The organism is Streptomyces sp. NPDC006012 (assembly GCF_042871185.1).
In the GTDB taxonomy this organism is placed as follows: domain Bacteria; phylum Actinomycetota; class Actinomycetes; order Streptomycetales; family Streptomycetaceae; genus Streptomyces.
In genome coordinates this window covers 169391-226136 of record NZ_JBIAIE010000005.1, presented here as the reverse complement: position 1 = coordinate 226136, position 56746 = coordinate 169391, and the positions used below count along the sequence as shown (strand labels likewise).

51 protein-coding genes (2 of these 51 cut by a window edge) are annotated in these 56746 nt (G+C 71.5%); 12 read left to right on the top strand and 39 right to left on the bottom strand.

From position 1 onward, the window contains the following. Positions 1-230: the final stretch of a recombinase family protein gene (locus tag ACFYPJ_RS12455; RefSeq protein ID WP_389014562.1), read on the top strand. It extends 1339 nt beyond the left edge of the window; only the last 230 of its 1569 coding nucleotides appear in the window; its start codon lies off the left edge, out of view; the stop codon is at positions 228-230. 192 nt (positions 231-422) lie between these two features. Here the strand turns inward: ACFYPJ_RS12455 and ACFYPJ_RS12450 are convergent, their stop codons facing one another. The 4 genes from ACFYPJ_RS12450 to ACFYPJ_RS12435 all read right to left on the bottom strand — a co-directional run bounded on the left by ACFYPJ_RS12450 (position 423) and on the right by ACFYPJ_RS12435 (position 6439). Continuing rightward, on the bottom strand, positions 423-1667 hold the full coding sequence (locus tag ACFYPJ_RS12450; protein WP_389014559.1) for a replication initiator: 1245 nt from the start codon (positions 1665-1667) through the stop codon (positions 423-425). Between the two features lie 1486 nt (positions 1668-3153). After that, entirely contained in the window at positions 3154-3372 is a 219-nt protein-coding gene (locus tag ACFYPJ_RS12445) for a hypothetical protein (RefSeq protein ID WP_389014556.1), read from the bottom strand. Between the two features lie 318 nt (positions 3373-3690). Continuing rightward, positions 3691-4860 (bottom strand): helix-turn-helix domain-containing protein, encoded by a 1170-nt coding sequence (locus ACFYPJ_RS12440; RefSeq protein WP_389014553.1) that lies wholly within the window; start codon positions 4858-4860, stop codon positions 3691-3693. Positions 4861-5158: 298 nt separating this feature from the next. Then, positions 5159-6439: a glycoside hydrolase family 10 protein gene (locus ACFYPJ_RS12435; protein WP_389014550.1), complete on the bottom strand. Its 1281-nt coding sequence runs from the start codon at positions 6437-6439 to the stop codon at positions 5159-5161. Between the two features lie 164 nt (positions 6440-6603). On the opposite strand from ACFYPJ_RS12435, the gene ACFYPJ_RS12430 reads away from it, so the two are divergent. Both ACFYPJ_RS12430 and ACFYPJ_RS12425 read left to right on the top strand, forming a co-directional pair. Then, complete coding sequence (locus tag ACFYPJ_RS12430; RefSeq protein WP_389014548.1) at positions 6604-7473, top strand: 3-hydroxybutyryl-CoA dehydrogenase; 870 nt, start codon at positions 6604-6606, stop codon at positions 7471-7473. 202 nt (positions 7474-7675) lie between these two features. Next, entirely contained in the window at positions 7676-7933 is a 258-nt protein-coding gene (locus ACFYPJ_RS12425) for a hypothetical protein (RefSeq protein ID WP_389014545.1), read from the top strand. Between the two features lie 99 nt (positions 7934-8032). Here ACFYPJ_RS12425 and ACFYPJ_RS12420 read toward each other — a convergent pair whose 3' ends face one another. The 10 genes from ACFYPJ_RS12420 to infC all read right to left on the bottom strand — a co-directional run bounded on the left by ACFYPJ_RS12420 (position 8033) and on the right by infC (position 19235). Next, on the bottom strand, positions 8033-8569 hold the full coding sequence (locus ACFYPJ_RS12420; RefSeq protein ID WP_389014542.1) for an NUDIX hydrolase: 537 nt from the start codon (positions 8567-8569) through the stop codon (positions 8033-8035). 57 nt (positions 8570-8626) lie between these two features. After that, positions 8627-9967 (bottom strand): transcriptional regulator, encoded by a 1341-nt coding sequence (locus ACFYPJ_RS12415; protein WP_389014539.1) that lies wholly within the window; start codon positions 9965-9967, stop codon positions 8627-8629. A gap of 193 nt (positions 9968-10160) precedes the next feature. Continuing rightward, positions 10161-11279, bottom strand: a complete 1119-nt coding sequence (locus ACFYPJ_RS12410; protein ID WP_389014536.1) for a PP2C family protein-serine/threonine phosphatase — start codon at positions 11277-11279, stop codon at positions 10161-10163. Positions 11280-11581: 302 nt separating this feature from the next. Beyond that, positions 11582-14137: a phenylalanine--tRNA ligase subunit beta gene (gene pheT / locus ACFYPJ_RS12405; RefSeq protein ID WP_389014533.1), complete on the bottom strand. Its 2556-nt coding sequence runs from the start codon at positions 14135-14137 to the stop codon at positions 11582-11584. Further along, entirely contained in the window at positions 14137-15261 is a 1125-nt protein-coding gene (gene pheS, locus ACFYPJ_RS12400) for a phenylalanine--tRNA ligase subunit alpha (protein WP_389014530.1), read from the bottom strand. Before pheS ends, pheT begins: the two co-directional genes overlap by 1 nt. A 171-nt stretch (positions 15262-15432) precedes the next feature. Next, entirely contained in the window at positions 15433-16593 is a 1161-nt protein-coding gene (locus ACFYPJ_RS12395; protein WP_389014527.1) for an ATP-binding protein, read from the bottom strand. An 88-nt stretch (positions 16594-16681) separates the two neighbouring features. Beyond that, positions 16682-17542 (bottom strand): TrmH family RNA methyltransferase, encoded by an 861-nt coding sequence (locus tag ACFYPJ_RS12390; protein WP_389014524.1) that lies wholly within the window; start codon positions 17540-17542, stop codon positions 16682-16684. A 189-nt stretch (positions 17543-17731) separates the two neighbouring features. Further along, positions 17732-18115, bottom strand: coding sequence for a 50S ribosomal protein L20 (gene rplT, locus ACFYPJ_RS12385; RefSeq protein WP_055492778.1), 384 nt, complete (start codon positions 18113-18115; stop codon positions 17732-17734). Positions 18116-18216: 101 nt separating this feature from the next. Then, positions 18217-18411, bottom strand: coding sequence for a 50S ribosomal protein L35 (gene rpmI / locus ACFYPJ_RS12380; RefSeq protein ID WP_121888283.1), 195 nt, complete (start codon positions 18409-18411; stop codon positions 18217-18219). Between the two features lie 197 nt (positions 18412-18608). Beyond that, positions 18609-19235 (bottom strand): translation initiation factor IF-3, encoded by a 627-nt coding sequence (gene infC, locus ACFYPJ_RS12375; RefSeq protein ID WP_389015085.1) that lies wholly within the window; start codon positions 19233-19235, stop codon positions 18609-18611. A 383-nt stretch (positions 19236-19618) separates the two neighbouring features. Here infC and ACFYPJ_RS12370 point away from each other — a divergent pair, with 383 nt between their 5' ends. Continuing rightward, positions 19619-19987 (top strand): DUF1844 domain-containing protein, encoded by a 369-nt coding sequence (locus ACFYPJ_RS12370; protein WP_389014522.1) that lies wholly within the window; start codon positions 19619-19621, stop codon positions 19985-19987. 83 nt (positions 19988-20070) lie between these two features. On the opposite strand, the gene ACFYPJ_RS12365 is transcribed toward ACFYPJ_RS12370, so the two are convergent. Beyond that, positions 20071-20802, bottom strand: a complete 732-nt coding sequence (locus tag ACFYPJ_RS12365) for an SseB family protein (RefSeq protein ID WP_389014520.1) — start codon at positions 20800-20802, stop codon at positions 20071-20073. A gap of 363 nt (positions 20803-21165) precedes the next feature. Here ACFYPJ_RS12365 and ACFYPJ_RS12360 point away from each other — a divergent pair, with 363 nt between their 5' ends. Further along, on the top strand, positions 21166-22056 hold the full coding sequence (locus tag ACFYPJ_RS12360) for a serine hydrolase (protein ID WP_389014516.1): 891 nt from the start codon (positions 21166-21168) through the stop codon (positions 22054-22056). Positions 22057-22198: 142 nt separating this feature from the next. Here the strand turns inward: ACFYPJ_RS12360 and mycP are convergent, their stop codons facing one another. Continuing rightward, the gene (gene mycP, locus ACFYPJ_RS12355) at positions 22199-23389 is read right to left on the bottom strand and encodes a type VII secretion-associated serine protease mycosin (protein ID WP_389014513.1); all 1191 of its coding nucleotides are present in this window, start codon (positions 23387-23389) and stop codon (positions 22199-22201) included. After that, entirely contained in the window at positions 23386-24201 is an 816-nt protein-coding gene (locus ACFYPJ_RS12350; RefSeq protein WP_389014510.1) for a hypothetical protein, read from the bottom strand. Before ACFYPJ_RS12350 ends, mycP begins: the two co-directional genes overlap by 4 nt. Before the next feature lie 1358 nt (positions 24202-25559). On the opposite strand from ACFYPJ_RS12350, the gene ACFYPJ_RS12345 reads away from it, so the two are divergent. Then, a complete protein-coding gene (locus tag ACFYPJ_RS12345; RefSeq protein WP_389014508.1) occupies positions 25560-26762 on the top strand; it encodes an amino acid deaminase/aldolase in 1203 nt (400 codons plus the stop codon). A gap of 245 nt (positions 26763-27007) precedes the next feature. Here the strand turns inward: ACFYPJ_RS12345 and ACFYPJ_RS12340 are convergent, their stop codons facing one another. The 3 genes from ACFYPJ_RS12340 to ACFYPJ_RS12330 all read right to left on the bottom strand — a co-directional run bounded on the left by ACFYPJ_RS12340 (position 27008) and on the right by ACFYPJ_RS12330 (position 30593). Then, complete coding sequence (locus ACFYPJ_RS12340) at positions 27008-27808, bottom strand: 3-oxoacyl-ACP reductase (RefSeq protein WP_389014505.1); 801 nt, start codon at positions 27806-27808, stop codon at positions 27008-27010. Next, positions 27805-29154 carry an aldehyde dehydrogenase family protein gene (locus ACFYPJ_RS12335; RefSeq protein ID WP_389015082.1) on the bottom strand — a complete coding sequence of 450 codons (1350 nt, stop codon included), beginning with the start codon at positions 29152-29154 and terminating at the stop codon, positions 27805-27807. The genes ACFYPJ_RS12340 and ACFYPJ_RS12335 overlap by 4 nt, the downstream gene beginning before the upstream one ends. A gap of 80 nt (positions 29155-29234) precedes the next feature. After that, a complete protein-coding gene (locus ACFYPJ_RS12330) occupies positions 29235-30593 on the bottom strand; it encodes a glutamine synthetase family protein (protein WP_389014502.1) in 1359 nt (452 codons plus the stop codon). An 85-nt stretch (positions 30594-30678) separates the two neighbouring features. On the opposite strand from ACFYPJ_RS12330, the gene ACFYPJ_RS12325 reads away from it, so the two are divergent. Together ACFYPJ_RS12325 and ACFYPJ_RS12320 are read left to right on the top strand one after the other, a co-directional pair. Beyond that, entirely contained in the window at positions 30679-31416 is a 738-nt protein-coding gene (locus tag ACFYPJ_RS12325; protein WP_389014499.1) for a FadR/GntR family transcriptional regulator, read from the top strand. Between the two features lie 154 nt (positions 31417-31570). Then, on the top strand, positions 31571-32308 hold the full coding sequence (locus ACFYPJ_RS12320; protein WP_389014496.1) for a gamma-glutamyl-gamma-aminobutyrate hydrolase family protein: 738 nt from the start codon (positions 31571-31573) through the stop codon (positions 32306-32308). A gap of 129 nt (positions 32309-32437) precedes the next feature. Here the strand turns inward: ACFYPJ_RS12320 and ACFYPJ_RS12315 are convergent, their stop codons facing one another. Then, complete coding sequence (locus tag ACFYPJ_RS12315; RefSeq protein ID WP_389014493.1) at positions 32438-33358, bottom strand: LysR family transcriptional regulator; 921 nt, start codon at positions 33356-33358, stop codon at positions 32438-32440. Positions 33359-33428: 70 nt separating this feature from the next. On the opposite strand from ACFYPJ_RS12315, the gene ACFYPJ_RS12310 reads away from it, so the two are divergent. Further along, positions 33429-34586: a TDT family transporter gene (locus ACFYPJ_RS12310; protein WP_389014490.1), complete on the top strand. Its 1158-nt coding sequence runs from the start codon at positions 33429-33431 to the stop codon at positions 34584-34586. On the opposite strand, the gene ACFYPJ_RS12305 is transcribed toward ACFYPJ_RS12310, so the two are convergent. The 4 genes from ACFYPJ_RS12305 to ACFYPJ_RS12290 all read right to left on the bottom strand — a co-directional run bounded on the left by ACFYPJ_RS12305 (position 34498) and on the right by ACFYPJ_RS12290 (position 39373). Continuing rightward, positions 34498-35217, bottom strand: a complete 720-nt coding sequence (locus ACFYPJ_RS12305) for a helical backbone metal receptor (protein ID WP_389014488.1) — start codon at positions 35215-35217, stop codon at positions 34498-34500. The genes ACFYPJ_RS12310 and ACFYPJ_RS12305 overlap by 89 nt on opposite strands. Next, positions 35217-35786 carry a helix-turn-helix domain-containing protein gene (locus ACFYPJ_RS12300; protein ID WP_389014485.1) on the bottom strand — a complete coding sequence of 190 codons (570 nt, stop codon included), beginning with the start codon at positions 35784-35786 and terminating at the stop codon, positions 35217-35219. Before ACFYPJ_RS12300 ends, ACFYPJ_RS12305 begins: the two co-directional genes overlap by 1 nt. Positions 35787-36498: 712 nt before the next feature. Beyond that, complete coding sequence (locus ACFYPJ_RS12295; protein ID WP_389014482.1) at positions 36499-38301, bottom strand: ABC transporter permease/substrate binding protein; 1803 nt, start codon at positions 38299-38301, stop codon at positions 36499-36501. Then, positions 38294-39373, bottom strand: a complete 1080-nt coding sequence (locus tag ACFYPJ_RS12290; protein WP_389014479.1) for a glycine betaine/L-proline ABC transporter ATP-binding protein — start codon at positions 39371-39373, stop codon at positions 38294-38296. The genes ACFYPJ_RS12295 and ACFYPJ_RS12290 overlap by 8 nt, the downstream gene beginning before the upstream one ends. Before the next feature lie 164 nt (positions 39374-39537). Between ACFYPJ_RS12290 and ACFYPJ_RS12285 the strand changes: the two genes are divergently transcribed. Beyond that, positions 39538-40467, top strand: a complete 930-nt coding sequence (locus ACFYPJ_RS12285) for a 5'-3' exonuclease H3TH domain-containing protein (RefSeq protein WP_389015078.1) — start codon at positions 39538-39540, stop codon at positions 40465-40467. Positions 40468-40766: 299 nt separating this feature from the next. Beyond that, positions 40767-41609, top strand: a complete 843-nt coding sequence (locus ACFYPJ_RS12280) for a siderophore-interacting protein (RefSeq protein ID WP_389014476.1) — start codon at positions 40767-40769, stop codon at positions 41607-41609. Between the two features lie 180 nt (positions 41610-41789). Here ACFYPJ_RS12280 and ACFYPJ_RS12275 read toward each other — a convergent pair whose 3' ends face one another. The 3 genes from ACFYPJ_RS12275 to ACFYPJ_RS12265 form a co-directional block, all read right to left on the bottom strand. Then, positions 41790-42566, bottom strand: a complete 777-nt coding sequence (locus ACFYPJ_RS12275; RefSeq protein WP_389014473.1) for an ABC transporter permease — start codon at positions 42564-42566, stop codon at positions 41790-41792. After that, a complete protein-coding gene (locus ACFYPJ_RS12270) occupies positions 42563-43579 on the bottom strand; it encodes an ATP-binding cassette domain-containing protein (RefSeq protein WP_389014470.1) in 1017 nt (338 codons plus the stop codon). The genes ACFYPJ_RS12275 and ACFYPJ_RS12270 overlap by 4 nt, the downstream gene beginning before the upstream one ends. Before the next feature lie 178 nt (positions 43580-43757). Then, positions 43758-44414 carry a PadR family transcriptional regulator gene (locus ACFYPJ_RS12265; RefSeq protein WP_389014467.1) on the bottom strand — a complete coding sequence of 219 codons (657 nt, stop codon included), beginning with the start codon at positions 44412-44414 and terminating at the stop codon, positions 43758-43760. A gap of 169 nt (positions 44415-44583) precedes the next feature. Between ACFYPJ_RS12265 and ACFYPJ_RS12260 the strand changes: the two genes are divergently transcribed. Next, positions 44584-45537, top strand: coding sequence for an RluA family pseudouridine synthase (locus tag ACFYPJ_RS12260; protein WP_389014465.1), 954 nt, complete (start codon positions 44584-44586; stop codon positions 45535-45537). Between the two features lie 143 nt (positions 45538-45680). Here ACFYPJ_RS12260 and ACFYPJ_RS12255 read toward each other — a convergent pair whose 3' ends face one another. From ACFYPJ_RS12255 to ACFYPJ_RS12205, 11 genes are all read right to left on the bottom strand, one after another. Next, complete coding sequence (locus tag ACFYPJ_RS12255; RefSeq protein WP_389014462.1) at positions 45681-47165, bottom strand: cytochrome P450; 1485 nt, start codon at positions 47163-47165, stop codon at positions 45681-45683. Positions 47166-47244: 79 nt separating this feature from the next. Beyond that, positions 47245-47865: an ATP/GTP-binding protein gene (locus tag ACFYPJ_RS12250; protein ID WP_389014459.1), complete on the bottom strand. Its 621-nt coding sequence runs from the start codon at positions 47863-47865 to the stop codon at positions 47245-47247. Beyond that, positions 47846-48268 carry a DUF742 domain-containing protein gene (locus tag ACFYPJ_RS12245; RefSeq protein WP_389014456.1) on the bottom strand — a complete coding sequence of 141 codons (423 nt, stop codon included), beginning with the start codon at positions 48266-48268 and terminating at the stop codon, positions 47846-47848. Before ACFYPJ_RS12245 ends, ACFYPJ_RS12250 begins: the two co-directional genes overlap by 20 nt. After that, entirely contained in the window at positions 48265-48672 is a 408-nt protein-coding gene (locus ACFYPJ_RS12240) for a roadblock/LC7 domain-containing protein (RefSeq protein WP_389014453.1), read from the bottom strand. Before ACFYPJ_RS12240 ends, ACFYPJ_RS12245 begins: the two co-directional genes overlap by 4 nt. Further along, entirely contained in the window at positions 48669-50300 is a 1632-nt protein-coding gene (locus ACFYPJ_RS12235; protein WP_389014450.1) for a sensor histidine kinase, read from the bottom strand. Before ACFYPJ_RS12235 ends, ACFYPJ_RS12240 begins: the two co-directional genes overlap by 4 nt. A 604-nt stretch (positions 50301-50904) precedes the next feature. Further along, a complete protein-coding gene (locus ACFYPJ_RS12230; protein ID WP_389014447.1) occupies positions 50905-53757 on the bottom strand; it encodes a DEAD/DEAH box helicase in 2853 nt (950 codons plus the stop codon). A gap of 104 nt (positions 53758-53861) precedes the next feature. Then, positions 53862-54812, bottom strand: a complete 951-nt coding sequence (gene tatC, locus ACFYPJ_RS12225) for a twin-arginine translocase subunit TatC (RefSeq protein ID WP_389014444.1) — start codon at positions 54810-54812, stop codon at positions 53862-53864. A gap of 47 nt (positions 54813-54859) precedes the next feature. Next, a complete protein-coding gene (gene tatA, locus ACFYPJ_RS12220; RefSeq protein ID WP_376525256.1) occupies positions 54860-55144 on the bottom strand; it encodes a Sec-independent protein translocase subunit TatA in 285 nt (94 codons plus the stop codon). Positions 55145-55401: 257 nt separating this feature from the next. Next, the gene (locus tag ACFYPJ_RS12215) at positions 55402-55596 is read right to left on the bottom strand and encodes a hypothetical protein (protein ID WP_389014441.1); all 195 of its coding nucleotides are present in this window, start codon (positions 55594-55596) and stop codon (positions 55402-55404) included. 10 nt (positions 55597-55606) lie between these two features. Next, positions 55607-55900, bottom strand: coding sequence for a hypothetical protein (locus tag ACFYPJ_RS12210; protein WP_389014438.1), 294 nt, complete (start codon positions 55898-55900; stop codon positions 55607-55609). Between the two features lie 136 nt (positions 55901-56036). Beyond that, positions 56037-56746, bottom strand: partial view of a helix-turn-helix transcriptional regulator gene (locus ACFYPJ_RS12205; protein ID WP_389014435.1) — the 3' portion only. Its footprint extends 340 nt past the window's final position; only the last 710 of its 1050 coding nucleotides appear in the window; its start codon lies off the right edge, out of view; the stop codon is at positions 56037-56039.

Sequence of the window (56746 nt, the reverse complement as noted above, 5' to 3'; positions counted from 1 at the left end):
ACCCAGAAAGCACCAAGGACAGGTGGGTACTCACCCATGACGGTCGCACCTATCAAGAACAGTGGGAGACTGGAGGCATGGAAGCAATGTCTCGTGATCTTTTGCGCGCCGGAATCAAGTTTGAAGTGGCACACAACGATTCCAATGAACTTGAGGCGGACCTACTGATTCCCGAGGACGTGAAAGAGCGACTGGTAATCCGAGAGGACGCCTTCAAGACAGGCTTCTAAATACGGAAGAAATCCCGGCCCGCATGAGGGCCGGGATTTCTTCGCAGCAGGACCTCTTTACCCGTATGAGAGTCCTCTCTCCGCTCTCATTTACTCGATACACACGAACCGTCACGCGTTCGCCTAACTCAGCGGCTCTCCAAGGAGAAATCACTTCGTCGGGCCGTGGTTGCCTCCTTTTCTTCTCATTACTCACAGCCGCTCCCCCACATTCCCCCACTGCTGCGCGTCCTCCCGTGCCTCCCTGGACAGTCGGAGATTCTGCGCGTTGTCCTCGGCAATGCCGATAGCAAGGCCAGCCTCGCCGGGGGTATAGCCGGATCCGGCGTAGCGCCAGGCGGATTCGGAGACCGTGTCCGGGCTTGCCTCAGGCTTGCCGTTGCCCCGGCGGTGATCGGTTCGTTCCTCGCGCAGTGCGCCGTACGTGGTGGAGTAGCGGCGGGATTTGGTGAGGATGTGGCCCCGATAGCCGAGGCTGTGGGCCCAGGACCGCAGTCGGAGGTGTTCCAGTTCCGTCAGGCCGCCCAAGCGCCAGCAGGTGCCTATGAGGGCGCGTACGTGGCTGTTGGTGACCGCCGTACGGATGTCTTCCAGGTTGGTGACGCGGTAGTCCAGCCCGGCAGCCGTCTCCGCCGCGCCCTTGGTGACGTACTTGGCGACGTACCCGGCGACGGCCGCATCTGACTGCCCGTCACCATCGGCAGAAGTCCCGATGGGGTGGGCGTCGAACTGTGCACCCCAGCCGACCCGTTCCGTGCCGTATGCGCCGGAGTCCGGCACGGTGACGAAGGCGGCTGCCGCAGCCTGCTCAACACCGTCTAACAGCAGCTCCTCCGTTGCCCAGGCCGGGGCGGAGGAGCCGGGGCCGTCCGGGCCGTCCAGCCGCACGACGGCATGGAAGTGGACCGCCGCCCGCCGCTGGAACTCAGCAACCTTGGCGAACGACACCACCAGGTGGGCACCGAGCTTCGAGCGGGGAACTCCACCGGCCGAGGCGAGGTGGCGCCGTACGGCGGTGGTGAACCGGTCCCACAGCCGCCCGGCGTGCGCGTGCCACAGGACATGGCCGGTGTAGTCGTAGCAGTCCGGGCACAGTGGCATACCGGCCAGCGGGTCATCCTCGGCGTGGGCCAGGCCGCAGCCGAGCCGCCGCCCGTGCTCGCAGCGCGGTTCATCCCGGCGCGGGCGGCACGGGCCCCCGTCCAGCACCCGATGCACCGGCCCGAACGACGGAGCCGTCAGGGTCACGAACAGCCGAGGCCGGTCCTTCACCCCATCAGGCACACCCTTGCCGCCGGACAGGCCCGCACGGACGAGTTGGAAGGTGTCCCCGGCATACAGGCGAGAGCACGGCCCGCACACCGAGGCACGCCGGTTGCGGCAGCGCACGGCCAGCCGCTCACCAGGTTCCCCGCCAGTCGAATAGGACGAGATCACCTCTCCGGTTACGGCATCCCGGGTGACCGTGGAGCCGGACAGGTATCGGATTGGCACAGCCGCCAATCGCTTTGATCTGCTCCTGCCAGCGTGAAAAGAGCGGATCGTTGACGAGCCGTATAAGGTCACGGTCCGCCTCTGAGAGAGCTCGCAGACGTTGTTCGCGCGCCAGTGTGCCGAAAACCCCGCCCGGAGCGGACGAAACGGCGGACGGGCGGGTTTTGCGTGTGACGCTGTTGCTGTTGCCGGAATCGGCAGGCATGACGGGGCCTCCAGAGCCTCAAATCAGGAAGTAGGTATCGGGTGTTCATGACTTCTCTCCTTTGCGCTTACAGGGCGCTGATCCTGCATACGCCCTGGCCAGGCGCATCCAACTTGCCTTTGAATTATATCTGTTGCCACCGACAAAGGCCCGCGAAAATTCCATGACGGAGGCATACCGCTCACTCGGAGCGGGTTGTCAACTCAATTTCCCTCGGAGACCGGTACCTGATACCCCGTCAGGACTGGGGATGCGCGGGTCCAGTGATGGCGAGCCTGGCATGTCTGTCCAGCCGGTTACGCCAGGCGCCGTACGTCCAGCGGGAGACAGGAGCGGGAAGCAGTTCGGGACGTGGCGGAACCTGTCTTTACTTCTTCCAGGGCGCGCCTTCGGCGCGCCGCCGGAGCGGCTTGCCGCACCGGCCCGGCGTGCGGCCTCCGGCCGGTCCGGTCCGGGGCGCCACCGCCCCGGCGCACACCGGACGGGCCCAGAGGTGCGACAGGTCCAGTGCGCCCACCTCATCCCTCCTCTCTCTTGGACCGTGACCCACGGCTCACGACGTCCAACAGCTCAGCAACCGATCCCGGCCACGGCATCCCGCACCAGCCAGCCCAGGAGCCGCCTCACGCGCTTTCGGTCAGCGCGACCGCCCCCAGGATGCCGAGGCCGGGATCAACCCTCTCGGGCTGGGGCCGACGGCCTACGAGGTTTTTAGGCAGCCACCATGCGGCGAGCCTCGAAGAACAGGAGGCCGATCGGGCTATTGCGGGCAGGTCCCCAAGACTGCCCGATCCGCCGAGCAGCGTAAGGCCCCCTGTTCACTCGCCCCATGGCAGCTCCCGCCCAAAAGCCTCTACGGCCGGCGGCGTGCCCAGAGTGCGCCATTTCGACACTGCACGCACAGACATCAAAGAGCCCCGCCCGTTCCCCTGAGAAGAGGGAGTGGGCGGGGCAGCCGACACGCTGGACCTTGATTCGCCGTCGCTCAGCGGGCCGGGGTCTATTCCTCGCAAGTAACGCGAGCGTGGTCGGTTACAACTCTTCGAAAGAGGTCATGACCCGTGCGGCCAGTGTGTCGTAGGCACCAGTCCTGCGCCGATTCCTGGTCTTCCTGCGACCCGGAATTCTCGCCACAGCCAGACGCGACGCAGAACGCTTGAAAGATGCATCCGGATGCCGCCTCGTGCCGGATTGTGTGGCGAACGTACCGTAGAACGGCGCGGCTCATTCCCCCGCCCCCCGGGCCAAGGGAAGTACGTTCAAGAGCTTCACCGCCGAGCCGACCGGAAGGGCCCCGATCTCCACGTAAGCCCTTCCCTTACCAGTGACCAGGGCGCGCACCCATGTGGTCTCGTGCTCGGGGATTCCGGCGCGTTGCAGAGCCGTCCGCAAAAGCGCCGCCGTGTGCTCGGCCTCAGCACGCGCACTCTTGTACTCGACCATGGGGATCACCGCCCCTCCACCCCCTTCGGAGCACAAGCCACGTGCCAATAGGCCGCGATCGGAGCAGCGTCAAGGCGGGACAACATCCCCCGACGACAACTCTCAAGACTCTTGATCGGCTTACCGCACGCCGGGCAGGTTTCGCCAGACGGGGCGTAAGTCGTGTACTCCCACCGGCGCGCGTCGGTCTCGGGCCCCTGCATCGTGTTGCCCATGGTCGCCATCTCCTCGAATGAATCGATGGCACAACCATGAGCCGTCACAGTCTCCTGTGTCTGTGGCACTTTGACTGGCCGTCAGCGGAATGTGCCACACGTACTACAGAGGGAGCCCCACCACGTCGGCCATGGCGCGCATCTCGGCTGTCAACGTCCGCCGCCCCTTGATCACCCGCCCGAGGACGTCACGGGCGTATCGCTGGTTTGGCAACCACTCCGGGCTACCAGCCTTGATCTGTTCCAACTTGCCGAATGCGTCTCCGTAGTTACCCGTCTTGGCATAAGCGTCAGCGACATCGAGCAAGTGACGGTTACGGTTGTTCGACGTGGGCCTGAGACCGAAGACGGGTACGCGCTCAGCGATGCGAAGCACCATATCGGGCCGGTCGATCACGCCAGCGTTCTCGGCAGCCTTGAGTTTGACCGTGGTCGGTCCGAACGTCCGCAGAAAGTCGTTCTCCGGGGCGTATTCCCGTCCCAGCGCGATGGCTGCCGCTGTTGCGAGTCTCAGGGCGTCTTCTGCATCTCCGGGCTGTGAGTTGCGGACGGCAGCAGCAGACACACGTAGCAGCATCCACCCCCACGTAGACAGCTCTCCGGGGGTTGCACGGGACATGCGAGGCTCAGTCTCGTCGGCCCATTTGACAGCAAGGTCGTATGCCTTACCCAACTCACCCTGACGCAGCAACAGCCAGCACAGCGTGTTGACCGTAGCGGCACTCTCCAAACGGTCCGCCGCATCGTCAAGGGCACGTTCCAGGGCCACCTCAGCGGCCCTGAACTGCCTGGTTTGGACCATGAGCCACCCGGCAAGCTGCAAGAGCCGTACACGGACACTACGTCCTTCGGGGCCAAGTGCTTCGGCGTCCCGCAGCAACGGGGGCAACATCACGGACAGTGCGGTGAAATGATCACCCGAGAACAGCGGTTCCGTCTCCCTCAGGGCGGCTTGCACACCCCTAAGGGTGGGAAGTTCATCGTCCACGGCCAGAACGATCGGCGGACGCTCCAGGGCGTTCCTGACTGCGGACCAGCGGTCGGTGGTGCCCGCGTCGGGATCCTCGGGATTGCGATCCTCCGCAAGTCGCATCGTCGGCACTCTCAGCGCATGCGCCAGCTTGCGCAGCGTCTCCAGCCGTGCCGACTCCCGTTCGCCTTGTTCAAGCTTCCGGATAGCCGAGAGCGACACTCCCGACGCATCCGCCAACTCGCGCTGAGACAGCCCGCGACGCTTGCGGACTTCCTTGACCCTCTGCCCCGCAGTACTCATGGATCGAGCGTACGACGCTGGCCGACTTCCGGGTACCTGGGCGCCCCGGCTTCATGACCCCGCCCCGTACAGCTTTGACCGTTCCCTTCTCTTCTGACAACGACCTTGATGGGAGCAGCCCCCGGGCCTTTCCGGGGCAACGGAGTTACCTCCCCCGGTTCTGTGGGCTCCGGCCGGGGAACTACACCAGTTCTAAACAACACGCCACGTATGCGTGCTTGGTCCTGCTCGCTGTGCTGCTCAAGGAGTTTAGCCAACAGGGCGTATGGGCCATCGAGATCTGTACCCATGTTGTCCGTCATCGCGGCGCCTTCGCTGGCCGCTGATAGTGATCGGCAATCACACGTGCCATCGCGCCGATCTTGTCCGCCGCAACATCCTTGGCAGCGAAGAAGACGTGGCCCTGCACTTCCGGGTACTGCGCGGCGAGCGCGAGATGCCGGGACAGTTCAGCCGGGTCGTGCCACGGCGCAGGCTGCTCCGGATCTCCAGCCTTGTACAGAGCTTCACCGATGTAGAGCTTCGTTTTCGTGCCCCTCGCCACCTCTGCCCACCAAGGCACAAGCACTGCATAATTTGCCGGAACCTGCTGGTCAAGAGGTTGTGCCGACCAATACAGCTGCGGGACGATGTAGTCGATCCAGCCCTCCCGCACCCAGGTGCGGGTGTCCGCGTACAGGTCGTCGTACGACTGCACGCCCGCCCGGGTGTCGGAGCCACTGCTGTCGTCGGCGGCGTTGCGCCACACGCCGAACGGGCTGATCCCGAACTGGGTACCGGGCCTGATCTGCCGGATCCGCGCGGCCGTCTCGCGCACCAGCTTGTCGATGTTGTCGCGGCGCCAGGCCGCGCGGTCGTCGAAGGAGCCGCCGTACCTGTCGTACGCGGCGTCGTCGTCGAAGCTCTGCCCGGCGACCGGATACGGGTAGAAGTAGTCGTCGAAGTGGACGGCGTCCACCGGGTACCTGGCCACCGCGTCGAGCATCGCGTCCTGCACGAAGGCGCGGACCTGCGGCAGGCCGGGGTTGTAGTAGAGCTTGCCGTCGTAGCGCACCACCCAGTCGGGGTGCTTGCGGGCCGGGTGCGAGGCGGTGAGCTTCGCCGGGTCAGCGTGGTTGGCGATCCGGTACGGATTGAACCAGGCGTGCAGCTGCAGCCCGCGGGCGTGGGCCTCGGTGACGGCGGTGCCCAGCGGGTCCCAGCCCGGGGACCCGCCCTGGGTGCCGGTCAGGCACTTGGACCAGGGTTCGTGGGGCGAGGGCCACAGCGCGTCCGCCGTGGGCCGTACCTGGAGGATCACCGTGTTCAGGCGGTCGCGGACGGCCCGGTCCAGGTAGGCGATCAGTTCCTTCTGCTGCTGGCCGGCGCTCAGGCCGGGCTTCGACGGCCAGTCGCGGTTGTCGACCGTCGCCAGCCAGACTCCCCGCAGCCCGCCGCCGGCCCGCGCGCCCGGTGCCCCCGCCGCGCCCGCGGCCCCATCCAGCTGCGGTCGGCTGCCCGGGGCCGCCGCCGCGCCTGGCGCCGTCACCAGCGCCGACAGCGCCACCGCCGCGAACGTCCGCCGTGACACTCGCCTCATCGTCACTCCCCCACGCCCTGTGGATCCTTGCCGTCACGGATCGTACGGGCCCCGGGATGTCCGCCCGAACAATCGATCACCGATACTTGACTGAAACGTGCACGATCGGAGCAGGCGCCGACCAGCGGGCGGCGCGCCGGCCGTGGAACAGCGAAAGGGACGATGTGACGGGCAGCTCAGATATCGCACGTGTCGGGGTGATCGGCTGCGGTCAGATGGGGGCGGGGATCGCCGAAGTCTGTGCCCGGGCCGGACTGGACGTCAAGGTCGCGGAGACCACCGGAGAGGCCCTGGAGTTCGGCCGCACCCGGCTGTTCAACTCCCTGGCCAAGGCCGCCGAGCGCGGCAAGATCAGCGAGGCGGACCGGGACGCCGCGCAGGCGTCCCTCGGCTTCACCACCGACCTCGGTGAGCTGTCGGACCGCGACCTGGTCATCGAGGCCGTCGTGGAGAACGAGCAGGTGAAGACCGAGATCTTCCAGGTGCTCGACCAGGTGGTGACCCGGCAGGACGCGATCCTCGCCTCCAACACCTCCTCCATCCCGCTGGTGAAGCTCGCGGTCGCCACGTCACGCCCCGACCAGGTGGTCGGCATCCACTTCTTCAACCCGGCCCCGGTGCAGCAGCTCGTCGAGCTGATCCCGGCGCTCACCACCTCCGAGGGCACGCTCAGCCGGGCGCAGCTGTTCGCGGAGAAGGTGCTCGGCAAGCACGCCATCCGCGCCCAGGACCGGTCCGGCTTCGTGGTCAACGCGCTGCTCGTGCCGTACCTGCTGTCCGCGGTCCGCATGTTCGAGTCCGGCATCGCGGGCCGCGAGGACATCGACAACGGTATGGAGCTGGGCTGCGCCCACCCGATGGGCCCGCTGAAGCTGTCCGACCTGATCGGCCTGGACACCATCGTCTCCATCGCCGACTCGATGTACGAGGAGTACAAGGAGCCGCTGTACGCCGCTCCCCCGCTGCTCCAGCGCATGGTCGAGGCGGGCCGCCTGGGCCGCAAGACCGGCTCGGGTTTCTACACCTACGGCTGATTACCCGCAGCGACGTCGGACGGGCCCGGCAACCGGATTCGTGGATTCGGTGCCGGGCCCGCGCGTTTCACACTCCGTGTGCGTACCGGACCCGCGTATGCCCTTCACACACGCTCCCCACGTGCCCACCAGGCGAGTTGACTCCTCATGCGCATGCAAGGGATGCGGAACCCCCCGTTCGACTACGGAAAGGAGTGGGCCCGTGACCGCCGAACCGAAGCATCCCGTGGTCCATGGAGAACTCGCAGAGTTACGGCGCCGCCTCGACGTGGCCTATGCACGTGTCGAGGGCGGCCTGGCGCTGCTCAGCCATCGCACCGAGGAGACCGCCAAGGAACTGGACGATCTGAACACCCGGATGACCTCGCTGGAACACACCCGCTGGCCGCTGTCCTCGGTCGCCGCCCTCACGTCCCTGGGCGCAGTCGTCGTGACGGTCTGGCAACTCCTGTCCCGCTGAGCGGACCGGACGGATTCCACTGCCGCCGAGCCCGGAGCGGGGCCCGGGCGCTGGGCCGGAGGGACGCTGCCGAACCGACGCGGACTTCGCCCGAGCCGCTCAGTCACCGGCACTCCTGAGATGGTGCAGCAGCAGTAGCGCGGCCGCCATGTTGGCGGCCGGGACCTCGCCGCGGGCGATCATGTCGGGGACGAGCTTGAGCGGGACCCATTCCCGGCGGTCCGACTCGAAGTCGTCCACGGGGTGTCCGACGTACTCACCCTCGTCGGCCCAGTAGACGTGGTGCCGCGCGTCGGTGAGACCGTTGGACGGCTCCACGGTCATCAGATGGTGCAGGGGTCCCGGCCGCCAGCCGGTCTCCTCCTCCAGTTCCCTGGCCGCCGCGTGGGCGATGTCCTCGCCGTCCTCCACGACTCCCGCGGCGAGTTCCCAGCCCCAGCTGTCCGTGATGAACCGGTGGCGCCACAGCAGGAGTACCTCGCCTGCCTCGTTCACCACCGTCGCCACGGCCACGGGCCGCAGCCTTATCAGGAAGTGGTCGAGGTGCCGGCCGTCCGGCAGCTCGACATCTGCGAGATTGACGCTGAACCAGCGGTTTGCGTACACAGTTTGTTCGTTCTGTTTCATCCACTGCACGGTTCTGCCACCTTCCGCCGAGTAAGTGGCAATATCGCAGCAGCGGCAGGGGGCGGCCTACAGGGGCACGCGCAGCGCTCCGTCGATGAGTTCGGCGGCTTCGGCTGTTCCGGCACAGCCGCTGCGCGCCAGGTGTTCGCGCACCGCACGCAGTCTGTCCCGCAGCCGCTGGGACTCCATGCCCCGGGCCTGCTCCGCCATCTGCACCGCCGTGGCCACCGCGGTGTCGGCATTGCCCCGGCGGAGTTCGATCGTGCTGAGCATGGCCAGCCGGTGCACCCGGCCCCGGTCGTGCGCCGGATTGCCCACGGCGGCCGCGGCGTGCTCCCGGGCCGCCGCCAGCTCACCCAGACTGAGCAGCGCCTCGGCCACCTGGACGTTGACGAGGCCCGGCTGGACATAGCCGGTCTCGTCGGGTTCGTGTCCGCGCCGGATGCGTTCAGCGGCCGTCTCGGCCCGCCGGATGCAGGACAGGGCGCTCGTGCCGTCGCCCAGGTGGGCGTACGCCTTGGCCTGCATCGCGTACAGGTCGGAGGCCAGGGCGGGGGTGATGTGCTTGCCCGCGGCGCGCAGCGCGGCCTCCGCGAAGGCCACGGCCTGCCGGAACTCCCGCATGAACAGCGCCTGGTTGACCAGGAGCGCGATGATGTACGCCCCGAGTCCGCGGTCGCCGCTGGCCTTCGCCAGCCTGAGCGCCTGGTGGAAGTAGCGCTGGGCGAGTCCGTGCGCGTCGGAGTCGTAGGCGCAGATGCCCGCGATCGCCACCAGTCCGCCGGTGGCCCGGTGCAGTTGCCGGCCGGTGGCGTCGGCGTAGCTGCCGCGCAGCAGCGGGGCCGCCTCGGCGTTCAGGAAGCCGACGATGCGGGTGCGGGTCGCGACGCCGCCGGCCTTGCGGTACATCTGCTCGTAGTGCGCGCGGGCGGCGCGCAGCGTGTCGAGGTCGCCGGCGGTGACCCGGTGCCTGCCGCCGCGTGAGACGTCCACGTCCTCGGGCGGGTTCTCCCACTCCCAGACGGGCATCACCGCGGGCGTGCCGGTGACGGCGGGGGCGCCGAGCACATGCGGACGCTGCTGTTCGTCGGAGCGCCACAGCGCGGTGGCGCGCTCGACGAAACCGGACAGCGCGGTCGCGTGCGGGGTCGAGGGCCCGCCCGGGACGCCGAGGCCGATGTCGTCGAGGGTGACGGGCCGGTGGAGGCGGGCGGCGAGCACCTCGCAGATCAGGTCGGGCACCTGACCGCGGGGCCGCTGGCCCTTCAACCACCGGGCGACGGCGGTGTGTTCGTAACGGAGCGCGAGGCCCCGTGTCCGGCCCGCCTGGTTGACGTGGGCGGCGAGACCTGCGTGCGAGATCCCGGCCTCGTCCAGGATCGCGTCGAGCAGAGTGTTGGGCTGCATGGATGCCCCCCGGTGGCCTGGTGTCGACAGCGTAGTGCGTACGAGTTCACACGGGGTGTGAACGGAGTGCGCGAATCCGGGCGGTACGCGCGCTGTCGCGGAGAGTGGTGTGCCGGTTGACTGAAATGCCTCGCAAGAGGCCGGCCGGGCCGCCGGCTCCCCCTCGTACAGTACGGCGGCCTGGCCCGGCGGCTCATGCCGTGGGCCGGCTGTGCTGGGGCGGCTGCCGGTCGGCGCCGCCGGGACTGGCCCCCTGCGACAGGCTCAGCCGGGCTTCGCTCCGGTCGTTGCACAGGACCAGCACGGCGATGTCGTCCGTCGGCGTTCCGGAGATGTGCCGGTGCAGGGACGCGAGGACCGTGCGCAGGATCGACTGGGCGGAGACCGGGTGGTCGCGGGCCGCCTCGGTCAGGGCCCCGGAGAGGGAGAAGAACCGGCCCTGTGCGTCCCGCGCGTCCTCCGCCCCGTCCGTGTACAGGACCAGGGACTCACCGGCGAGCAACTGACCGCAGAGTACGGGGCCCACGTCACCCGGCAGCGGGAACGGACCGAGGGGCGGCAGGGGTTCGGCGCGGGCGAGCGGCTCGACACCGTGGTCGCCGAGCAGATACGGCCAGGGGTGCCCGCAGCTCAGCGCCCGCAGTTCGCCGTCCGGGCAGATCTCCAGCAGCAGGACGGTGACGAACTCCTCGGCGACCGGGTTCTCGGGGTCCTGACCGGCCGAGGGGTGTTCGGCGCGGGCCCGCTCCCGCAGATGGCGGGCCAGGGCCCGGTCCAGGCGGCGCAGCACCCGGCCGAGGTCCGGCTCGTCGTGGACGGCCTCGCGGAAACTGCCGAGGACGGCCGCGGCAGTGGTGAGGGCGGCGAGACCGTGCCCGCGTACGTCGCCCATCACCACCCGGACTCCGTGCTCGGTGGCGACCGCCTCGTACAGGTCGCCGCCGATGGCTGCGCTGCGGTCGGCGGACAACTGGGCGGCGGCGACCCGGAGGCCGTCGAGCCGGGCCGGCGGGGGCCGCAGCAGCGCGCTCTGGGCGGCGCCCGCGACCTTGCGGACCTGCCGCAGTTCGCGCACCAGGGCCCGGCGGACATGGACCACCAGGCCGGTGCCGACCGCGAAGAACACGGCACTGGTGACGATCCGCGCGCCGAACCCGTTCTGCTGGGCGAGCGGACAGGCCAGTTTGTAGGCGATGGCCGCGCCGCCCCAGAGCGTGGGCAGCGTCAGGGCTCGGGCGCGGCACAGACCGCGCCGCCCGGCCCCTTCGGCGACTCCTCGTCGTGTGGGTGCCCGCGCCTTGATACGGATCATGCCGATGCCCCCATGGAATACCCGACAGAGCAGACGGACCGACCCCGAAAGGCCGGTCCGATTCTGTCGACGGCATGGCCCGGAAAGACCAGATCACCGGCAGTTCCCACCCGAACGAGTGAGCCCACTCCGGTCTACCCGCATTTATGCAGGCAGCAGCGCCGCGAAGGGGCGCGGGGAGCTGCGGTTCCCCCCAGTTCGAGCTACGTCGAGACCTTGGTGGAACAAGTGGCCATGACACGGTGACAGGCGAACAACGGCCCACCACGCGCACCCTGGCGGCGCAGCCCCCGCCGTAGCACTCAGCCCCGCAGCACCGCCCCCACACGCCCGCCGGCGAGGGCGACCGCCGCGTCCCGTGCGGCCGACGCCTCGTCCACCGTCAGCGTGCGGTCCGCCGCGCGGAAGCGCAGCGCGTACGCCAGCGACTTCTTGCCCGCGCCGAGCTGCTCGGCGTTCTCGTAGACGTCGAACAGCCGGATGGACTCCAGGAGTTCACCCGCCCCCTCGCGCAGTGCGGCCTCGACGTCGGTGCTCGGCACACCGGTGTCGACCACCAGGGCGACGTCCTGGGTGGCCACCGGGAAGGCCGAGATGCGCGGGCCCTGCACGAGCGGGGTCCCCGCCTGCTCCAGGACGTCCAGGTCCAGCTCCATCGCGCAGCTGCGCTCGGGCAGCCCCAGCGTCTTCAGGACACCGGGGTGCAGCTCTCCCGCGTAGCCGATGACCCGCTCGGCGCCGTCGACGACGACCGCCAGTTCGGCGCAGCGCCCCGGGTGCCAGGGCCCGTACTGCCCCTTGCGGACGATCAGGTCGGTCCCGGTCTCGCGGGCGAGCAGACGCGCGGCCTCGACGGCGTCCGCCCAGTCGGCCGGGCGGCCCTTGCCCCACCAGCCGGCCTGCTCGCGGGCGCCGGCGAGGACGACGGCGGCGTGCCGCGGCTGCTCGGGCAGCGCCAGGTCGAGGGAGGCGATCTCCGCGTCGGTGGGCCGCCGGTCGACGGGCAGCCGGACGGCGACCGCCCGCTCCGCACGCGGCTCGAAGACCAGCCCGGTCTCGAACAGCGCCAGGTCGTGCGAGCCGCGGCCGTCGTTGCGGCGCAGCGCGCCGAGCAGGCCCGGCAGCAGCATCGTGCGCAGCGCGGGCTCCTCGTCGGAGAGCGGGTTGACCAGCTTGACCACCCGGCGGTTCGGGTCGTCGGCCGCGAGGTTGAACTGGTCGAAGACCTGCTCGCCGATGAACGGGTAGCTCAGCGCCTCGACATAGCCCGCGCCGGCCAGCGCGCGCCCGGCCCGGCGGTACAGCCGCTGCCGTTCGGTCAGGCCGAGGCCCGCCGGGGGCTTGGGCAGCGTCGAGGGCAGGTTCTCGTAGCCTTCGAGGCGGATGACCTCTTCCGCCAGGTCGTTCGGGTCGGTCAGGTCGGACCGCCAGGACGGCACGGTGACGACCAGCTCGTCCGGCCCGCCCGTCTCCCGGCCGCCGGTCCCCGTCCCGTTCCACGCGGCGGAATCCCCGAAGACGTCGCAGCCGATCTCCTGGAGCCGGCGGACGACCGTCTCCCGGCCGTACTCGACGCCCGCGACGCGGTCCGGGTGGTTCACCGGGATGGTGATGGTGCGCGGTGCGGACGGCGCGACGACCTCGGTGACACCGGCGTCCGCGGTACCGCCCGCGAGCAGCACCAGCAGGTCGACCGTGCGCTGGGCGGCGGCGGACGCGGCCTGCGGGTCGACGCCCCGTTCGAAGCGGCGCGACGCCTCGGAGGACAGCTTGTGGCGGCGGGCCGTGCGCGCGATGGAGATCGCGTCGAAGTGCGCGGCCTCGACGACGACCTCGGTGGTGGTGCCGTCGGTGTCGTCGATCTCCGTGTTGGCGCCGCCCATGACACCGGCCAGGCCGATCGGACCGCGGTCGTCGGTGATGACCAGGTCCTCCGCGTCGAGGGTGCGGGTCACCCCGTCGAGCGTGGTCAGCTCCTCGCCCGGCTCGGCCCGGCGCACGCCGACCGTGCCCTGGACGCGGGAGCGGTCGTAGGCGTGCAGGGGCTGGCCCAGCTCCAGCATCACGTAGTTGGTGATGTCCACGGCCAGCGAGATCGGGCGCATGCCGGCCTTCTGGAGGCGCCGCTTGAGCCAGATCGGGGAGCGCGCCTCCGGGTCGAGGCCGGTCACGGTGCGGGCGGTGAAGCGGTCGCAGCCGAGGCTGTCGGCGACCTGGACCGGGTAGCCGAAGGCGTTCGCGGCGGGTACGTCGAGCAGCGCGGGGTCGAGCAGCGGCAGGCCGTAGGCGATCGCCGCCTCGCGGGCGACGCCGCGCAGGGACAGGCAGTAGCCGCGGTCGGGCGTCACCGCGATGTCGAGGATCTCGTCGACCAGTTGCAGCAGTTCGATGGCGTCGGAGCCGACCTCGCACTCCGGCGGCAGCACGATGATGCCCTGGGAGCTGTCGTTGCCCATGCCCAGCTCGTCGCTGGAGCAGATCATGCCGTGTGAGACCTTGCCGTACGTCTTGCGCGCGGCGATCGCGAAGCCGCCGGGCAGCACGGCGCCGGGCAGCACCACGACGACCTTGTCACCGACGGCGAAGTTGCGGGCGCCGCAGACGATCTCCTGGGGTTCGCCGGTTCCGTTGGCCTGGCCGACGTCGACGGTGCAGAACCGGATCGGCTTCTTGAAGCCCTCCAGTTCCTCGATGGTCAGCACCTGGCCGACGACGAGCGGCCCCTTGAGGTCGGCGCCGAGCTGCTCGACGCTCTCGACCTCCAGGCCGACCGAGATCAGCTTCTCCTGGACGTCACGGCCGGTCTGAGTCGCCGGCAGCTCGACGTACTCCCGCAGCCACGAAAGCGGGACCCGCATCAGATCTCCATCCCGAACGGCCGGGTGAACCGGACGTCACCCTCGACCATGTCTCGCATGTCTTCGACGTTGTGGCGGAACATCAGCATCCGTTCGATGCCGAACCCGAAGGCGAATCCGCTGTACTTCTCGGGGTCGACGCCGCAGGCGACGAGCACCCGCGGGTTGACCATGCCGCAGCCGCCCAGCTCGATCCAGCCTTCGCTGGAGCAGGTGCGGCAGGGCCGGTCGGGGTTGCCGACGGACTCGCCCTTGCAGACGTAGCAGAGCATGTCCATCTCGGCGGACGGCTCGGTGAAGGGGAAGTAGTTCGGCCGGAGCCGGGTCTTCATGTCCCCGCCGAACAGGGAGCGGACCATGTGGTCGAGGGTGCCCTTGAGGTCGGCCATGGTCAGGCCCTCGTCGACGGCCAGCAGCTCGATCTGGTGGAAGACCGGGGTGTGCGTGGCGTCCAGCTCGTCGGTGCGGTACACCCGGCCGGGGCAGACGATGTAGACGGGGGGCTCGCGGTCGAGCAGGGAGCGGGCCTGCACCGGCGAGGTGTGGGTGCGCAGCACGACCCCGGACTCGCCGTGGTCGCCCTTGGGACCCTCGACGAAGAACGTGTCCTGCATCTGCCGGGCCGGGTGGTCCGGGGTGAAGTTCAGGGCGTCGAAGTTGAACCACTCCGCCTCGACCTCGGGGCCCTCGGCGATCTCGTAGCCCATGGAGACGAAGACGTCCGCGACCCGCTCCATGAACGTGGTCAGCGGGTGCCGCGCGCCGGCCGGTACCCGGTCGTAGGGCAGCGTGACGTCGACCGACTCCTCGACCAGGACGCGGGCGTCCCGTTCCGTCTCCAGTGCGCTCTGGCGGGCGGCGAGCGCCTTGTTCACCGCGCCGCGGGCCTGGCCGACGCGCTTGCCGGCGTCGGCCTTGGCGTGCGGCGGCAGGGCGCCGATCTCGCGGTTGGCGAGGGCCAGCGGGGAGGCGGGGCCGGTGTGGGCGACCTTGGCCTCGTGCAGGGCGTCGAGGGAGTCCGCGGCGGCGAAGGCGGCGAACGCCTCGTCCCGCATGCGCTCGATCTCTTCCGGTTTCAACGCCTCGACCTCGACCGGGTCGTACGACTTATTCGGTGCCGACATCTCTTCCCGTGCTTCCGATTGGCTGGCTGAAGGTCCCCGTCACGGCTCGTGGAGGAACCGTCCGGCGATCCTGGGAGGGATCGGTACGGTCCCCGGGACACAAAGGTGCCAAAGGCCGAGTCTAACGGGAGAGGGGAATGCGGATGCGCCCGCGGGCACAGGAGGCCGGCCCTATCCGACGCTGCGTGGCAGCTCGAATGCGAAGGCCGGGATGCTCGCGGGCAGGATAAATCGGAATTCCGCGCCGCCGCCGGGGGCGCGGCCGACCGTGATGGTCCCGCCGTGGGCCTCGACGATGCCCTTGACGATGTAGAGCCCGAGGCCGGTGCCGCCGCGCTTGCTGCCCCGCCAGAAGCGGGTGAAGACGCGGTTCATGGACTCCTCCGGGATGCCGGTGCCCTCGTCGCTCACGGTGACCGACGTGCCGGCGTCCTCTTCTTCTTCGCGGGCGGACGCGGCGGGCGTGATGTCAATGGTGACGGTTCCCTCGCCGTGCCGCACGGCATTTTCGACGAGGTTGCTGAGCACCTGGTCGACCTTGTCGGGGTCGGCCCACAGGGCGGGCAGCGGCTGCTCGATGCGCAGCAGGAACCGGTCGGCGGGCTGGCCGGCGGCGACGTACGCCTGGATGTGCCGTCCCACGGCCGCCCCCATGTCGACGGGCTGGCGGCGCACCTCCAGCCGTCCGGAGTCGATGCGGGAGATGTCGAGCAGTTCGGCGATGAGCCGGGTGACGCGGTTGGCGTCCGCGTCGACGGTCTCCAGCATCAGCCGCTTCTGGTCGTCGGTGAACCTCTCCCACTTGGCGAGGAGGGTGGCGGTGAAGCCCTTGACGGAGGTGAGCGGGGAGCGCAGTTCGTGCGCGACGGTGGCGATCAGTTCGGCGTGGCTGCGCTCGGTGCGGCGCCGGGCCTCGGTGTCACGCAGGCAGACGACGACGCGGCGGACGGGTCCGGTGGGCTCACCGCGCACGTACCGCGCGGAGACCAGGACCTCCCGGCCGCCGGGCAGCAGCAGATTCCGTTCCGGCTGGCGCACCCGGATGGCCAGCCCGCCGTACGGATCGGTGAGCTGCCACCAGCGGCGTCCCTCCAGGTCCTCTAATGGCAGGACCTTCTCCAGCCGGCGGCCGACGGCGTCCTTGGGGCGTACGGCGGTGATCCGGGCGGCGGCCGAGTTGAAGCAGACGACGAGCCCGTGCTCGTCGGCGACCACGAGGCCGTCGGGCAGGTCGTCGGGGTCGATGCCGGGTCCGGCGAGACCACCGTGGCGGGGCGCGGGCACCCGCCGTACGTCCCGGCCTCCCGGAGCACTGCTCGTGCCGACACTCATCCCCGTACTCCACCTCTCAGCCGGCCTGGGCACCTCGCCGCTCCGGCGGTGCCGGGAACTCGGGGCGTGTCCCAGGCGGGCCACCCTACTAGCTCACAGTGACGCAGCGGCACCCTCCGGAGGCGCGCTGTGCACGGGCCGAGGCATACAGACAGACGGCTGCGGCGGTCGCGAGGTTCAAGCTCTCGGCCATTCCGTGGATGGGAACGCGGACGACGGCGTCCGCGAGCGCCCGGGTCTCCTGCGGCAGCCCCCATGCCTCGTTGCCGAACACCCACGCCGTGGGTCCGCCCATGCTGCCCTTGTCGAGTTCGTCGTCGAGGTCGTCCGGGCCCGCGCCGTCGGCGGCGAGAACGCGGACCCCGGCGCCCTTGAGCCCGGCGACGGCCTGTTCCACGGGGACGCCGACGGCGACGGGCAGATGGAACAGGGAGCCGACGGAGGCGCGCACGGCCTTGGGGTTGTAGACGTCGACGGAGGCGTCGGTGAGCACGACGGCGTCGGCGCCGGCCGCGTCCGCGCAGCGCAGCACCGTTCCGGCGTTGCCGGGGTCGCGCACGTGCGCGAGGACGGCGACGAGGCGCGGTCCGGTCGCGAGGATCTCCTCGAAGGGGGTGTCGAGGAAGCGGCAGACACCGACCAGGCCCTGCGGGGTGACGGTGGTGGCGATGTCGGCGATCACCTCGTCGGAGGCGAGGTGCACCCGGGCGCCGGCGGCCCGGGCCGCGGCCACGATGCCGGCGTGCCGCTCAGCGGCCTCGCCGGTGGCGAAGAGTTCGACGAGGGTCGCCCGTCCGGCGGCCCGGTGTGCCGCCGCCTCCCGTACGGCCTGTGGCCCTTCGGCGAGGAACAGTCGCTCCTTGCCCCGGAAGTTCCGCCGGGCCAGCCGCCGGGCGGCCGCCACACGGGCGGAACGGGGGGAGATCGGCTCGTCAGCGGCGGGGGCCATGGAGGTTCACCTTCGATGTGCTACCCGCCGGGGCCGTTCGGCCGTCACGGCGGACTGGGAGCCCCGGCGGCCTTCGGGCCGTGCGGGGAGGTGCCGCGGCGCGTGGCGTGTCCGGTACGGCAACGGCAGGACCCGCAGGCTTGCTGCCTACGGGTCCTCAAAGTCACGTCGGCCGGCGCCGGCGCAGCGTCAGGCGGCCTTCGGCGCGTTGACGTCCGCCGGCAGCGCCTTCTGCGCGACCTCGACGAGGGCGGCGAAGGCGCCCGCGTCGTTGACCGCCAGCTCGGCCAGGATCTTGCGGTCGACCTCGACGTTCGCAGCCTTCAGACCCTGGATGAAGCGGTTGTAGGTGATGCCGTTGGCGCGGGCAGCGGCGTTGATGCGCTGGATCCACAGCTGCCGGAAGTCGCCCTTGCGCTTCTTGCGGTCGTTGTAGTTGTAGACCAGCGAGTGGGTGACCTGCTCCTTGGCCTTGCGGTACAGGCGCGAACGCTGACCGCGGTAGCCGGAGGCCTGCTCGAGGATCGCCCGGCGCTTCTTGTGGGCGTTGACTGCCCGCTTGACGCGTGCCACTTGTTAACTCCTTGTAGCGGGGCCGTGGGGGTACGCACACGGCCCGGAAACGGCTGGGTCCCGGTCCTGACGCGGAGCGCTCGGCTGCGAGCGCCCGTGCGTCACTTGCCGAGAAGCTTCTTGATCTTCTTGGCGTCGCCCGGGGCCATCTCGGCGTTGCCGGTGAGGCGGCGCGTCACACGGGACGACTTGTGCTCAAGCAGGTGGCGCTTGCCGGAGCGCTCACGGAGCACCTTGCCCGAGCCGGTGATCTTGAAGCGCTTGCTGGCACCGCTGTGCGTCTTGTTCTTCGGCATAGCGCCGTTCTCTCCTCGTCGGTGGCGCTCCGGTGCCCGGTCACGAAAACCGGGCACGGTGGAGCGTCGCTCTTGTTTCGGTTGTGTCCTGGGACTCGCGTCCCGGGTAAGGCTCCGGGGTTCGGAGTTCCGTACGCCCCATGGGGGTCGTACCTCCGGACCGCCGGGTGTCGCCCCCGGGCCTGCGGCCCTGGGGATCACGCCTCGGCAGGCTCCTCGGCGGGCGCCTCCTGCGGGGAGGCGGCCGTGCGGCCCTGGCGCTCGGCCTTGCGGGCCTCCTGCGCCTGGCGGGCCTCGGCCATCGCCTCGGTCTTCTTCTTGTGCGGACCGAGAACCATGATCATGTTGCGGCCGTCCTGCTTCGGGTTGGACTCGACGAAGCCGAGGTCCTGGACGTCCTCCGCGAGCCTCTGCAGCAGTCGGTAGCCCAGCTCGGGGCGGGACTGCTCGCGGCCACGGAACATGATCGTGATCTTGACCTTGTCGCCCTGCTTGAGGAACCGGACGACGTGACCCTTCTTGGTGTCGTAGTCGTGCGGGTCGATCTTCGGCCGGAGCTTCATCTCCTTGATGACCGTGTGCGCCTGGTTCTTGCGCGCCTCACGGGCCTTCATGGCCGACTCGTACTTGAACTTCCCGTAGTCCATGAGCTTGCACACGGGCGGACGGGCGTTCGCCGCGACCTCGACCAGGTCCAGGTCGTACTCCTGCGCAAGCTCCAGTGCCTTCGCAAGCGGCACGATGCCGACCTGCTCGCCACTGGGACCGACAAGTCGCACCTCGGGAACGCGAATCCGGTCGTTGATGCGGGGCTCGGCGCTGATGGATCCTCCTCGGTAGCACCACGCGACGGTCTGGCGGACAGCCGCGTAACGTCTGTTTTCGTGAGACCTAACCGCGCCGAAGCAGAAAAAATGCCCCGGACGATCACATGCGGGGCTCCTTGCACTACCGGAGCACCGTCGCGATGATCGCGGGGCGCTATCGGGCGACTCCGTTCGTATGCAACGACGTCGATCGCCTGACCGGATGACCCGCCGCCCCACAGGGCGGTCAGGTGGGAGATCGGAGCCTCCACTTGTAGGCCGGGCACAGTCGTGTCCGGCCGGTCGTCCCCTCAGGCTAGCAGCTCGCCACGGGAACGGCGAACCGAGGCCGGGCGGGGCCGGGCACCCTGCGGGGAGCGGCAGCACCTATCGTGTCCCGCATGAGTGAGACCTCCCCCTCCGGCCCTGCCGAGCAGCCCGACTTCGACGAGATGGCGCGTGACATCGCCGAGGTCCCCGCGGTCGAGGTGATCGTGACGGTCGCCGTCAACCTGATGAGCGCCGCGGCCGTCAAGCTCGGGCTGACGGAGGAGGGCGACAAGTACAAGGACCTGGACGAGGCCCGCAAACTGGTGACCGCCCTCGCCGGTCTGCTGGACGCGAGCGCGACCGAGATCAGCTCCTTCCACGCGGCGCCGCTGCGCGACGGCCTGAAGTCGCTGCAACTGGCCTTCAGGGAAGCCTCGATCGTCACGGACGAGCCCGGCCAGGGCCCCGGCGAGAAGTACACCGGGCCCGTCTACGGCTGAGCGCCGCGCCAGGCACGGGCGGACCGCGCCGCCGCCCGCCCGTGGCACGGCGGCGGACTTCGCCCGGAATCCCCGGCCGCGGGTCAGCCGCGTACGTACAGGGGCTCGCCCCCAGGTGCGGCCTCGGCCGGCAGCAGCGCCAGGTCGAGGCCGTGCACCAGGCGGGCCCGCAGTGTCTCGTCGGCGGCCAGACGGCCGGCGACGGCACGGGCGACCTCGGCCGGCTCCGCCGCCGCGTCGACGACGAGGGCAAGGATGCCGTCGGCCTGGCCCGGGCCGAGGTGCGCGCTCAGCACGGCGGGCTCGGCGGCCACCGCGGCCCGTACCGCGCCGGTCACCGCCGGGTCGGCGAGCGGGTCGGTCGTCGTCCGGCCCTCGGCGAGGGCGAGCAGCGCCGGGCCGGTCAGTTCGAAGGGCACCGGGCCCGACATGTCCAGGACGACCGTGTCGGCCTTCTCGTGCGCGGCGGCCTGCAGCGCCTGGTGCAGGGGCACGGCGACGGGGCGGGCTGCCGGGTCCCAGCGGGCCAGCGACGCGGTGGAGGTGAAGGCGGGCAGGGCGGTGCGTGATCCGGCCCGCAGGGTCGGCACGGCCATGTCGCTGGTCTTCTCGCGGCGCAGCCCCTTCTCGTCCTCCTCCACCTCGCCGAGTACGGCCACGACCGGAACGAGCAGCCGGGCGCCGCGCAGCGCCTGAAGGACGGGCCCGACGGCGGTGCGGTCCTCGGCCCAGGCGGCGAGCGCGGCGCTCAGCCGGGGGTCGGCGGATCCGTCGTCGTCGGAGAAGCCGGAGTCGGGGATGTTCTTGTTCGCCACGGTCGACGACCCTATCGAAGGTGTGCCGCCCGGCCGCCGCGGGCCCCGGAACGCGACGGCCTGGCGGCACACCCTCACCGGAATCTCAGATCCCGCTGACCGGGATCTCCCGTTCGTCAAACGGTGTCCGCAGCCCGCGCCCCGAGCATCGCGGCATGAAGTCGCCCTCGGCCCGCCGGCGGCGCCGGTCCCGCCCGTGCGGGCGCCGGCGGCGGCTCGTGCACAGGGCGCTCGCGGTGCTCGCCGTGGTGGGCATGACGGCCGGCGGGACGGCGTACCTGAAGGCGCGGGCCCGCCCCGGCAGTATCCTCGGCGTCGTCGACTGCGGCCGCCGCTTCGGCCCCGACGGGCGAGGAGAAGTCGGTGGGACCCACAGTGAACCGGAACGCGCTGCTGAGCACGGCGATGAAGACGGTCGCCGTCCCGTCGGGCGCGAAGGTGTCGGTGGCCGTGCTGGACCTGGACTCCGGTGCGCGTGCCCGCTGCGGCGACGCGGCCTTCGACACGGCGAGCATCGTGAAGGTCGACATCCTGGCGACGCTGCTGTTGCAGGCGCAGGACGCGGGACGGCGGCCGACCACGACGCAACTGGCGTACGCCACGAAGATGATCGAGAACAGCGACAACGACGCGGCGTCGGCGCTGTGGCGCGACATAGGCGGCAAGGACGGGCTCGACGCCGCGAACAAACGGCTCGGACTCACGGACACCACCGGCGGCGACGGCCCGCTGTGGGGGCTGACGCAGACCACCGCGGCCGACCAACTCGTCCTGCTCCAGCAGGTGTTCGGGGGCGACTCTCGGCTGAGCGACGCGTCGCGGGACTGCGTCCGGGGGCTGATGGAGACCGTCGAGACCGGCCAGCGGTGGGGGGTGTCGGCGGTGGCGGACGGCTCGACCACGACGGCGCTGAAGAACGGCTGGCTGGCGCGCGGCACGACCGGGCTGTGGGACGTGAACAGCATCGGGCGGGTGACGGTGGACCGCACCCCCTACTTGGTCGCCGTCCTGTCCAAGGGCACGGTGTCCCTGGCGCGCGGCATCGACCTGGTGGAGGCGGCGGCACGGGCCGCGGTGTCGGCGTTCACCGGCGGGACTCCCTCGGCCACGACGTACCCGGACGTCACAGCCTCCACAGCCTCCACGGACGCCACGGACGCCACGGCCTCCGTGGGCTCCTCCGAGTCGGCGGACATGCCGGTGTCCGCGGTCACGTCGACGGCCGCGGTTCCGCCGGCGTCGGCGGCCGGGTAGTCCCCGGGCTCCATGCGCCATCCGTGGCCCCGGCGCTCGGCGTCGTACGCCTGACGCCCCCGCCGGTCCTGGAAGTTCCGTAGGTCCTGGTGATCCCGGGGGCGTGCGGGTCTGCCGGAAGCCGGCTTCGTACGTGCGGAGTTCAGCGCTCCGACTCGCGGCGGCCGCGCCACAGGACCACCGCCGCCACCAGCAACACCCCGCCGGCGCCGCCCGCGAGCGGACCCGCCCAGTCCGCGGTGGAACCGGACCGCTCGGCGGCGTCCGGGCCGGGCCCGAAGTACTTGTCGGCGTAGGCCGCGGAGTGCAGGTTCCGCGGCTCGATCCGGCCGGCCGCGCGGATCGCGGCGGCGGGGTCGACGAAACCGAAGCCGCGCGAGTCGTCCCGGCCGCCGCTCGGCGCGTCGCGTGCGGTGTCCTCCAGCAGCTTCTTGATCTGGGCCGGGGCCAGGCCCGGGTGGGCCGCCTCGACCAGGGCGGCGGCGCCCGAGACGAAGGCGGAGGCGGCGCTCGTCCCCCAGCCCTCGTAGTACTTGTGGTCCGGGTCCGCGATGACGATGTCCACGCCGGGTGCGCTGACCGTGGCGTACCAGCGCCGGGTGGAGAAGGCGGCGCGGGTGCCGTAGCGGTCGACGGCGGTGGCGGCGATCACGCCCGGGTAGGCGGCCGGGTAGGAGATGTGGTCGCCCTGGTCGCCGCCGTTGCCGGCGGAGGCGACGACGACCACGCCCTTCTTCAGGGCGTACTGCACGGCCTCGTCCTCGCTGGGCTCGGGGTGCGCGGAGTCGGAGTCGTCGCCCAGCGAGAGGTTGATGACGTCGGCGCCGTGGTCGGCGGCCCAGCGGATCCCCTCGGCAAGGGCGTTGCCGCGGGTGGCGCGGGCCTTGCCGCGGGCCGAGTCACCGTCCTCCAGGATCACCCGGACGGGCAGGATCTTCGCCTCGGGGGCGATGCCCATGACGCCGTCGGCGTTGCCGGGGCCATGGCCGTGGCCCGCGACGATGCCGGCCATCGCGGTGCCGTGCCGGGCCCAGGTGCGGTCGCCGGGCTCGGCACCGAAACCGACGAAGTCCTTGATGGGCAGGACGTTGCCGACGAGATCCGGGTGGTCGGTCTCGACTCCGGTGTCCAGCACGGCGACGGTGACGCCCTTGCCCTTGGTGGTGCGCCAGGCGTCCTCGGTGTGCAGGGCGGACAGGGCCCACTGCTGGGACCGTATGCCGTCGGCGTACGCGGCGGTGGCCGGCAGGAGGGCCAGCGAACCGGCGAGGAGGAGGCTCAGTGCCGTGCCGGCCGGGTTCGGCCTGCGGCGGCCGCCCGTCGTTCGCGTCATGAGGGCTGCTCCGTGGCCGTGCTGACGGTCTGCCGCAGGCGCCGTTCGACCCGGTCGGCGAGGCCCTGGGCCTCCTGGCCGAGCCCCGCCTGCGCGGGCGCGGTGGTGGCCCCGGACTGCACGGCGTCCGCGGCGGGCTGGGGCGAGTCGACGGCGCGGCCGTCGGCCCAGCCGGAGACGGCGTAGGCGACGACGGGCGCGTCGGTGAGGACGGAGACGCTCCAGGAACCACGCTCGCGGGCGCCGAAGTCCTCGGCGACGGTGCCCTTGGCGGCGTACGGACGGGGCATCAGATCGGTACGGCGGTCCAGGCGCTCATCCTTGAAGCGGGCGGCGAGAGCGTTCATGGCGGCGGAGTCGGCCTTGGTGAACAGCAGCCCCACGGTGGTGACATGGCTTTCGGTGGCGTCCGTGTAGGTGGCCCGCAGCAGCCGTTCGCAGCCGACAGGGGCGAGGACCCTGCCGAGGAGCGGATCGAAGGCGTCGGCGCAGCCGCTGTCCGGTGCGACGGCGATCCGGGTCCAGGTCCGGTCGGCTCCGCCGGGTCCGGCGCCCCGGCCCTCGACGGTGGGCGGAAAGAGCGCGTCGACCGGCTCGCTGTGCCACAGGTCGCCGGCCCTGGCGAAGCCGGTCCCGGCGTCCGCGCCGCCGGCCTCGCCGGTCAGCCAACTCCCGGTCATGGCACCGCCGATGAGCCCGAGGCCGAAGACCAGGCAGACGGCGGCCGCGGCGGTGCGGCGGCGGTGCGGGCGCCCGCCCAGCGGTCTGGGCCGGGCACGGTCGTCGTATCCCTCGGGCTGTCCGAACGACACGACGGGCCGTCCGCCCGGCGGCGGGAACGCGCTCCAGGACAGGCAGGGGTTCGACGGCACCCCGCGCCCGGCACGCTCCGGCCCGGCCCCCGGCAAGCCCCCGGTCCGCCCGGCGCCGTCCTCGGACCCGTCCCCGGCAGCGCCGTGACCGGCCCAGGCCGCCGCGCCGGTGGACCGGGTCGTGGCCCCGGGCCATGCGGCGGACGACGCGGCGGACGACGGTGGTTCGCCGCCCGGGCCGGCCGGTGTGCCGGGCTCGTGAGCGGGTGGCACCGGCCGCAGGCGCGCGGTGGTCTCCGTGGCGGCCTCGGCGGGAGCACCGGACCGCCGGGGCGGAACCGGGGGCCGCTGTCCGGGCTCCGGCGGGCCGCCGTCACGCTTGGGGCCGCCGTCACGCTTGGGGCTGCCGTCACGGCGGGGGGTCCCAGCACGCCCGGAGCGGGTGCCCGCGGTGGGCGGGGCGTCCGGGAAGCGGGCCGAGGCGGGCGGCGGCGGAAGCGGCGGGGCACCGGGGCCGGGCACGGTACGGGACTGGTCTGGTCCAGAAAGGCGCGGCTCGGCGTCTCCGGAGCCGGCCCGCGCGGGAGCGGGGCCGTCCTCGTCGCCGGTGCGCGGTGCCGGAGTGCCGGTGCGCGGTACGGAAGTACCGGTGCGCGGTACGGAAGTACCCGTCGGTGGTGCAGGAGTACCGGTCCCCGTCGGCCGCTCGGTCTCGGCCGGTGGACGCGCGGACGCGGGAGGGTTTCCGCCTGTACGGGCACCGTTCGCCTCCGGGTCCGTCCGAGGGCCCGGGGGCACCGGCGAACCAGCGCTCGCGGTATCGACCGCGGGCGCGGGGTTCGACGTGGCCCCGCCCGGCCCGGGACTCTCCGGCCCGCCAGAGCGCCCGGCCTGCTTGCCCTGCCCGGCCTGCCCGGTCTTTCCGGACCGTGCGGCCTTCTCGCTGTTCTTACCGCTCCTACTGCTCTTGGCGCTCTCGCCGTTCTCGCCGGTTTCAGCGTCATGCGTGGCGTCCGCAGCGGCGGCGGAGGTGTGCGCGGAGGCGGGGCGCGGGGGGATCGGAGCGTGGCGCGCTTCCGTGCTCATGCACCCCCCGTTTCCTTGTGCCCGGCCGGCTCCTCGGCGCGCGGGCGGCCGTGCTCCCCGCTCGGGCCCGGCATGGTCCGTCCCGGGCACGCATACCCGCGCGGACGCGACGGCATCCCAGCGTGGGATCCGCGGCCCACGGCCCGCCCCGTCGTGCGTGCGCGTCACTCTACGGGTTGTTCCACGGCGAACGGGAACCAGTCCGTGACGCCGCGGCATCTGCCCGGAACGTCCCTCTACCCAGCGGTAATCCGGTCTGGCAGGCTTCGTGCATGACTGCGCTCGCCGCCGACCGGACCCGTTACGACCGGGCCACCGCCCATCTCGACGCCCCCCTCGCGATCGTGGACCTGGACGCCTTCGACGCCAATGCGGACGACCTCGTGCGCCGGGCGGGCGGGAAGCCGATTCGCGTCGCCAGCAAGTCCGTACGCTGCCGCGCCCTGCTCGAACGTGCGCTGGCCAAGGACGGGTTCCAGGGCATCATGGCCTTCACCCTGGCCGAGTCGCTGTGGCTGGCGCGCTCCGGGTTCGATGACGTACTGCTCGCCTACCCGTCCGCCGACCGGTCCGGTTTCGCCGAACTGACCGCCGACCCCAAGCTCGCCGCCGCCGTCACCGTGATGATCGACAACCCGGCGCAGCTCGACCTCATCGACGAATCCCGGGCCGGGGGCGCCGAAGTCGTGCGCGTCTGCCTGGAGTTGGACACCTCGCTGAGACTGCTCGGCGGGCGGTTGCGGTTCGGGGCGCTGCGCTCCCCGCTGCGCTCCCCCGACCAGGTCGCCGGGCTGGCGCGCGCGGTGCTGCGGCGGCCCGGTTTCGCGCTCGTGGGGATCATGGCGTACGAGGGTCACATCGCCGGTGTGGGCGACGACGTCAAGGGACGGGCGGCGCGTTCCCGGGCCGTCCGGCTGATGCAGACGGCCGCCCGGCGCGAGCTGACGGAGCGGCGGGCGGCCGTGGTGCGGGCCGTCCGGGCGGTGGCGCCGGGGCTGGAGTTCGTCAACGGCGGCGGCACGGGCAGCGTGCAGCACACGGCCGCCGAGGACGTCGTCACCGAGATCGGGGCCGGGTCGGGGCTGTACGTGCCGCACCTTTTCGACAACTACACGTCGTTCACCGGCCGTCCGGCCGCGCTGTTCGCGCTGCCGGTCGTACGGCGGCCGGGTGTCGGGGTGGTGACGGTGCTCGGCGGGGGCTATCCGGCGTCCGGCGTGGCCGGCCGCGACCGGCTGCCGGTGCCGTATCTGCCGCAGGGACTGCGCTACGACTCCCAGGAGGGGCCGGGCGAGGTGCAGACGCCGCTGCTCGGTTCGCCCGCCGACGACCTGCTCATCGGCGACAAGGTGTGGTTCCGGCACGCCAAGGCCGGTGAGCTGTGCGAGCGGTTCGACGCGCTGCACCTGGTCGAGGGCGACGCGGTGACGGCGACCGTGCCCACCTACCGGGGCGAGGGGCACACGTTCCTCTGACCGGCCGGGTCCCCACACGTTCCGTCGGCCGGCCACGCCCCCAGGCGTGGCGGTCCCCGCGGACGTGGTGGTCCGCCGGGCGTGGCGGCCTGCTCGGCCCGGCGGGTCGGGGCCGCCGTCCTCGTGGTCCTTCCGGTGCTCGGTCCATGCGCTGCCGTCCGCCGGCGCTCCGGCCGGGGAGTGCGGGGAGCGCGGCGGCGGACGGTCCGGCCACAGGGGCGTCCGAGGGACGTCGAGGGGTGCGTCTAGAGGGGCGTGACGTACGCGCCCGAGATGCCGCCGTCCACCAGGAAGTCGCTGGCGTTCACGAAGGAGGAGTCGTCGCTGGCGAGGAAGGCGACGGCGGCGGCGATCTCCTCGGCCTCGGCGAACCGGCCGGCCGGGATGTGCACCAGGCGGCGGGCGGCCCGTTCGGGGTCCTTGGCGAACAGCTCCCGCAGCAGCGGGGTGTTGACCGGGCCCGGGCACAGCGCGTTGACCCGGATGCCCTCCCGGGCGAACTGCACGCCCAGTTCGCGGGACATGGCGAGCACCCCGCCCTTGGAGGCGGTGTAGGAGATCTGGGAGGTCGCGGCACCCATGCGGGCCACGAAGGAGGCCGTGTTGATGATGGAGCCCCGGCCCTGACGGCGCATGTAGGGGATGGCGGCCTTGCAGCACAGGTAGACGGAGGTGAGGTTGACCTCCTGGACGCGCTTCCACGCCTCCAGGCCGGTCTCCAGGATGGAGTCGTCGTCGGGCGGGGAGATGCCCGCGTTGTTGAAGGCGACATCGACGCTGCCGTAGGTGTCGTAGGCGGTCGCGAACAGCGCCTCGACCTGTTCGGGGTCGGTGACGTCGACCTTCACGAACAGCCCGCCGACCTCGTCGGCGGCGGCCTTGCCGCGGGTCTCGTCGATGTCGCCGCAGACAACGTGGGCGCCCTCGGAGGCAAGGCGGCGGGCTGAGGCGAGGCCGATGCCGCTGCCCGCTCCGGTGACGACGGCGGTCCGGCCGGCCAGTCGGCGGCAGATGGTCTCAGGGGTCTCAGGCGTTCCAGCGGTCACTGTGCGGGGCCCTCCGTGCTGATGAAGACGTTCTTGGTCTCGGTGAAGGCGGACAGGGCGTCCGGTCCCAGCTCGCCACCGAGCCCGGACTGCTTGAAGCCGCCGAACGGGGTCCAGTAGCGGACGCTGGAGTGGGAGTTGACGGACAGGTTCCCGGCCCGCACCGCCCGTGAGACCCGCAGGGCACGGCCGAGGTCCCGGGTCCACAGGGAACCGGCCAGGCCGTACGGGGTGTCGTTGGCGAGCCGGACGGCGTCGGCCTCGTCGGTGAACGGCAGCAGGACGGCGACCGGACCGAAGATCTCCTCGCGGGCGGCGGGTGAGTCGGGCCGCTCCCCGGTGAGCACGGTCGGCGCGAACCAGTAGCCGGGCCCCTCGGGCGCGGTGCCGCGCAGGGCGGGGGCGCCGTCGGGGACGAAGGACCGCACGCGGTCGCGCTGCCGGGCCGAGATCAGCGGGCCCATCCGGGTCTTCGGGTCCGCCGGGTCACCCACCACGACAGCCGCAAGCGCGTCCGCCAGCACCTCGCGGACCTGGTCGTACACCGGCTCCTGCACCAGGATCCGGGTGCGGGCGCAGCAGTCCTGGCCGGAGTTGTCGAGGAAGGAGAACGGGTCCACGGCGGCCTCGACGTCGGCGTCGGCGAAGACGATGTTGGGGCTCTTGCCGCCGAGTTCGAGGGTGACCGGTTTGACCAGGCGGGCGCACCGGGCCATGACCTCGCGGCCGGTGCGGGTGGAGCCGGTGAACACGATCTTGGCCACGTCCGGGTGGTCGACGAGCGCACGGCCGGCGATGTGGCCGTGTCCGGGCAGCACCTGGAAGAGATGCTCGGGCAGACCCGCCGCCAGGCCGAGTTCGGCGAGGCGGAGTGCGGTGAGCGGAGTGGTCTCGGCGGGCTTGAGGACGACGGCGTTGCCGGCGGCCAGGGCGGGGAAGGAGCCCCAGGCGGCGATGGGCATCGGGAAGTTCCAGGGTGCGATGACCCCGACCACGCCCAGCGGTTCCTGGAAGGTGACGTCCCAGCCGCCGGGTACCGGGATCTGCTTGCCGAGGAGGCGTTCGGCGCCGCCCGCCGCGTACAGCAGCAGGTCGCGGGTGTTGCCCGCCTCCCAGCGGGCGTCGCCGAGCAGATGCCCGGCCTCGCGGACCTCCAGCTGCGCCAGCTCCTCGGCGTGGGCGTCGACTTCGTCGGCGAAGCGGCGCAGCAGCCGGGCCCGGTCGGCGGGCGCGAGGGCGGCCCAGCGGGTCTGGGCCGCCGCGGCGCGTACGACGGCGGCGTCGACGTCGGCGGCGGTGGCGGCCGGGACCGTGGCGACGACCTCTTCGGTGGCCGGGTTGCGCACCTGGAGCTCGGGATCGGCGAACGCCTCGGTGGACGGCTCGCCGGGCGGCTGCGGGGACTGCTCGTCGGACAAGGCGGGCCTCACATGCGTTCGAAGGAGCGGCGCAGCTCCCAGTCGGTGACGGCGGCGTCGAAGGCGTCCAGTTCGACGCGGGCCAGGTTGTGGTAGTGGTCGACGACCTCGTCGCCGAAGGCGGCCCGGGCGATGGGGCTGGCCGCCCAGCGGGCGGCGGCCTCCCGCAGAGTGGTGGGGACGTGCTCGTACTCGGCGGTGTAGGCGTTGCCCGGGCAGGGCTCGGGCAGCTGGAGTTCCTGTTCGATGCCGTACAGCCCGGCGGCCACCAGTCCGGCGACCGCGAGGTGCGGGTTGACGTCGCCGCCGGGCAGCCGGTTCTCGAAGCGCAGGGAGCGGCCGTGGCCGACGACGCGCAGGGCGCAGGTGCGGTTGTCGTGGCCCCAGGCGACGGCGGTCGGGGCGAACGACCCGGGCTGGAACCGCTTGTAGGAGTTGATGTTCGGGGCGTAGAGGAGCGCGAAGTCGCGCAGCGCCGCCAGCTGTCCGGCCAGGAAGTGCCGCATGACCTCGGTCATTCCCTCGGGCCCGGCCATCGCGTTGGTGCCGTCGGCGTCCGCGAGCGAGAGGTGGATGTGGCAGGAGTTGCCCTCGCGCTCGTTGTACTTGGCCATGAAGGTGATCGAGACGCCCTCCTGGGCGGCGATCTCCTTGGCACCGGTCTTGTAGACGGCGTGCTGGTCGCAGGTGACCAGTGCCTCGTCGTAGCGGAAGGCGATCTCGTGCTGGCCGGGGTTGCACTCGCCCTTCGCCGACTCGACGGTGAGGCCGGCGCCGGCCATCTCGTTGCGCAGGCGGCGCAGCAGCGGCTCGATGCGGCCGGTGCCGAGGATGGAGTAGTCGACGTTGTACTGGTTGGCCGGGGTCAGGCCGCGGTAGCCCGTGTCCCAGGCGCGCTCGTAGGTGTCCTTGAAGACGATGAACTCCAGCTCGGTGCCGACCTGGGCGGTGTAGCCGAGCCGGGCCAGCCTCTCCAGCTGACGGCGCAGGATCTGGCGGGGCGCGGCGACCACCGGCGAGCCGTCCGCCCAGGCGAGGTCGGCGACGACCAGCGCGGTGCCCGGGTGCCACGGGAGGCGGCGCAGGGTGCTCAGGTCGGGGTGCATGGCGAAGTCGCCGTAGCCGCGCTCCCAGGAGGACATGGCGTAGCCGTCGACGGTGTTCATCTCGGTGTCCACGGCGAGCAGGTAGTTGCAGCCCTCGGTGCCGTGCTGGAGGACTTCGTCGAGGAAGAAGCGGGCGGCGAACCGCTTGCCCTGGAGCCGCCCTTGCATGTCGGGGAAGGCCAGGACGACAGTGTCGATCTCACCGCCCGCGACGAGGGCGTGCAGTTCCTCGACGGCGAGCGGGGGTGTGCGGTCTGCCACGGGAGAGCCTCCTTCGGCTTCTTCGGCGGGCCGGTAGCCATAAGGTATTGGTGAGAACCATTGATTGGGAAGGGGGCACGGCCGTATGGCGCGGGACATGCGGCGGGAGACGCCGGACGACCGGCTCGCGCCGGTGCTGCGGCCGGTGCGGGCGGGCAACGGCTTCGAGGAGGCGCTGGAGCAGATCCTTCAGGTCGTACGGCTGGGTCTGGTGCCGGGCGGCGAGCGGCTGCCCGCCGAGCGTGAGCTTGCCGAGCGGCTCGGGATCAGCCGGGTGACGCTGCGCGAGGTGCTGAAGGTGCTCCAGGACCAGGGGCTGGTGGAGTCCAGGCGCGGACGCTACGGCGGCACGTTCGTGCTGCCCAGGGCCGAGGCGAGCGGCGGGGCGGAGCTGCGGCGGCGGCTCGCCGGGATCGACCTCGACGACGTGCTGCGGTTCCGGGAGGTGCTGGAGGTCGGCGCGGCCGGGCTGTGCGCGGCGCACGCGCTGTCCGACGGGCAGGCCGAGCGCCTGCGTACGGCGCTGGCCCGCACACACGACGCACCGTTGGCCGCGTACCGGCGGCTGGACACGCTGCTCCACCTCACGGTGGCCGAGCTGTCGGGTTCGCCGACGCTGGCCGCGCAGTACGCGGCGGTCCGCGCGGCGGTCAACGACCTGCTCGACTGCATCCCGCTCCTGGTCCGCAACCTTGAGCACTCGCAGCGTCAGCACACGGCGCTGGTCGAGGCGGTCCTGGGCGGCGACGCGGAGGCGGCGCGCGCGACGATGCGGGAGCACTGTGCGGGTACGGCGGCACTGCTGCGGGGATTCCTGGCCTGACCGCGCGGCCGGCGGGGCTCCCGGTTCCGTCCGGTGCGAGTCCAGTCCTCGCGGGACTCGTCCGGCGCGTGTCGGTTCCCGGCGGGACTTGTCCGGCGCGGGGTTCGCGGCAAAGGTATGTGAGCATGCCATTAGGAGCAGCAAAGGAGGGTCCATGGCGGGCAGGCCGCTGATCGGGGTCAGTACGTACCTGGAGTCCGAGGCGCGCTGGGGGGTGTGGGAGCTGGAGGCGGCGCTGTTGCCGGCCGGGTATCCGCGGCTGGTGCAGCGGGCCGGCGGACTGGCCGCGCTGCTGCCGCCGGACGGGCCGGAGCACGCCGCGGCCGCCGTGGCGCGGCTGGACGGGCTGGTGATCGCCGGCGGCCCGGACGTCGAGCCGGTGCGCTACGGGGCCCTGCCCGGCCCGCGGACCGGCCCGCCGGCCCGGGCCCGGGACGCCTGGGAACTGGCCCTGATCGACGCCGCGTTGGCGGCGGACGTGCCGCTGCTCGGGATCTGCCGCGGCATGCAGTTGCTGAACGTCGCCCTCGGCGGCACCCTCGTACAGCACCTGGACGGGCACGCGGAGGTGCCCGGCGTCTTCGGCCGGCACCCCGTCAAGCCGGTGCCCGGCACCCGGTACGCGGGCATCGTCCCGGAGGAATGCTCCGTACCCACCTACCACCACCAGGCCGTGGACCGGCTCGGCAGCGGGCTCATGGCGTCGGCGCACGCGGCCGACGGGACGGTGGAGGCGATCGAGCCCGCGGGGCCCGCCGGATGGGTGCTGGGGGTGCAGTGGCATCCGGAGATGGGCGAGGACCTGCGGGTGATGCGGGCCCTGGCGGAGGCGGCGGCCGGACCGCCGGAACATCCCGGTGCGGCGGCCGGGACACCCGGGGCGGCCGGCTGACCGCTCGCCGCAACAGCCCCACCGGCATCCGCTGTCGGTGGCCGGCCGGTGCTCGCTCTCGGTGGCCCGGCCGGTGCTCGCTGTTGGTCGCCTGCCCATACCCGCTGTGGCCGGCCGGCCGCTCCCCGCTCACCCCCGTGTCAGCGACAGCAGCTCCCGTGCCGGTCCCGTCGGCCGGTGTCCCGTGCGCCATACCGCGCGCAGCTCACGGCCGAGGGACGTCTCCCGTACGGGGATGCGCACCAGGCGGCGCAGGGCCAGTTCCTCGCGTACCGCCAGTTCGCTCAGGACCGCGGGCCCGGCGCCGCCGACCACCGCGGCCTTGACCGCCGTGGTGGACGACAGCTCGATCAGCGGGCGGGCCAGGCCCCCCAGGGCGGCGTCCAGAACCTGGCGGGTGCCCGAACCGCGTTCCCGCAGGATCAGGGGGGTGGCGGCCAGTTCCTCCGCGGCCAGCGGGCTGCGGCGGCGGGACCAGGGGTGTGCCGGGGCGGTGACGACGATCAGCTGGTCGTGCGCGATGACGGCGGAGTCCAGGCCCGCGGGGACCGTGAGCCCTTCCACGAAGCCCAGGTCCGCCTCGTCCGCGAGCAGCCGCTCGGCCACCATCGCCGAGTTCCCGGCCAGCAGGGACACCGCCGTGTCCGGGCGCTCCGCGCGCAGGGCGAGCAGCCAGCCCGGCAGCAGGTACTCGGCGATCGTCATGCTGGCCGCCACCCGCAGCCGCGAGTCGCGCCGGTCCCGCAGCGCGTGCGCGCCCGCGTCGAAAGCCTGCGCCGCCTCCACGATCCGCCGCGCCCAGTCCGTCACCAGCACCCCGGCGTCGGTGAGCCGGGAGCCGCGCGGCGAGCGGTCCACCAGCGCCACGCCCAGCAGGCGCTCCATGGAACGGATCCGGCTGCTGGCCGCCGGCTGGGTGACGCCCACCTCGCGGGCCGCCGCGCCGAGGCTGCCGGTACGGGCCACCGCCAGCAGCAGTTCCAACGCGCCGAGATCCGGCACCCGATGGGCCAGCGTTCCCGCCCCGCGCCGCTCCTCCGCCTCACTCATAAGACCAGCTTATGCCCTCATAGACGAGTACTCCCTGGCCGGCGCCCCGGGCGCGCGCGACGGTTGACCCATGGTCACCGCAGTCCAACCCCTCCTCCTGCGCCGGGTCCCGGCCGTCCGCCACCTCGGCCCCAACTGGTACGCCGCCGTCATGGGCACGGCGGCGGTCGGCACCGCCGGCGCCGTGCTGCCGGGGCTCACCGGCGGACTGCGCACCGCCTGCACCGCCGTGTGGGCGCTCTCGCTGGTGCTGCTGGTGGTCGTCCTCACCGCTCGCGCCCTGCACTGGACGTACCACCGCGACCAGGCCCGGGCCCACCTCCTCGACCCGGCGATCGCGCCCTTCTACGGCTGTCTGTCCATGGCGTTGCTCGCGGTCGGCGGCGGTGCCGTCACCGTCGGGCAGGGGTGGCTCGGGACACCGGGAGCGGTGGCCCTGGACGCCGTCCTGTTCACCCTCGGCACGGCGGTCGGGCTCGTGACGGCCACGGCCGTACCGTTCCTGCTGACCGTGCGCCACCGCACCGAACTGGGGCAGGTGACCCCGGCATGGCTGCTGCCGCTCGTCGCCCCCATGGTGTCCGCCGCGCTCGGCCCGCTGCTCCTGCCGTACCTGCCGCCGGGCCCGCCCCGAAAGACCCTGCTCGTCGGGTGCTTCGCCCTGTTCGGGCTCAGCCTGTTCATGACCCTGCTGATGCTGTCCCTCGTCTTCGCCCGGCTGGTCCTCGCGGGCCCGCTCCCCCTCGCGCTCACCCCGACGCTGTTCCTGGTGCTGGGGCCGCTCGGGCAGTCCACCACCGCCGTGGGAATCTTCGGGGACCGCGCACCCGGAGTCGTCCCGGCGCCGTACGACCGCGGCCTGGCCGAGTTCGCCGTCCTGTACGGGGTTCCGGTGATGGGGTTCGCGCTGCTGTGGCTGGCGTTCGCGACGGCGCACGTGGTGCGGGCGCGGCGGCGCGGGATGCCGTTCGCGATGACCTGGTGGGGATTCACCTTCCCGGTGGGCACCTGCGTCACCGGCGGCGCGGCGCTGGCCCGGCACACCGGACTGGCCGCGTACGACTGGCTCACGTTCGGCCTGTACGGGCTGCTGGTCGCCGTCTGGGCGGCGGCCGCCGTGGGCACGGTGCGCGGGCTGGTCAGCGGCGAACTGCTCGCAGCGCCTCGGACAGCACTCGCGCAGCCTCCGCCAGCGACGGCCCGTACCAGGTCAGATGCCGTCCGCTGACCAGGGCCCAGGGCAGGCCGCCAAACGCCTCGGGGCCGTCGTCGGCCGTGAAGCGGTAGGGCTCGTCGGGCAGTACGACGAGATCGGGGGTGGCGGCCCGCAACTCGTCCAGCGGGATGCGCGGATAGCGGTCGGGGTGCCCGGCGTACACGTTGTCCACGCCCAGCCGGGCCAGTACGTCGCCCGCGAAGGTGTCCCGGCCGAGCACCATCCACGGCCGGCGCCACACCGGCACCACCGCCCGTGCCCGCTCCCCGGGCACCGGCGGAGCCGACCAGGCGTCCTCCGCCTCGTCGAGCCACCGCGGCCGCGCCGCCGCCCCGCACGCGGTCAGCACCCGGGCCAGCTCGCGGAAAGCCTGCGGCACGCTCCGCACCTCGGTGACCAGCACCGTGAGACCCGCGGCACGCAGGGCCGCCAGATCGGGGGCGCGGTTCTCCTCCTCGTTGGCGATCACCAGGTCCGGGGCGAGGGCGATGATCCGGTCCACCTGGGGGTTCTTGGTGCCGCCGACACGGGTGACCCGCAGTTGCGCCGGGTGGGTGCACCAGTCGGTGGCGCCGACCAGGGCGCCGGGTACGGACTCGGCGACCGCCTCGCTGAGGGAGGGTACGAGGGAGACGACCCGCATCAGCGGGGCCGGTCGTGGACGGCCTCGATGTGCTCGGCCACCGCGACGACGACGACCCGGGTGTCCGGCACCGTGGCCCGCCAGCGGTGGCGCACCCCGCCGGTGAGATAGAGGGTGTCACCGCGGCCCAGCCGGTAGGCGCGGCCCTCCGCCTCTATCTCCACGGCGCCGTCGGCGACGTACAGCAACTCGTCGTTGCGGTGCTGGAATTCGCGGCCCGCGTCGTGGTCGCCGGTGAACTCGGAGGCGTGCAACTGGTGGTGACCCCGCACCAGCGAGCGCGTCCGGGGGGCGAAGTCCGCTTCGGCGGCCTCGCAGCGCACGACGTCGACGCTGCACGCCGGGTCGGCCGCGGCGAGGAGTTCGACGGCCGTGGTGCGCAGTGCGTCGGCGACCTTCTCCAGGGAAGTGGTGCTGGGGCGGGCCCGGTCGTTCTCGATCTGGCTGAGGAAGGGCACCGACAGGCCGCTGCGCTCCGCCACGACGGCGAGGGTCAGCTCCAGCGCGCGACGCCGCCGCCGGACGGCCGCGCCCACTCGGACGGACTGTTGTTCTTTGTGGTCGCCCATCGCTCCGGCTCCCTCCTTCGCTCGTCGTGCCGCCGTGCCGGGGACCTGCGTCGGGCCCCTTCGCCCTGGTGGGTTCTCTGCACCCTACGCATGCTCGGCAAACCGTTTCATGCGGCCGTCACATCCATGTCACGTCGGGTAGGCACGACCATCACTGTTCGCGCCAGCGGCCGTGCGGGCCGCCGGCCGAACCGGCCGACCGCGGGACGGTGGCGCCATGGCGACCAGCTCCCGGGTTGAGGGCGACGCTGACCCCGTCTCAGCACGGGACCGCGTCCCTCTTGTTCAATGCTCCGGCGGCCGCGGGTGTTCCCCAGCCGCGCACCGCGTCCCGAAGGCGAGGTGGAGCCGCTGGTCAGAGTGGGTGTGCCGGGCGGAATCCGGTCGGGGGCGAGGCCGGTCGGCTGCCGGCCGGGCGGCGGGGCGGGCCGGGGGCCGCCGTGGGTACGGTCGTGGCCTGCGGCCGGCCCATCGACCAGGCTTGGACACGCTGAGGCAGGCTTGGACACGCTTGGGCAGGATTGAACCCGGCTCGAACAGACATGGGCGGGCTCGGGCAAGATCGTAGCGCTCTGTGATTGGCCGAATCCTTGTCGTGGGTGAGCGCACGTCCCCGACGCGGCCGGCACCGGCGTCCTTAGGACACCGGTGCCGGCGGATTCTCGGAACACCCGCGCCCGCCGTCCGCTGGGACACCGGCGCCGGCTTGTGCTTAGGACACCGGTGCCAGCTTGTCCTCAAGTCCCGGCTGGGCGTCCAGCCACTTGCGCGCGGCCGCCTTCTCGTTCCCGGCGCCGCCCTTCTGGATCGCGACCTCCAGGGAGGTGAGCTGGCCCTCGGTCAGCTTGAACTTCTTCAGCCAGCCGGAGAACTCCGGGAAGTCCTGGCTGAAGGTCTTCTTGCCCACCATGTGGATCCGCTCGCCCTGGCCCCAGGCGACCATGGGGTCCTTGAGCTTCTTCAGGTCGTACTTCCCGTACGCCCAGTGCGGCGACCACAGGGTGACCACCACCGGCTGACGGTTCTTGATCGACCGGTCCAGCTCGGCCAGCATCGCGGAGGTGCTGGACGACACCACCTGGTACTCGCCCTGCAACCCGTACGCCTTCAGGACCTTGTTGTTCAGGGTCGCCATCTCCCCGGCGCTCGCCTCGATGCCGATGATCTTCCCGCCGAACTTCTTCCCCTGGCCCTTCAGATCAGCCAGCGAGTCGATCCCCTTCACGTACGAGGGGACCGACAGCTCCAACGAGGTCGGGCCGTACCACGACCCGAGGTCCTCCAGCTTGGACCCGTACTTGTCCAGGTAGGCCTTGTGCGTCGTCGGCAGCCACGAGTCCAGCTGGATGTCCATCTGGCCCTGCGCGAGGGAGCTGTAGAGCGGGCCCGGGTCGAGCTGCTTGAGGTTCGGCTTGTAGCCGCGGTCCTCCAGGATGTTCTCCCAGAGGAAGGTGCTGGCGATGGCCTCGTCCCACGGGAAGTAGCCCATGTCGACGGTTTTGCCGGCGTCCTTGCCGGGACGGGCTCCGGAGCCCGCCTCGGCCTTGCCGGAACCGGCCAGGTTCAGGCCGCCCGCGACCAGCCCGAGCACGACGACTCCGACGACGGCGACCGCGCCGGCCGGCCGGTAGCGCGCGAACCTGGCGCGTCCGGCCAGGGAGCCGGCCTTGGCCGCGGCGCGGCGGCCCAGCGGGGACACCCGCTCGCTCAGGGCACCGGTCATGCGGTCGAGGTATATCGCGAGAATGACCACGGCCACCCCGCTCTCCGCCGCGAGGCCCACCTTGAGCTGGGTGATCGCCGAGTAGACCTGCTCACCGAGGCCGCCCGCGCCGGCCATGCCGCCGATGACCACCATCGACAGGCCCAGCATGATCACCTGGTTGATGCCGGCCATGATGGTCGGCAGGGCCAGCGGCAGCTGGACCCGCAGCAGGACGTCGCGGGGCATGGTGCCGAACGCCTCGGCCGCTTCGACGAGTTCGCCCTCGACCTGGCGGATGCCGAGTTCGGTCATGCGGACGCCGGGCGGCATCGCGAAGATGATCGTCGCGAGCAGCCCCGGGGTCGTACCGACGCCGAAGAACATCACGCCGGGGATGAGGTAGATGAACGCCGGCATGGTCTGCATGACGTCGAGCACCGGCCGCAGCTGGGCGCCGACGCGCCGGTTGCGAGCGGCCAGGACACCGAGCGGGACGGCGATCACGACGGTGATGACCGCGGCCACCAGCACGAGGGACAGGGTGTCCATCGCGGCGTCCCACAGCCCGAGCGTGTCGATGAGCGCGAGCCCCACGAAGGCGATGACGCCGGGCAGCAGACCGCGCAGCCACGTGGCGATCACGGCGAGGATGCCGGCCAGCAACAGCGGTTCCCCGCCGCCCAGGACGGTGTCGACACCGCTGTACATGCCGTCGAGTACGGCGTTGACGATGTCGAAGACCCAGGTCAGATGGGACTGCAACCAGTCGACCGCGGTCTCCACCCAGTCGCCGAAGTGGATCCTAGGCACGGGCGGCCCCCTCTCCGCGGCGTGTGCTTCGGCAGGGCTCCGGTTCGCCCTCCTGGTCGCCGAGGAAACCGACGAGACGCTGGCGCGGGACGACCCCGACCAGCGTGCGCTCGCCGTCGACGACGGCGACCGGGTGGGTCAGCCGGGCGCTGATCGCGCACAGCTCCGAGAACGGCGTGTGCGGCGTGGCGGTCTCGCAGTCGCAGTCGGCCTCGTCGCCGCGGAGTTCGGTGTCCATGACAGCGGCGGCGGTCAGGACGCGGGAGCGGTCGACGTCCTTGGTGAACGACGCGACGTAGTCGTCGGCGGGGCGGACCAGGATCTCCTGTGCGGTGCCGATCTGGACGATCCGGCCGTCGCGCATCACGGCGATCCGGTCACCCAGGCGCATGGCCTCGTTGAGGTCGTGGGTGATGAAGATGATCGTCTTCTTCAGGCTCTGCTGGAGCTGCAGGAGCTGGTCCTGCATGTCCCTGCGGATCAGCGGGTCGAGCGCGCTGAACGACTCGTCCATCAGCAGCAGGTCGGCGTCCGTGGCCAGGGCGCGGGCCAGTCCCACCCGCTGCTGCATGCCGCCGGACAGTTCGTCGGGCCAGGAATCCTCCCAGCCGGCCAGACCGCACAGGGCGAGCGCCTCGTCGGCGCGGCGCTCGCGCTCGGCGCGGGGCAGGCCCTGCACGCTCAGGCCGTAGGCCGCGTTGTCGCGGACACTGCGGTGCGGGAACAGCGCGAAGTGCTGGAAGACCATGCTGATCCGCTGGGAGCGCAGCTCGCGCAGCTCGCGGTCCGGTAGCGAGGTCAGGTCCTGGCCATCGAACCTGACGTGTCCCGCGGTGGGCGCCGACAGGCCGTTCAGCATGCGCAGCAGGGTGGACTTCCCGGATCCGGACAGTCCCATCACCACGAAGATCTCACCGGGCGCCACCTGGAAGGAGGCGTCGATCACGGCTGCCGTGGTGCCGTCGGCGCGCAGCTCCTCCCGCGCGGCACCCTGCCGAAGCCGTTCCACTGCCTGATCGGGTCGTCTTCCGAACACCTTGTACAGATGGTCGGCCTCAAGCCTGAATGTCACGCGCACCTCTCGTCTCGGGGGATGGGGCAGACGCCGCGCCTGCCCCGAGTCGAGGGGGACAAACAATTTAGTGACCCGGATCACGCCGGCGGCGCGGGCCGCGCCGCCCGTCACGGGTGGGTGCGGACGGCGTCCGAGGGTGGTTGTCAGTGCCGTACGGCATGATGCGGAGCGTGACCGGACGACTGATGCTCCTCGACACCGCCTCGCTGTACTTCCGCGCCTACTTCGGCGTGCCGGACTCCGTCAGGGCCCCGGACGGCACGCCGGTGAACGCCGTGCGCGGGCTGCTGGACTTCATCGACCGACTGGTCAAGGACCACCGGCCCGACCGCCTGGTGGCCTGCATGGACGCCGACTGGCGGCCGAAGTGGCGGGTCGAGCTGATCCCCACCTACAAGGCGCACCGGGTCGCCGAGGAGCATGCGGCGGGCCCGGACGCGGAGGAGGTGCCGGACACGCTCTCCCCGCAGGTGCCGGTCATCGAGGACGTCCTGGACGCGGTCGGCATCGCGCGGGTGGGCGTCGCCCGGTACGAGGCGGACGACGTGATCGGTACGTTCACGGCGCGGGCCGCGGGACCGGTCGACATCGTCACCGGCGACCGCGACCTCTACCAGCTGGTGGACGACGCCCGCGGGGTGCGGGTGCTGTACCCACTCAAGGGCGTGGGCACGCTCCAGCTCACGGACGAGGCCGTGCTGCGCGAGAAGTACGGCGTGGACGGCCGGGGGTACGTGGATCTGGCGCTGCTGCGGGGCGACCCGAGCGACGGGCTGCCGGGGGTGCCGGGCATCGGCGAGAAGACGGCGGCCAAGCTGCTCGCCGAGTTCGGTGACCTGGCCGGGATCATGGCGGCGGTCGACGACCCGGGGTCCCGGCTGACCCCGGCGCAGCGCAGGCGCCTGGCCGAGGCCCGGCCCTACGTCGCCGTCGCCCCGAAGGTCGTCCGGGTCGCCGCCGACGTGCCGCTCCCGGACGTCGACACGGCGCTGCCGCGCACCCCGCGCGACCCGGCGGCGCTGGACGCCCTGGCGGCGCGCTGGGGGCTGGGCGGATCGCTGCAGCGGCTGCTCACCACGCTCGCCGCGTGACGGATGTCCCTGCCCGCCCGGCGGTGTTCCCCGCGCCTGGCGCAGCCCCTGCCCCTGCCCCATGGATTGGAGCCTTTTTTGCCCGTCGGCGCCCGTCCGGCGGGCGGGGTTCCGGCGTGCGGGGTACCGGCGCCCAACCGGCGGACGTGTTCCGGTCCGGCGGACGGTGCTCCGCTCCGGCGATCGATGTTCCGGTCCGGCAATCGAAGTTCCGGTCCGGTGGCCATCGAAGTTTCTGTCCGCCGCAACGGCCGCGATGCTAACTTAGGTAAACCTAAGGTCGTGCATTGGAGGTCACCATGGCAGAACGTCCGGCCCGCAAACCGCGCAGGCCCCACACCGCGCAGGTCGTGCGCACCGAACGGCTGACCCCCCATATGCAACGCGTGGTGCTCGGCGGTGCGGGCCTGGCCGGATTCGAGGCCGGCACCTGCACCGACCACTATGTGAAGCTGCTGTTCCCGGCCGCGGGCGCGACCTATCCGGACCCCTTCGACATGGAGCGGATCCGTGCGGAGTTCCCCCGCGAGCAGTGGCCGGTGACCCGGACGTACACGGTGCGGGCCTGGGACCCCGAGCAGCGGGAACTGACCCTGGACTTCGTGGTGCACGGCGAGGAGGGCCTGGCCGGTCCGTGGGCGCTGCGCGTACGCCCCGGCGAGACCGTGCGGTTCATGGGCCCGGGTGGCGCCTACGCGCCCGACGCGGGCGCCGACTGGCATCTGCTGGCCGGTGACGAGAGCGCGCTGCCCGCCATCGCCCGCGCCCTGGAGTCGCTGCCCGAGGGGGCCCGGGCCCATGCCTTCGTCGAGATCTCCGGCCCGCAGGAGGAGCAGAAGATCGACTCCGGTGTGCCGGTCGTCTGGGTGCACCGCGGGGACCGGCGGGTCGGCGAAGCCCTGGTCGAGGCCGTGCGGGCGCTGGAGTTCCCGGCGGGCCGGGTGCACGCGTTCGTCCACGGCGAGGCGGGCTTCGTGAAGGAGCTGCGCCGGCTGCTGCGCGTCGAGTGCGCGATCCCCCGCGAGGATCTCTCGATCTCCGGCTACTGGCGGCTGGGGCACAACGAGGACGGCTGGCAGGCGTCCAAGCGGGAGTGGAACGCGCGCGTCGAGGCGGAGCAGGAGGGAGCCGCCGCCGCGTGAGTCCGGCGGCCCCGCGCGATGCCGCCGCGTCCCCACCGACACGGCGGCACCCTTTCGGCGAACGACGGCGCGCTCTCCTATCGGCCGCGCTCGTTTCCCGACCGGTCGAAGTCCGCAGTTCGCGGTCCGCTGTCGCCACGCTCGTGATGGCGCCCCTGCGGCGACCGTTGCGGCAGCTGTTCAGACCGACCGCTGGTACGCGCGGAACGTTCTGATCGACACCCACACCGCCGCCGACGCCAGCGCCAGCAGCGCGCCGCCGCGGAGGGCGACGTCCGCCCGGTCGGGGTGCGCGGACATCGCCGAACGGCCCGCCACCATGGCCCAGTCGAGCGGGTTGAAGTCGGCGACGTGCCGCATCCAGGACGGCATCTGGGACGGGGCCATGAAAGCGGAGGAAAGGAACGTCAGCGGCAGCAGCAGGAAGGTGTTGATGCCGATGATCGACTCCCGCTCGCGCACCAGCATGCCCAAGGTGTTGGAGAGCGCCCCGAACACCGTGCCGAGCAGCACCGAGGTGAGGACCAGGACCGCGATGCCGGCGATCCCGCCCGGGTAGTCGGCGCCGCCCAGCAGCCCGAGCAGCACGATGACCACCGACTGGAACGCGGTGACCAGGCCGTTGTTGACGACGTTGCCGTTCATCAGGGCGGCCCGGCTGACCGGTGTGGTCAGGAAGCGGTCGAGGGTGCCGCGCTGGATCTCCTCCAGCGTGCCCATGCCGGCCCACATGTTGGAGCTGAGGGCGCTCATCACGACGACGCCCGGCACCAGGTAGTCCAGATACGAGGTGGTGCCGAAGCCGCCCAGTTCGACGACCTTCTTGAAGAGGTTCCCGAACAGGAACAGCCAGATCACCGGTTGGATCAGCGTGATGATCGCGTAGGCGGGCTGCCGCGCGAACACCATGAGCTGCCGCTGCGTCATGTACCAGGTCTGGGTGAGCGCGCTGCTCATCGCGCACCTGCGGCGAGAGCGGGGACGGCGGACTCGGGGGCGGACTCGGCATCGGCGTAGCGTCGGCCCGCGTAGCGCAGGTAGACGTCGTCGAGCGAGGGGCGGGCCACGGTGGCCGAGGCGACGGCCGCCCCGGCGCGTTCGAGCGCGGCCAGCAGCGCGGGCATCGCGGCGGCACCGTCGGCGGTGCGGGCGCTGACCCGGCGTCCGTCGACGAATGCCTCATGCACACCGGGCAGCCCGGTGAGCGCGCCGACGAGCAGCGTACGGCCGGCCTCGCCGACCGCCTGGCGCAGCTCCAGATGGACGGCGTCACCGCGGAGTTCGCCCTTGAGCCCGTCGGGAGTGCCGGTCACCACGACCCGGCCGCGGTCGACGATGGCGATGCGCTCGGCGAGCCGGTCGGCCTCCTCCAGGTAGTGCGTGGTGAGCAGGATGGTCAGGCCCTCGTCGCCGGCCAGCCGGCCGATCTCCTCCCACATCGCGGTGCGGGCCTCGGGGTCCAGGCCGGTCGTGGGCTCGTCGAGGAACAGCACCTCGGGCCGGTGCACCAGGCCGAGGGCCACGTCGAGACGGCGCCGCATGCCGCCGGAGTAGCCCTTGACCGGGCGGCGGGCGGCGTCGCTGAGCGAGAAGTGCTCCAGCAGTTCGTCGACCCGCCGGTCGAGGCCGGCCCCGCGCAGCCCGTGCAGCCGGCCCTGGAGCCGGAGGTTCTCGCGGCCCGTGGCGACGAGGTCGGCGCCGGAGTTCTGGGCGACCACACCGATCGCACGGCGCACCCGGTCCGGATGGCGCAGCACGTCGTGTCCGGCGACGGTGGCCGTGCCCGAGTCGGGGCGGGCCAGGGTGGTGAGGATCTTGACGGTGGTGGACTTCCCGGCCCCGTTCGGGCCGAGGAGGCCGAAGACGGTACCCGGCTCGACGGTGACGTCCAGACCGCGCAGCGCGGTGACGTCACCGGGATAGGTCTTGATCAGCTGGCACGCCTGCACTGCGGGCGCACGGGTGTTCATGATGGCTGCTCTCCTCGTGAGCGAGAAAGTGACAGCTGATCCATGTGCAGAGCGCCGGGCTATCCTGGGTGTGCCGCACCTCGATCGCCTGGAGCCGTCGCAACGGCGGAGTCAGCTCGGGGTTCGAGACCCCGGCGGAGCTGCTGCAACAGCACCGCCGGGGTTTCTCGGTTCTGGATCACGTCTTGGTCTGGGGTGCCTCCCAGTCGTCCGGCTCCCGGAATTCGGGCGGGATCTCACCCGTCTCGTGGAACTGCCGCCAGCTCTCGACGCCGGGCAGTGAGCCCTTCTTGATCTCGTCGAGGAAACCGCGCACCCACTCCGCCTGCGCCTCCAGCATGTGCAACTGGTACTCGGTCTCCACCAGAAAGAGCCGGGGCAACGTCTCGCACAGCTTGGCCAGCGCCCCGCGCCCGCTCGCCGCCTTGACCTCCAGGGCGGCGAGCCGCTCCTCCAGGAGCCGCACCACCTCGTCGGGCGGCAGCACCCCGATCAGCGACAGCACGGTCTCGAAGATCGGGAACTCCTTGACCGGGACGGCCAGCAGATCGGCCATCCACTCGGTCAGCTCCCCACGTCCGGCATCGGTCAGGCCGTAGATGGTGCGCTCGGGGCGGTTGCCCTGCCGCTCCACGTCGGTGACCTCGACGAACCCGTGCTTCTCCAGGTTCTGCACGACCGTGTAGAGCGAGCCGTAATTGATCTTCGTACTGGTGTCCTTGCCCTGCCGGCGCAGGGTCTGGGCGATCTCGTACGGATGCATCGGCTTCTGCCAGAGGGTCGCCAGCACGGCGAGCGCCAGGGGGTTGCTGAGCTTGCGGCGCCGCAGGGCCACGACCGATCACCTCGCTTCCGAATATCCGCTCACGAATATATCGTGACTACATCTCGAAGGTCAATACACACGATGTATCGCGTTCAGATCTCCGGCAAGGGCGCACGGAAGCAGGGCGGCAGCTCCGGCGCACGCCACACCGCCGCCGCCCGCCCGTACGCTGGCCGTGATGAGACGCAAGACGCGGATCCCGCCCGCTCCCCTCCCCCAGCGCGACGGCATCGACCCGGTGCGGGTGCGGCTGCCCGCCGAGGGGTCCTGGGAGACGGTACGCGCGCACCTCGTGGCACGGCTGTCCGGTGCGCCGCCGGGCGCGGTCGACGGGATGCTGGCGGCGGGCCGGATGGTCGGGGCGGACGGGCGGGCGGTGGCCCCGGACGATCCGTACGTGCCCGGCATGTACGTCTGGTTCCACCGGGAACTGCCCGCCGAGGTCCCCGTGCCCTTTCCGCTGGAGGTCGTGTACCGCGACGCGCACCTCGTCGTGGCCGACAAACCGCACTTCCTCGCCACCACCCCGCGCGGCGGCCACATCACCGAGACCGCGCTGGCCCGGCTGCGCCGGGAGCTGGGGATTCCCACGCTGTCCCCGGCGCACCGGCTGGACCGGCTGACGGCCGGTCTGGTGCTGTTCACGGTGCGGCCCGAGGAGCGCGGCGCCTACCAGACGCTGTTCCGCGACCGCCTGGTGCGCAAGGAGTACGAGGCCGTCGCCCCCTACGATCCCTCGCTCGCCCTGCCCCGCACGGTGCGCAGCCGGATCCTGAAGGAGCGCGGGACACCGGCCGCACGGCAGATCCCGGGCGAACCGAACGCGGTCACCCGGGTCGAACTGGCCGGACACCGGGGACCGGACGGACCGGCCCGTTACCGCCTGACCCCGCACACGGGGCAGACGCATCAGCTGCGGGTGCACATGAACGCCCTGGGCGTGCCGATCCTCGGCGATCCGCTGTACCCGGTGGTGCTCGGCCCCGGGCCGGCCGGTGACTTCCGCCGGCCGCTGCAACTGCTGGCGCGGCGGCTGGAGTTCACCGATCCGGTCACCGGCGCCGAGCACCGGTTCCACAGCGCGCGGGTGCTCACGGCCTGGTCCGCGTACCAGGAGTGGGCGGGCCGGTGACCGGTGGGGCAGAGATCTCGGCCCAGCCCACGGTAAGGACGGCACGGAGACCAAAGCGGAGTCGGTCGAGCGATCAGTGCCCGGGGGCGGGCAGGTGCCACGGCCGGCTCACTGACTGCCGCGTGCTCGGCGACCGAGGCAGGTCAGTTACCCCGCCACCAGCGGCGCAGCCGCTGCCAGACGCCGCGTGGGCGGCGCGGCTCGGGTGCCGCTGCGGGCTGCGGGGCCGCAGCCAACGGCTCGACGGCCGGGACGGGCGCGGGCACCGGATCCGGGCGGCCGGTGTCGATCTGCCAGCCGGCCCGCTGCGACGGGATGGGCGCATGGCTCGGCATGGCCTTCACGTCCTGCTGCGCCTTGGGTTCGAAACGCACCGGCAGGGCCACCAGTTGGCGTGAGGCGATCGACTCCTCCCACTCCAGCTCGTCCTCCTCGCAGTCCAGTTGCACGTCGGGCAGCCGCATCAGCAGCGCGTCGACGCCGACGTCGGCGATGGCCCGGCCGATGTCCTGGCCCGGGCACTCGTGCGGGCCGCCGCCGAAGGCGAGGTGCGAGCGGTTGCCCTGCATGCTGGCGGTCAGGTCGGGCCGGACCCGGGGGTCGATGTTCCCCGGGGCCGGCGCGAACAGCAGCCCGTCGCCCTGCCGGATGCGCTGGCCGCCCAGCTCCGTGTCCTGCTTGGCGAAGTAGGCGAAGACCGTGCTGAACGGCGGCTCGTCCCACAGGGACTGCTCGACCGCCTCGGGCACCGTCATCTGGCCGCCGTTGAGCTGGGCACGGAAGCCCGGTTCGGTGAGCACCATGCGCAGCGCGTTGCCGAGCAGGTTGGTGGTGGTCTCGTAGGCGGCGAACAGCACCAGGCGCAGGTGTTCCCTGACCTCGTCGTCGGTCAGACCTGCCGGGTGGGCGATGAGGTGGCTGGTGAAGTCCTCCTCCGGGCGGGCCCGGCGGCGGACGGTGAGGCCGCTGAGCGCGTCCATCACGTACTGGTGGCTGGCGATGGCGGTCTCGGAGCCCTTGAGCGCGTCGCGGGCGGACTGCACCATGCGCTCGTTGTACTCCTGGGGCATGCCGAGGATCTCGCACATCACCGCCATCGGCAGCGGCTCGGCGAACCGGGAGACCAGATCGGCCCGGCCCTGCTCGCAGAACTCGTTCACCAGGCGCTGGGTGTAGCGGCCGATGTGGCGGCGGATACCGCGGTGGTCGATGGTCGACATGGCGCCGGTGACCGCCGCCCGCAGCCGCTGGTGCTCGTCGCCCTCGGCGTGGGAGCAGATCGGCTGCCAGGCGATGTGCGGCATCAGCGGGTGGTCGGGCTTGACCATGCCCTCCAGGAGCGGGTTCCAGATGCGGCTGTCCCGGGTGTACTGCGAGGGGGTGCGCACCATGTGCATGTTCTCGGCGTGGCCGAGGACCACCCACATCGGTACGTCGTCGTGGAGCAGTACGGGTGCCACGGGACCGTGGGTCTCCCGCAGCTTCTCGTACAGCCCGCCCAGGTCCTCCGTCCCGGGGCCGTAGAGCCGGTGCAGCCCTCCGGGACCGGGCTCGTGCGCCGGGCAGCCGGGCGGCGGGCCGGACGCGGGGTCGTCCGTGCCGGTCAGAAAGTGGGGTTCAGGCGTCACAGTGGTCGCTCCGAAACTGAAGTGGATCCGGGGTAACGGGGTCGGAGATAACGGGATGTCAGGGGATCGGCCGTGCGGTTCAGGTGAGCGCACCGGTCATGGCGAGCGAGTGCAGGAAACGCATCAGGGTCATCAGCACGTCGCGGCTGGAGGCCCGGCGGCGCGCGTCGCACTCCATCATGGGGATCTCCGGGGGGAGGTCGAGCGCCGTGCGCAGTTCCTCCATCGGGTAACGGGGCCCGTCCGGAAAGGAGTTGATGGCGACGACGAAGGGCACGCCGCGCTCCTCCAGACGCCCTATGACGTCGAAGCTGACCTCCAGGCGCCGGGTGTCGACCAGCACGACCGCGCCGAGGGCCCCCTCGAACAGCCCGTTCCACAGGAACCAGAAGCGTTCCTGGCCGGGGGTGCCGAAGAGGTACAGCACCAGCTTCTCGGTGATGCTGATCCGGCCGAAGTCCATCGCGACGGTCGTGGCCGTCTTGGAGTCGGAGCCGTAGTTGTCGTCGACGCCGACACCGGCCTGCGTCATGGTCTCCTCGGTGGTCAGCGGTCTGATCTCGCTGACCGACCCGACCATGGTCGTCTTGCCGACGCCGAAACCGCCCACAATGACGATCTTCACCGCGGCCTGAGCGGTCTGCGGGAGATGGTCCTCGGTGCGCGGGCCGGGGATGGTGTCAGAGCTTTTGAAGTCCATGCATCACCGCTTCGAGGAGTGAACGGTCAGGGAGCGCCTGACGGACGATCGGGGCGCGCGCCTGCACCAGTCCGCCCGTGATCAGCTCGGTGATCAGTACGGTCATCGCGCTGAACGGAAGACTGAGATAGGCCGAGAGTTCGGCCACCGACAAGGGTGCGGTGCACAGCCGGAGCAGCGTGGCCTGCTCCGGCGGAACGGACGGCGGCGGGTCGGAGCGCGCCACGATCAGGGTGACCAGATCGAGTTCGGCGCGTCCGCCGTCGGCGGCACCGGTGATCACGTACAGCCGCTCGGGGTTCTTCGACCGGCCCTGTTCGTTGCCGGCGGCGGCGTCGGCCGGCTGGGGGGTCGGCGGAGGTTCCTGCCGTGGCTGGCGCCGTTTGCGTCGCGGAGGAGTCATACGGGCTGCCCGTTGCGCCGGGGCGGGCTCGTCAGGTGGGCGCCGATCCGGACGACGAGGTCGCGCATCCGGTTGCTCATCCGGCCGGGTTCGCAGACCACGTCGGCGAGGACGGCGAGGTAGGCGTTGGCCCCCGCCGCCATGAGGTAGAAGTAGCCGCCGTCGATCTCGATGACGACGAGTTTCATCTCGCCGCTGCTGCCCGGGAGTTCCTGGGCCACGGCGCCCGCCAGGCTCTGTACGCCCGCGCAGGCCGCGGCGAGCCGGTCGGCGGAGTCGGGGTCGCCGCCGTGGCGGGCGATGCGCAGCCCGTCGGCGGAGAGCACCACGATCATCTCGATGCCCGGTACGCCGTCGGCGAGTTCCTTGAGCATCCAGTCGAAGTTGGCTCGCTGCTGGATCACTTGAGGTCCCCCTCGTCGTCGGCCTCGCTGTGGGCCGGTTTGTCGATCAGGTGCAGGTATGCGGTCGGGTTGCGCGTGAAGTCGGTGGGGTGGACGCCCTCGTTGTCCTTCTTCAGCCCCTCCCAGAAGGCCTCCACCCACAGTCCGGGTTCACGGTTCTTCAACTTCTCGCGCTCGGGGTCCGCCTCCGGTTCGGGCCTGGGCTGGGACCAGATGGTCGGCTTGCCCTCGCGCTCGGCCCGTTCGATGGCGGCCTGCTCGGCGAGCCGCCGGCTGAGCGGGATCTTCACCTTGCTGCGGCGCTGCGGCAGGCCGTTCGCCGTCCACTCGGTGACCTCGGGAACGTCGTCCTCCATCGAGATCCCGGCGGGGATGCGCGGGCTGGTGGGGCGGCGCTTCTTGGGCGGACGCTTGGGGCCCTCCAGGGCGCCGAGTTCGGCCTTGGGCACCGCGGTGGCGCCGATGCCGTGGGCGAGCCCGGGGGCGGGCTCGGTCGTCATCATGTTGCTCGGCACGATGAGCACGGCCCGGACCCCGCCGTACGCCGAGGCGCGCAGCGAGACCTGCATGTCGTACGTCGAACAGAGCCGGCCGACGACGGCCAGGCCCAGCCGCGGGCTCTCGCCGAGGTCCTCCAGGTCGACGCCCGCCTTGGCGCGCTCCAGCATGCCTTCGACCCGCGCACGGGCCTCCTCGCTGAGGCTGACGCCGCCGTCCTCGATCTCGATGGCGACGCCGGTCTGCACCTCGACCGCGGTCACGTGGACCTTGGTCTGCGGCGGTGAGTAGCGGGTGGCGTTGTCGAGGAGTTCCGCGGCGGCGTGGATGACCGGCTCGACGCAGGTGCCCTTGATGTTGATCTTCGCGATGGAGGCCAGTTCGATGCGCCGGTACTCCAGGATCCGGGACATGGCGCCGCGCAGCACGCTGTAGAGGGCCACGGGGTTGGGCCACTGGCGGCCTGGGCGTCCGCCGCCGAGCACGGAGATCGAGTCGGCGAGCCGGCCGATCAGCGCGGTGCCGTGGTCGATGCGCAGCAGGTCGTCGAAGACCTCGGGGTTGCGGCCGTGGTCCTCCTCCATCTCCCGGAGTTCCTTGGCCTGCTGGTGGACGATCGCCTGCACGCGCTGGGCGATGTTGACGAAGGAGCGCTGCGCCGCGTCGCGCATGGACTCCTCCTCGTCGACCACCTTGAGCACCAGGCGCAGCAGGTCGCGCTGGGATTCGGGGAGGTGCCGGAGGTCGGGGTCGGCGTCGAGGACGGAGCGGATCACCTCTTGGGGCGATTCTCCGTGGCGCAGCCGGTACAGCGCGGTCGGGACGACGTCCCTGGCGAGCCGGACGATCTCCTCGTCGTGTGCGGCGATGCGCCGCTCCAAGTACGCGGCGTGACGGGCGTGTTCGGCCCGTGCGGCGCGGAGGTGGCGTCCGCGCCGTACCGCTTCTGCGGCCGTCGCGGTCACCAGCACGGTGGCGACGGCTCCGCACCAGCCGACGGCGGTCCGGGCCGGCCCCGTCACCACGGCGACGGCGGCTCCGGTCGCCGCGGCCATCAGTATGGCCGGCAGCAGCAGTGCCCGCGCTAGGGGAAGTTCACGGCCACCGGGAGGCGATTGCACACTCACCATGTATGCCCTCTGAAACGAATCGGCTGGGTGTCGGGGGAGTTTTCGGGGGGAAGAGTCATAGAACTATCTGGGATCTTCCGCATAATTGGGAACAAGCGCACGAATTACCTCAACTCGGTGCGCCGCGGGCGAGCTTAGTCCGACCGGATCAACGCCGTGTCATATTCGGCAACCGCCTGAAATCCCCCACGGGACTGGAGTACCCTCGGCGCCATTTGCACGCTGCGCATCCACCCGAACACAACAGGTGACGGCATACAGGCATGCGAAACCCCGTCGACCTGACGGGCACAGGAGAACACCCACCACCTCAAGGGACCACGGGGCCGCACGCCAATCCCCCACCGCCCCAAGAAGCACGGAGACCACGTTCGCAGCGACCGCCGTGGCAGCCTCGACGCTCCGCCCCGAAGGGGCACGAGGAACTACGCGACAAACCCCCACCCACCCGCACCCACACGACGCCCCGACCACCCGCCCCCCTAGGGGCGCGGGGAACTGCGCAACTACCCCCCACCCCACGCGCACCCACACGACAACAATCACCCCACCCCCAGGGGCGCGGGGAACTGCGCAACCGCCCCCACACCCCCGGAGGGACCCGTCACCCCACCGACGAGTACGCCACAACCCCTCGCAACAGCTGTTCAACCGCCTTGCGCGCGCTCTTGGCCACGGTCGAGCCCTCCACAGAGGACGCCGCCGAGATCTGCCCGAGGACATCGATGACCTGCTTGCACCACCGCACGAAGTCACCCGCCGGCATCTCCGCCTCGCGCAGCACCTCGTCGAGGCCCGTACCGGAGGCCCACATGTAGGCGGCCCAGGCGAAACCGAGATCGGGCTCGCGCTGGCCGACCCCCTCGCTCTGGGTGATCCGGAACTCCTCCTCCAGACCGTCGAGCCGGCCCCAGATCCGCACCATCTCGCCGAGCGCGGCCTTCGCCCGGCCCGAGGGCACCCGCGGCGCCAGCGCGTCGTCGCCGACCCGCGCCTCGTACACCAACGCCGAGACGCAGGCCGCGAGTTCGGCGGGGCCGAGCCCTTCCCAGACCCCCTCGCGCAGACACTCGCTGGCCAGCAGGTCCAGTTCGCCGTACAGCCGGGCGAGGCGCTTGCCGTCCTCGGTGACCTCGTCGCCGCGCAGGTAGTCGAGTTCGGTCAGCAGCGCCACGATCCGGTCGAAGGTCCGCGCGATGGTGTTCGTACGCCCCTCGATACGGCGCTCCAGCTGCGAGGTGTCCCGCAGCAGCCGGTGGTAGCGCTCGGCCCAACGCGCGTGGTCCTCACGGTCGTTGCAACCGTGGCAGGGGTGGGCGCGGATCGCGGTGCGCAGCCGGGCGATCTCCCGGTCGTCGGCGGCCTGCGACCGCTTCTTGCGGTGCCGCTCCGGCGGGATGTGCCCGGCCCTGCCGCGCAGCGCGGAGGCGAGGTCCCGGCGGGACTGCGGGGACCGCGGGTTGAACGTCTTCGGGATGCGCATCCGCTCCAGCGGCTCCACCGGCACCGGGAAGTCGATCGACGCCAGCCGCTTGACCTGCCGCTCGGCGGTGAGGACCAGCGGGCGCGGCCCGTCGTGGTACTCGACGCCGCGGTGGCCGTTGGAGCGCCCGGCTGGCAGCCCCGGGTCGAGGACCAGGGCGAGGCCCGCGTACTTGCCGGTCGGCACGTGGATGACGTCGCCGGGCCTGAGCTTCTCCAGGGCCACGGCCGCCTCGGCACGGCGCTGGGTGGCGCCCTGCCGGGCCAGTTCGCTCTCCCGGTCCTTCAGTTCGCGGCGCAGGCGCGCGTACTCGTCGAAGTCGCCGAGGTGGCAGACCATGGACTCCTTGTAGCCCGCGAGTCCCTCCTCGTTGCGCTGCACCTGACGGGAGATGCCGACGACCGACCGGTCCGCCTGGAACTGCGCGAAGGATGTCTCCAGCAGTTCGCGCGAGCGGTGCCTGCCGAACTGCTCGACCAGGTTGACCGCCATGTTGTACGACGGCTTGAAGCTGGAGCGCAGCGGATAGGTACGGGTGCCCGCCAGGCCCGCGAGGTGCTCGGGGCTCATGCCGCGATGCCACAGCACGACCGCATGGCCCTCGACATCGATGCCACGGCGGCCCGCCCTACCGGTGAGCTGCGTGTACTCGCCGGGGGTGATGTCGGCGTGCTGCTCGCCGTTCCACTTGACGAGTTTCTCCAGCACCACTGAACGCGCGGGCATGTTGATGCCGAGCGCAAGGGTCTCGGTGGCGAAGACGGCTTTCACCAGGCCGCGCACGAAGAGTTCTTCGACGACTTCCTTGAAGGTCGGGAGCATGCCCGCGTGGTGGGCGGCGATACCGCGCTCCAGGCCCTCCAGCCATTCGTAGTAGCCGAGGACGTGCAGGTCCTCGCGGGGGATGGAGGCGGTGCGCTCCTCGACCAGGTCGCGCACCCGCTGCCGGGCCTCGTCGTCGTTGAGCCGCAGTCCCGCGTACAGGCACTGCTGGACGGCGGACTCGCAGGCGGCGCGGCTGAAGATGAAGGTGATGGCGGGCAGCAGGCCCTCGGAGTCCAGCCGCTCGATGACCTCGGGGCGGCCCGGTGTCCACGCCCGGGAACGCTGCCGCCGCTCGCGCTCGCGATCCGCCTCCCGCATGGCCCGGCCGCGTCTGCGGTCCTGGTAGGACGGCTGGCTGGCCTCCGTGCGGGCGAGCCGGACGAGATCGGGATTGACCGCCTTCTTGTGGCCGTCGCCCTCCTCGAACAGGTCATACATCCGGCGTCCGGCCAGCACGTGCTGGAACAGCGGGACCGGCCGGTGCTCGGAGACGATGACCTCGGTGTCGCCGCGGACGGTGTCCAGCCAGTCGCCGAACTCCTCCGCGTTGGACACGGTCGCCGACAGCGAGACGAGGGTGACGGACTCGGGCAGGTGGATGATGACCTCCTCCCAGACGGCGCCGCGGAAGCGGTCGGAGAGGTAGTGCACCTCGTCCATGACCACATGGCCCAGGCCGAGGAGGGTCCGGGAGCCCGCGTACAGCATGTTCCGCAGCACCTCGGTGGTCATCACCACCACCGGGGCGTCGGAGTTGACGCTGTTGTCGCCGGTGAGGAGGCCGACCTTGTCCGCGCCGTAGCGGCGGCACAAATCGGCGTACTTCTGGTTCGACAGCGCCTTGATGGGTGTCGTGTAGAAGCACTTCCGGCCCTGTTGCAGGGCGAGGTGGACGGCGAACTCGCCCACGATCGTCTTGCCCGAGCCGGTGGGGGCGGCCACCAGCACGCCCTTGCCGGCCTCAAGTGCCTGGCATGCCTCGATCTGGAAGGGGTCGAGGGCAAAGTCGTACATCTCGCGGAAGGAGGCGAGCGCCGTGGCCTGCTCGGCAGCACGCCTGCGGGCTGCCGCATACCGCTCGGCCGGTGAGAGATCCTCTGTCATCGTGCTTTCGAGCGTACCGGGCCGCACTGACAACAGGACGATCATTATCCGGAACGCGGGATGTACGCCGGGCGTGCCCGCGCGCCGCACACGCCGGTGCCCGCGCCGTCCACGGGCGCGGGCACCTCACCGGTCACTGTGCGCGACGCTCAGGTCACGTCGTCGTAGCCGTTGACCCGGTCCGTACCCGCCTGCCCGGGCAGCGCCCGGTTGGCGGAGACCGTCTCGACCTCGCCGACGTCCTCGGGCGTGAGGTCCAGGTCGGACGCCTCGTCGTCGTCGGGGCCCCCGGCCGCGCGCCGCTGCCTGCGCCTGTCGTTGAGCAGGGAGAACGCGACCGCGGCGAAGTACAGCACCCAGATCGGTCCGGCGAGCGACATCATGGAGAGGGGGTCGGTGCTCGGCGTGGCCACGGCCGCGAAGACCGTGATGCCCATGATCATGGCTCGCCACCAGCCGAGCATGCGCTTGCCGCTGAGCACACCGGTCAGATTGAGCATGATCAGCAGCAGGGGCAGTTCGAAAGAGAGACCGAAGACGACCACCATGCGGGTGACGAGCTGCAGCAGGTCGTCCAGCGGCAGCAGGTTGTCGACGCCCTTCGGGCTGAAGCCGATCAGCACCTTCGCGGTGGTGGGCAGCACCCGGTAGGCGAAGTAGGCGCCGCCGAGGAACAACGGGACACCCGTGCCCACGAACGCGTACGCGTACTTCTTCTCATGCCGGTGCAGACCGGGCGCGACGAACGCCCACAGCTGGTAGAGCCAGATCGGCGAGGCGAACACGATGCCCGCCACCAGGGAGACCTGGAGGGCCAGCGTGAACGGGGCGAGGAGGCCGTTGATGGTGATCCGCGCGCACTGCTGTGAGCTGTCGCTGGAGCGGGCCAGTTCCTCGAAGGACTTCCCACAGCCGACCGAGTCGAGGATCGGCTTGGTGAGCAGGTTGATGATGTCGTTGTAGAAGAAGGCGGCGACGACCGTGACGACGATGATGGCCAGCATCGCCTTCGTAAGCCGGTTGCGCAGCTCACGAAGGTGATCCGTAAGGGGCATCCGCCCATCGGGATCCTTCTCCTTGTTGCGGGCAGGCTTGGGCAACCCACGTCCTCATCTCGTGCGGCAGGCCGGGACTGCCCGGCCTTGCGTCAGCGCTTGGTGGTGTCCGTCGGCTCGGTGACCGGTCGCGAGCTGGTCACGTCGCCGGGAGCGGCCTGGATGGTGCGCTGCGCCGAAGACTGCTCGTCGGAGCTGGGCGTCTGGGCGGCGGTGCTGTTGCCGCCGTCCTCCTTCATCGCCTTCGCCTCGCTCTTGAGGATGCGAGCGGACTTCCCGAGCGAGCGGGCCATGTCCGGAAGCTTCTTCGCGCCGAACAGCAGGACGATGACGACGAGGATGAGAATGATCTCGGGGGCTCCGAGCCTTCCGAACATAAGTCTTTACCTTCTCACCGAGGCGGCTGGGTGGGTGCTGTCAGATCCGTCGAGCATCTGTCCGAAGGATCGTGCTGACAGCGATCGTAACGCTCAGGGGTAAACGCGAGGCAATCCCTGTGCGTACTCCCGGTCCGCGGTACGGGCCTCGTTATGCGCACCGCGACCAGCAGCGTACCTGTCGGAACGGACAACATGACAGGGCGAAGTGACGCAAAACGCTTCCGCTGCGCGCGGACAGCCGTTTCCCGGCGGGCTCACAGCGAGTCCACCGCACGGGACGCGCTGGCCGCCACCCGTTCCAGGTCCTCGGCCGCCCGGTTGATCCGGCGCGCGGCATCCTCGACCTGCCGGGCCAGGTTCCGCGCCTCCAGGAAGACCCGGACGGCGAGCACACCCAGAACGGCGAGACCCACGAACCCCATGGCCACCGCGAACATCGCCCAGAACATGGCCCCGAGCCTAGACCGTGGGGTGCAGCCGCAGTGTCCTGACCCCGCCGCCGGACAGCAGCTCGACGATGCGCTCACCCGCGGGCTTGCGGACCGCGGCACCGCAATCCGGACAGGTGAAGGAGTAGAACGTCGTACGGCTGGTCGCGCCGATGGCGAGCCGCAGGGCACTCGCGGAGAGCTCGAAGCAGCCCCGGCAGTCCGGGCAGCCCGCTCTGAACACCACGGGAGTCACGCTTCGCATCCCCGCGAAGGCGGCCGCGACCGTCATTTCCCCCGCACCGGACACCGGAGACTCGCTCACAGCCCTCGCTCCTCACTTCGTGGTCGATCGCCGTCGATCGCCTTCGGGGCGTCACCGCCCGACACCGCGGGAAGTCCGCGCCCGGCCGACCGCCCGGCGGCACCGGGCCCGTCCCCGTGGCGCACTCCGCACTGTCCTACAGCCCGTCCCGCCGCGGATTCGTCACACCACGCGGCGCCGCGTGGTGTGCGTCCCGCTCCGTGTCCACCCCGTCGTACGCGGCGAGCGCCGCGCGGGCGGCCTGCCGGGCACTGTCGGCGAGGTCGGACGGCGAGACGATCCGGCCATCGCGGCCGAGCCGCAGCGCCAGCCGTCTCAGCGAGGCCGGATCCGGGGTGCGCAAGGCAATGCGCAGCCCCCCGTCGGGAAGCTCGTCCGCACTGTCGTGCGGGTAGTACTCGGCGACCCAGCGGCCGCCCGGACCGACCTCCACGACGACCTCCGGGTCCTCGGCGGCCGGCTGCACCAGTCCCTCCGACAGGTCCCGCAGCTCCACCTCCGGCGGCGCGGACGGCTCATCGAGGATCTTGATCTCGGCCACCCGGTCCAGCCGGAAGGTACGGCGTGCCTCGGAACGGCGACACCACGCCTCCACATAGGTGTGGCCGACGCTGACCAGGCGGATGGGGTCGATCTCCCGCTCGGTGACCTCGTCACGGGCCGGTGAGTAGTAGCGGATCCACAGGCGGCGCCGCTCCGAGATCGCCCGGTCGACGTCGGCGAAGACACCGCCCTCGGACTCGAAGGTGACCGAGAGCCGGGAACTGGCGCCCGCCGCGTCACCGGCCGCGCCCTCCACCTTGGCGGTGGCCCGCAGCAGCGCCTGCCGGTCGCTCTCCCGCAGCC

Bases quoted from the DNA above. Each gene is read 5' to 3' on its own strand.
- tatA (WP_376525256.1), bottom strand. From the start codon at position 55,144: ATGTTCGGAAGGCTCGGAGCCCCCGAGATCATTCTCATCCTCGTCGTC.
- ACFYPJ_RS12440 (WP_389014553.1), bottom strand. From the start codon at position 4,860: ATGAGTACTGCGGGGCAGAGGGTCAAGGAAGTCCGCAAGCGTCGCGGG.
- ACFYPJ_RS12300 (WP_389014485.1), bottom strand. From the start codon at position 35,786: ATGGGCGACCACAAAGAACAACAGTCCGTCCGAGTGGGCGCGGCCGTC.
- ACFYPJ_RS12325 (WP_389014499.1), top strand. From the start codon at position 30,679: ATGGCGCGGGACATGCGGCGGGAGACGCCGGACGACCGGCTCGCGCCG.
- ACFYPJ_RS12285 (WP_389015078.1), top strand. From the start codon at position 39,538: ATGCGGAGCGTGACCGGACGACTGATGCTCCTCGACACCGCCTCGCTG.
- ACFYPJ_RS12395 (WP_389014527.1), bottom strand. From the start codon at position 16,593: ATGAGTGTCGGCACGAGCAGTGCTCCGGGAGGCCGGGACGTACGGCGG.
- ACFYPJ_RS12275 (WP_389014473.1), bottom strand. From the start codon at position 42,566: ATGAGCAGCGCGCTCACCCAGACCTGGTACATGACGCAGCGGCAGCTC.
- ACFYPJ_RS12370 (WP_389014522.1), top strand. From the start codon at position 19,619: ATGAGTGAGACCTCCCCCTCCGGCCCTGCCGAGCAGCCCGACTTCGAC.
- ACFYPJ_RS12305 (WP_389014488.1), bottom strand. From the start codon at position 35,217: ATGCGGGTCGTCTCCCTCGTACCCTCCCTCAGCGAGGCGGTCGCCGAG.
- ACFYPJ_RS12230 (WP_389014447.1), bottom strand. From the start codon at position 53,757: ATGATCGTCCTGTTGTCAGTGCGGCCCGGTACGCTCGAAAGCACGATG.
- ACFYPJ_RS12215 (WP_389014441.1), bottom strand. From the start codon at position 55,596: ATGTTCTGGGCGATGTTCGCGGTGGCCATGGGGTTCGTGGGTCTCGCC.
- ACFYPJ_RS12260 (WP_389014465.1), top strand. From the start codon at position 44,584: ATGAGACGCAAGACGCGGATCCCGCCCGCTCCCCTCCCCCAGCGCGAC.
- ACFYPJ_RS12435 (WP_389014550.1), bottom strand. From the start codon at position 6,439: ATGAGGCGAGTGTCACGGCGGACGTTCGCGGCGGTGGCGCTGTCGGCG.
- pheS (WP_389014530.1), bottom strand. From the start codon at position 15,261: ATGTCGGCACCGAATAAGTCGTACGACCCGGTCGAGGTCGAGGCGTTG.
- ACFYPJ_RS12250 (WP_389014459.1), bottom strand. From the start codon at position 47,865: ATGGACTTCAAAAGCTCTGACACCATCCCCGGCCCGCGCACCGAGGAC.
- mycP (WP_389014513.1), bottom strand. From the start codon at position 23,389: ATGACGCGAACGACGGGCGGCCGCCGCAGGCCGAACCCGGCCGGCACG.
- ACFYPJ_RS12310 (WP_389014490.1), top strand. From the start codon at position 33,429: ATGGTCACCGCAGTCCAACCCCTCCTCCTGCGCCGGGTCCCGGCCGTC.
- pheT (WP_389014533.1), bottom strand. From the start codon at position 14,137: ATGCGGGTCCCGCTTTCGTGGCTGCGGGAGTACGTCGAGCTGCCGGCG.
- ACFYPJ_RS12390 (WP_389014524.1), bottom strand. From the start codon at position 17,542: ATGGCCCCCGCCGCTGACGAGCCGATCTCCCCCCGTTCCGCCCGTGTG.
- ACFYPJ_RS12315 (WP_389014493.1), bottom strand. From the start codon at position 33,358: ATGAGTGAGGCGGAGGAGCGGCGCGGGGCGGGAACGCTGGCCCATCGG.
- ACFYPJ_RS12280 (WP_389014476.1), top strand. From the start codon at position 40,767: ATGGCAGAACGTCCGGCCCGCAAACCGCGCAGGCCCCACACCGCGCAG.
- ACFYPJ_RS12245 (WP_389014456.1), bottom strand. From the start codon at position 48,268: ATGACTCCTCCGCGACGCAAACGGCGCCAGCCACGGCAGGAACCTCCG.
- ACFYPJ_RS12410 (WP_389014536.1), bottom strand. From the start codon at position 11,279: ATGATCCGTATCAAGGCGCGGGCACCCACACGACGAGGAGTCGCCGAA.
- ACFYPJ_RS12345 (WP_389014508.1), top strand. From the start codon at position 25,560: ATGACTGCGCTCGCCGCCGACCGGACCCGTTACGACCGGGCCACCGCC.
- ACFYPJ_RS12235 (WP_389014450.1), bottom strand. From the start codon at position 50,300: ATGGTGAGTGTGCAATCGCCTCCCGGTGGCCGTGAACTTCCCCTAGCG.
- ACFYPJ_RS12415 (WP_389014539.1), bottom strand. From the start codon at position 9,967: ATGCAGCCCAACACTCTGCTCGACGCGATCCTGGACGAGGCCGGGATC.
- rpmI (WP_121888283.1), bottom strand. From the start codon at position 18,411: ATGCCGAAGAACAAGACGCACAGCGGTGCCAGCAAGCGCTTCAAGATC.
- ACFYPJ_RS12270 (WP_389014470.1), bottom strand. From the start codon at position 43,579: ATGAACACCCGTGCGCCCGCAGTGCAGGCGTGCCAGCTGATCAAGACC.
- ACFYPJ_RS12445 (WP_389014556.1), bottom strand. From the start codon at position 3,372: ATGGTCGAGTACAAGAGTGCGCGTGCTGAGGCCGAGCACACGGCGGCG.
- ACFYPJ_RS12320 (WP_389014496.1), top strand. From the start codon at position 31,571: ATGGCGGGCAGGCCGCTGATCGGGGTCAGTACGTACCTGGAGTCCGAG.